General features: G+C 31.1%; 66 protein-coding genes and 1 tRNA gene (2 of these 67 running past the window's edge). 42 read left to right on the forward strand and 25 right to left on the reverse strand.

Features of this window, described 5'->3' with window-relative positions:
- The 6 genes from HNV10_RS05710 to HNV10_RS05735 all read left to right on the forward strand — a co-directional run.
- Positions 1-555, forward strand: the 3' portion of a protein-coding gene (locus HNV10_RS05710) for an alpha-ketoacid dehydrogenase subunit alpha/beta (RefSeq protein ID WP_173300359.1). Its footprint begins 1857 nt before the window's first position; only the last 555 of its 2412 coding nucleotides appear in the window; its start codon lies off the left edge, out of view; it ends in the stop codon at positions 553-555.
- Between the two features lie 136 nt (positions 556-691).
- Positions 692-1546 (forward strand): polyphosphate kinase 2, encoded by an 855-nt coding sequence (gene ppk2, locus HNV10_RS05715; RefSeq protein ID WP_173300360.1) that lies wholly within the window; start codon positions 692-694, stop codon positions 1544-1546.
- Between the two features lie 17 nt (positions 1547-1563).
- The gene (ppk2, locus tag HNV10_RS05720; protein ID WP_173300361.1) at positions 1564-2373 is read left to right on the forward strand and encodes a polyphosphate kinase 2; all 810 of its coding nucleotides are present in this window, start codon (positions 1564-1566) and stop codon (positions 2371-2373) included.
- A 185-nt stretch (positions 2374-2558) separates the two neighbouring features.
- Positions 2559-3989, forward strand: a complete 1431-nt coding sequence (locus tag HNV10_RS05725) for a hypothetical protein (RefSeq protein ID WP_173300362.1) — start codon at positions 2559-2561, stop codon at positions 3987-3989.
- 74 nt (positions 3990-4063) lie between these two features.
- The gene (locus tag HNV10_RS05730) at positions 4064-4546 is read left to right on the forward strand and encodes a hypothetical protein (RefSeq protein WP_173300363.1); all 483 of its coding nucleotides are present in this window, start codon (positions 4064-4066) and stop codon (positions 4544-4546) included.
- Complete coding sequence (locus HNV10_RS05735; RefSeq protein WP_173300364.1) at positions 4533-5084, forward strand: hypothetical protein; 552 nt, start codon at positions 4533-4535, stop codon at positions 5082-5084. The genes HNV10_RS05730 and HNV10_RS05735 overlap by 14 nt, the downstream gene beginning before the upstream one ends.
- A gap of 15 nt (positions 5085-5099) precedes the next feature.
- Here HNV10_RS05735 and HNV10_RS05740 read toward each other — a convergent pair whose 3' ends face one another.
- On the reverse strand, positions 5100-6260 hold the full coding sequence (locus HNV10_RS05740; RefSeq protein WP_173300365.1) for a THUMP domain-containing class I SAM-dependent RNA methyltransferase: 1161 nt from the start codon (positions 6258-6260) through the stop codon (positions 5100-5102).
- Between the two features lie 55 nt (positions 6261-6315).
- Here HNV10_RS05740 and HNV10_RS05745 point away from each other — a divergent pair, with 55 nt between their 5' ends.
- The 5 genes from HNV10_RS05745 (at position 6316) to HNV10_RS05765 (ending at position 9986) form a co-directional block, all read left to right on the forward strand.
- Positions 6316-7047 (forward strand): class I SAM-dependent methyltransferase, encoded by a 732-nt coding sequence (locus tag HNV10_RS05745; protein ID WP_173300366.1) that lies wholly within the window; start codon positions 6316-6318, stop codon positions 7045-7047.
- 1 nt (position 7048) lies between these two features.
- Positions 7049-7723 (forward strand): ZIP family metal transporter, encoded by a 675-nt coding sequence (locus HNV10_RS05750; protein ID WP_173300367.1) that lies wholly within the window; start codon positions 7049-7051, stop codon positions 7721-7723.
- 28 nt (positions 7724-7751) lie between these two features.
- Complete coding sequence (locus HNV10_RS05755) at positions 7752-8180, forward strand: DUF4268 domain-containing protein (RefSeq protein ID WP_173300368.1); 429 nt, start codon at positions 7752-7754, stop codon at positions 8178-8180.
- 25 nt (positions 8181-8205) lie between these two features.
- On the forward strand, positions 8206-8658 hold the full coding sequence (locus HNV10_RS05760) for a DUF1569 domain-containing protein (protein WP_173300369.1): 453 nt from the start codon (positions 8206-8208) through the stop codon (positions 8656-8658).
- A 122-nt stretch (positions 8659-8780) separates the two neighbouring features.
- Positions 8781-9986, forward strand: coding sequence for an alpha/beta hydrolase-fold protein (locus HNV10_RS05765; protein WP_173300370.1), 1206 nt, complete (start codon positions 8781-8783; stop codon positions 9984-9986).
- Positions 9987-9990: 4 nt separating this feature from the next.
- Here the strand turns inward: HNV10_RS05765 and HNV10_RS05770 are convergent, their stop codons facing one another.
- Together HNV10_RS05770 and HNV10_RS05775 are read right to left on the reverse strand one after the other, a co-directional pair.
- Positions 9991-10605, reverse strand: a complete 615-nt coding sequence (locus tag HNV10_RS05770; protein ID WP_173300371.1) for a trimeric intracellular cation channel family protein — start codon at positions 10603-10605, stop codon at positions 9991-9993.
- A 174-nt stretch (positions 10606-10779) separates the two neighbouring features.
- Entirely contained in the window at positions 10780-11496 is a 717-nt protein-coding gene (locus tag HNV10_RS05775; RefSeq protein ID WP_173300372.1) for an RDD family protein, read from the reverse strand.
- Between the two features lie 36 nt (positions 11497-11532).
- On the opposite strand from HNV10_RS05775, the gene HNV10_RS05780 reads away from it, so the two are divergent.
- The 7 genes from HNV10_RS05780 to HNV10_RS05810 all read left to right on the forward strand — a co-directional run bounded on the left by HNV10_RS05780 (position 11533) and on the right by HNV10_RS05810 (position 18395).
- A complete protein-coding gene (locus HNV10_RS05780) occupies positions 11533-12543 on the forward strand; it encodes a stage II sporulation protein M (protein WP_173300373.1) in 1011 nt (336 codons plus the stop codon).
- 2 nt (positions 12544-12545) lie between these two features.
- Entirely contained in the window at positions 12546-13433 is an 888-nt protein-coding gene (locus HNV10_RS05785) for a hypothetical protein (protein ID WP_173300374.1), read from the forward strand.
- The gene (locus tag HNV10_RS05790; protein ID WP_173300375.1) at positions 13434-14168 is read left to right on the forward strand and encodes a DUF4129 domain-containing protein; all 735 of its coding nucleotides are present in this window, start codon (positions 13434-13436) and stop codon (positions 14166-14168) included.
- On the forward strand, positions 14165-15388 hold the full coding sequence (locus HNV10_RS05795; RefSeq protein ID WP_173300376.1) for a DUF4350 domain-containing protein: 1224 nt from the start codon (positions 14165-14167) through the stop codon (positions 15386-15388). The genes HNV10_RS05790 and HNV10_RS05795 overlap by 4 nt, the downstream gene beginning before the upstream one ends.
- Entirely contained in the window at positions 15370-16368 is a 999-nt protein-coding gene (locus HNV10_RS05800) for an AAA family ATPase (RefSeq protein WP_173300377.1), read from the forward strand. Before HNV10_RS05795 ends, HNV10_RS05800 begins: the two co-directional genes overlap by 19 nt.
- A gap of 29 nt (positions 16369-16397) precedes the next feature.
- Positions 16398-17729: a DUF58 domain-containing protein gene (locus HNV10_RS05805; RefSeq protein ID WP_173300378.1), complete on the forward strand. Its 1332-nt coding sequence runs from the start codon at positions 16398-16400 to the stop codon at positions 17727-17729.
- A gap of 201 nt (positions 17730-17930) precedes the next feature.
- Complete coding sequence (locus HNV10_RS05810; protein WP_173300379.1) at positions 17931-18395, forward strand: DUF2141 domain-containing protein; 465 nt, start codon at positions 17931-17933, stop codon at positions 18393-18395.
- Between the two features lie 72 nt (positions 18396-18467).
- Here the strand turns inward: HNV10_RS05810 and HNV10_RS05815 are convergent, their stop codons facing one another.
- Complete coding sequence (locus HNV10_RS05815) at positions 18468-18947, reverse strand: Dps family protein (protein ID WP_173300380.1); 480 nt, start codon at positions 18945-18947, stop codon at positions 18468-18470.
- Positions 18948-19050: 103 nt separating this feature from the next.
- Between HNV10_RS05815 and HNV10_RS05820 the strand changes: the two genes are divergently transcribed.
- Positions 19051-19989 carry a LysR substrate-binding domain-containing protein gene (locus tag HNV10_RS05820; RefSeq protein WP_173300381.1) on the forward strand — a complete coding sequence of 313 codons (939 nt, stop codon included), beginning with the start codon at positions 19051-19053 and terminating at the stop codon, positions 19987-19989.
- A gap of 30 nt (positions 19990-20019) precedes the next feature.
- On the opposite strand, the gene HNV10_RS17215 is transcribed toward HNV10_RS05820, so the two are convergent.
- The 4 genes from HNV10_RS17215 to HNV10_RS05835 form a co-directional block, all read right to left on the reverse strand.
- Positions 20020-20217: a hypothetical protein gene (locus HNV10_RS17215; RefSeq protein WP_241695465.1), complete on the reverse strand. Its 198-nt coding sequence runs from the start codon at positions 20215-20217 to the stop codon at positions 20020-20022.
- Positions 20218-20437: 220 nt separating this feature from the next.
- Entirely contained in the window at positions 20438-21265 is an 828-nt protein-coding gene (locus tag HNV10_RS05825) for a TIGR00266 family protein (protein ID WP_173300382.1), read from the reverse strand.
- Between the two features lie 82 nt (positions 21266-21347).
- The gene (locus HNV10_RS05830) at positions 21348-21809 is read right to left on the reverse strand and encodes a DUF4442 domain-containing protein (RefSeq protein ID WP_173300383.1); all 462 of its coding nucleotides are present in this window, start codon (positions 21807-21809) and stop codon (positions 21348-21350) included.
- Between the two features lie 13 nt (positions 21810-21822).
- A complete protein-coding gene (locus HNV10_RS05835) occupies positions 21823-22386 on the reverse strand; it encodes a hypothetical protein (RefSeq protein ID WP_173300384.1) in 564 nt (187 codons plus the stop codon).
- Positions 22387-22548: 162 nt separating this feature from the next.
- Between HNV10_RS05835 and HNV10_RS05840 the strand changes: the two genes are divergently transcribed.
- From HNV10_RS05840 to HNV10_RS05860, 5 genes are all read left to right on the forward strand, one after another.
- A complete protein-coding gene (locus tag HNV10_RS05840; RefSeq protein ID WP_173300385.1) occupies positions 22549-22995 on the forward strand; it encodes a DUF4870 domain-containing protein in 447 nt (148 codons plus the stop codon).
- Positions 22996-23085: 90 nt separating this feature from the next.
- On the forward strand, positions 23086-23427 hold the full coding sequence (locus HNV10_RS05845; RefSeq protein ID WP_173300386.1) for a PadR family transcriptional regulator: 342 nt from the start codon (positions 23086-23088) through the stop codon (positions 23425-23427).
- Positions 23424-25262: a PspC domain-containing protein gene (locus HNV10_RS05850; RefSeq protein ID WP_173300387.1), complete on the forward strand. Its 1839-nt coding sequence runs from the start codon at positions 23424-23426 to the stop codon at positions 25260-25262. Before HNV10_RS05845 ends, HNV10_RS05850 begins: the two co-directional genes overlap by 4 nt.
- Before the next feature lie 102 nt (positions 25263-25364).
- Positions 25365-26093 (forward strand): head GIN domain-containing protein, encoded by a 729-nt coding sequence (locus HNV10_RS05855; protein WP_173300388.1) that lies wholly within the window; start codon positions 25365-25367, stop codon positions 26091-26093.
- A 247-nt stretch (positions 26094-26340) separates the two neighbouring features.
- Positions 26341-27177, forward strand: a complete 837-nt coding sequence (locus HNV10_RS05860) for a GIN domain-containing protein (RefSeq protein WP_173300389.1) — start codon at positions 26341-26343, stop codon at positions 27175-27177.
- Between the two features lie 103 nt (positions 27178-27280).
- On the opposite strand, the gene trxB is transcribed toward HNV10_RS05860, so the two are convergent.
- Positions 27281-28264 carry a thioredoxin-disulfide reductase gene (gene trxB / locus HNV10_RS05865; RefSeq protein WP_173300390.1) on the reverse strand — a complete coding sequence of 328 codons (984 nt, stop codon included), beginning with the start codon at positions 28262-28264 and terminating at the stop codon, positions 27281-27283.
- A gap of 162 nt (positions 28265-28426) precedes the next feature.
- Between trxB and HNV10_RS05870 the strand changes: the two genes are divergently transcribed.
- Positions 28427-28906 carry a hypothetical protein gene (locus tag HNV10_RS05870; protein WP_173300391.1) on the forward strand — a complete coding sequence of 160 codons (480 nt, stop codon included), beginning with the start codon at positions 28427-28429 and terminating at the stop codon, positions 28904-28906.
- 112 nt (positions 28907-29018) lie between these two features.
- Here HNV10_RS05870 and HNV10_RS05875 read toward each other — a convergent pair whose 3' ends face one another.
- The 6 genes from HNV10_RS05875 to HNV10_RS05900 all read right to left on the reverse strand — a co-directional run bounded on the left by HNV10_RS05875 (position 29019) and on the right by HNV10_RS05900 (position 33756).
- A complete protein-coding gene (locus HNV10_RS05875; RefSeq protein WP_173300392.1) occupies positions 29019-29630 on the reverse strand; it encodes an SIMPL domain-containing protein in 612 nt (203 codons plus the stop codon).
- Between the two features lie 27 nt (positions 29631-29657).
- Positions 29658-30083, reverse strand: coding sequence for a hypothetical protein (locus tag HNV10_RS05880; protein ID WP_173300393.1), 426 nt, complete (start codon positions 30081-30083; stop codon positions 29658-29660).
- Positions 30084-30192: 109 nt separating this feature from the next.
- A complete protein-coding gene (locus HNV10_RS05885) occupies positions 30193-30840 on the reverse strand; it encodes a response regulator (RefSeq protein WP_173300394.1) in 648 nt (215 codons plus the stop codon).
- 3 nt (positions 30841-30843) lie between these two features.
- Positions 30844-32739: a tetratricopeptide repeat-containing sensor histidine kinase gene (locus HNV10_RS05890; RefSeq protein WP_173300395.1), complete on the reverse strand. Its 1896-nt coding sequence runs from the start codon at positions 32737-32739 to the stop codon at positions 30844-30846.
- A gap of 205 nt (positions 32740-32944) precedes the next feature.
- A complete protein-coding gene (locus tag HNV10_RS05895) occupies positions 32945-33106 on the reverse strand; it encodes a DUF1328 family protein (protein WP_173300396.1) in 162 nt (53 codons plus the stop codon).
- A gap of 200 nt (positions 33107-33306) precedes the next feature.
- A complete protein-coding gene (locus HNV10_RS05900) occupies positions 33307-33756 on the reverse strand; it encodes a ferritin-like domain-containing protein (protein ID WP_173300397.1) in 450 nt (149 codons plus the stop codon).
- 622 nt (positions 33757-34378) lie between these two features.
- On the opposite strand from HNV10_RS05900, the gene HNV10_RS05905 reads away from it, so the two are divergent.
- On the forward strand, positions 34379-35410 hold the full coding sequence (locus HNV10_RS05905; protein WP_173300398.1) for an AraC family transcriptional regulator: 1032 nt from the start codon (positions 34379-34381) through the stop codon (positions 35408-35410).
- 5 nt (positions 35411-35415) lie between these two features.
- Here the strand turns inward: HNV10_RS05905 and HNV10_RS05910 are convergent, their stop codons facing one another.
- Genes HNV10_RS05910 through HNV10_RS05920 form a run of 3 tightly spaced genes read right to left on the reverse strand, consistent with a single transcriptional unit; the run spans position 35416 to position 36304 of the window.
- Positions 35416-35619: a hypothetical protein gene (locus HNV10_RS05910; protein ID WP_173300399.1), complete on the reverse strand. Its 204-nt coding sequence runs from the start codon at positions 35617-35619 to the stop codon at positions 35416-35418.
- Position 35620: 1 nt separating this feature from the next.
- On the reverse strand, positions 35621-35968 hold the full coding sequence (locus HNV10_RS05915) for a phage holin family protein (protein ID WP_173300400.1): 348 nt from the start codon (positions 35966-35968) through the stop codon (positions 35621-35623).
- A 3-nt stretch (positions 35969-35971) separates the two neighbouring features.
- Entirely contained in the window at positions 35972-36304 is a 333-nt protein-coding gene (locus tag HNV10_RS05920; RefSeq protein ID WP_173300401.1) for a YtxH domain-containing protein, read from the reverse strand.
- 203 nt (positions 36305-36507) lie between these two features.
- Between HNV10_RS05920 and HNV10_RS05925 the strand changes: the two genes are divergently transcribed.
- Both HNV10_RS05925 and HNV10_RS05930 read left to right on the forward strand, forming a co-directional pair.
- The gene (locus tag HNV10_RS05925) at positions 36508-37872 is read left to right on the forward strand and encodes an NAD-dependent succinate-semialdehyde dehydrogenase (RefSeq protein WP_173300402.1); all 1365 of its coding nucleotides are present in this window, start codon (positions 36508-36510) and stop codon (positions 37870-37872) included.
- A 12-nt stretch (positions 37873-37884) separates the two neighbouring features.
- On the forward strand, positions 37885-38037 hold the full coding sequence (locus HNV10_RS05930; RefSeq protein WP_173300403.1) for a hypothetical protein: 153 nt from the start codon (positions 37885-37887) through the stop codon (positions 38035-38037).
- 53 nt (positions 38038-38090) lie between these two features.
- On the opposite strand, the gene HNV10_RS05935 is transcribed toward HNV10_RS05930, so the two are convergent.
- Positions 38091-38165: transfer RNA gene (locus tag HNV10_RS05935), tRNA-Pro, on the reverse strand.
- Between the two features lie 102 nt (positions 38166-38267).
- Here HNV10_RS05935 and HNV10_RS05940 point away from each other — a divergent pair.
- The 14 genes from HNV10_RS05940 to HNV10_RS06005 all read left to right on the forward strand — a co-directional run bounded on the left by HNV10_RS05940 (position 38268) and on the right by HNV10_RS06005 (position 51129).
- Positions 38268-39368 carry a PQQ-dependent sugar dehydrogenase gene (locus tag HNV10_RS05940; RefSeq protein WP_173300404.1) on the forward strand — a complete coding sequence of 367 codons (1101 nt, stop codon included), beginning with the start codon at positions 38268-38270 and terminating at the stop codon, positions 39366-39368.
- Positions 39365-39793: a c-type cytochrome gene (locus tag HNV10_RS05945; RefSeq protein ID WP_173300405.1), complete on the forward strand. Its 429-nt coding sequence runs from the start codon at positions 39365-39367 to the stop codon at positions 39791-39793. The genes HNV10_RS05940 and HNV10_RS05945 overlap by 4 nt, the downstream gene beginning before the upstream one ends.
- 57 nt (positions 39794-39850) lie before the next feature.
- Positions 39851-40456: a uridine kinase gene (gene udk, locus HNV10_RS05950; protein ID WP_173300406.1), complete on the forward strand. Its 606-nt coding sequence runs from the start codon at positions 39851-39853 to the stop codon at positions 40454-40456.
- Complete coding sequence (locus HNV10_RS05955) at positions 40456-40782, forward strand: FtsB family cell division protein (RefSeq protein WP_173300407.1); 327 nt, start codon at positions 40456-40458, stop codon at positions 40780-40782. Before udk ends, HNV10_RS05955 begins: the two co-directional genes overlap by 1 nt.
- A complete protein-coding gene (locus HNV10_RS05960) occupies positions 40775-42154 on the forward strand; it encodes a methylmalonyl-CoA mutase subunit beta (protein ID WP_173300408.1) in 1380 nt (459 codons plus the stop codon). The genes HNV10_RS05955 and HNV10_RS05960 overlap by 8 nt, the downstream gene beginning before the upstream one ends.
- Positions 42155-42360: 206 nt before the next feature.
- Positions 42361-44487, forward strand: coding sequence for a methylmalonyl-CoA mutase (gene scpA / locus HNV10_RS05965; RefSeq protein WP_173300409.1), 2127 nt, complete (start codon positions 42361-42363; stop codon positions 44485-44487).
- Entirely contained in the window at positions 44480-45412 is a 933-nt protein-coding gene (locus HNV10_RS05970) for an alpha/beta hydrolase (RefSeq protein ID WP_173300410.1), read from the forward strand. Before scpA ends, HNV10_RS05970 begins: the two co-directional genes overlap by 8 nt.
- 118 nt (positions 45413-45530) lie before the next feature.
- Positions 45531-46298, forward strand: coding sequence for a ParA family protein (locus HNV10_RS05975; protein WP_173300411.1), 768 nt, complete (start codon positions 45531-45533; stop codon positions 46296-46298).
- The gene (locus tag HNV10_RS05980; protein ID WP_173300412.1) at positions 46298-47209 is read left to right on the forward strand and encodes a ParB/RepB/Spo0J family partition protein; all 912 of its coding nucleotides are present in this window, start codon (positions 46298-46300) and stop codon (positions 47207-47209) included. Before HNV10_RS05975 ends, HNV10_RS05980 begins: the two co-directional genes overlap by 1 nt.
- A complete protein-coding gene (locus HNV10_RS05985; protein ID WP_173300563.1) occupies positions 47202-47801 on the forward strand; it encodes a DUF5683 domain-containing protein in 600 nt (199 codons plus the stop codon). The genes HNV10_RS05980 and HNV10_RS05985 overlap by 8 nt, the downstream gene beginning before the upstream one ends.
- 1 nt (position 47802) lies before the next feature.
- On the forward strand, positions 47803-48504 hold the full coding sequence (gene dapB, locus HNV10_RS05990) for a 4-hydroxy-tetrahydrodipicolinate reductase (protein WP_173300413.1): 702 nt from the start codon (positions 47803-47805) through the stop codon (positions 48502-48504).
- A 61-nt stretch (positions 48505-48565) separates the two neighbouring features.
- Complete coding sequence (lepB, locus tag HNV10_RS05995; RefSeq protein WP_173300414.1) at positions 48566-50170, forward strand: signal peptidase I; 1605 nt, start codon at positions 48566-48568, stop codon at positions 50168-50170.
- A gap of 23 nt (positions 50171-50193) precedes the next feature.
- A complete protein-coding gene (locus HNV10_RS06000) occupies positions 50194-50814 on the forward strand; it encodes a WbqC family protein (protein WP_173300415.1) in 621 nt (206 codons plus the stop codon).
- A 6-nt stretch (positions 50815-50820) separates the two neighbouring features.
- Positions 50821-51129, forward strand: coding sequence for a DUF6122 family protein (locus tag HNV10_RS06005; protein ID WP_173300416.1), 309 nt, complete (start codon positions 50821-50823; stop codon positions 51127-51129).
- Here HNV10_RS06005 and HNV10_RS06010 read toward each other — a convergent pair.
- The 6 genes from HNV10_RS06010 to HNV10_RS06035 all read right to left on the reverse strand — a co-directional run.
- A complete protein-coding gene (locus HNV10_RS06010; RefSeq protein WP_173300417.1) occupies positions 51121-52143 on the reverse strand; it encodes an endonuclease/exonuclease/phosphatase family protein in 1023 nt (340 codons plus the stop codon). The two genes, HNV10_RS06005 and HNV10_RS06010, sit on opposite strands and share 9 nt — an antisense overlap.
- 7 nt (positions 52144-52150) lie before the next feature.
- The gene (locus HNV10_RS06015) at positions 52151-53020 is read right to left on the reverse strand and encodes a rhomboid family protein (RefSeq protein ID WP_173300418.1); all 870 of its coding nucleotides are present in this window, start codon (positions 53018-53020) and stop codon (positions 52151-52153) included.
- A 2-nt stretch (positions 53021-53022) separates the two neighbouring features.
- On the reverse strand, positions 53023-53844 hold the full coding sequence (locus HNV10_RS06020; RefSeq protein ID WP_173300419.1) for a rhomboid family intramembrane serine protease: 822 nt from the start codon (positions 53842-53844) through the stop codon (positions 53023-53025).
- Between the two features lie 3 nt (positions 53845-53847).
- A complete protein-coding gene (gene mutL / locus HNV10_RS06025) occupies positions 53848-55716 on the reverse strand; it encodes a DNA mismatch repair endonuclease MutL (RefSeq protein ID WP_173300420.1) in 1869 nt (622 codons plus the stop codon).
- A gap of 441 nt (positions 55717-56157) precedes the next feature.
- Positions 56158-56667: a 6,7-dimethyl-8-ribityllumazine synthase gene (ribH, locus tag HNV10_RS06030; RefSeq protein WP_173300421.1), complete on the reverse strand. Its 510-nt coding sequence runs from the start codon at positions 56665-56667 to the stop codon at positions 56158-56160.
- Between the two features lie 3 nt (positions 56668-56670).
- A protein-coding gene (locus tag HNV10_RS06035) for a tetratricopeptide repeat protein (protein ID WP_173300422.1) crosses the window boundary here: on the reverse strand, positions 56671-57127 show its 3' portion. Its footprint extends 308 nt past the window's final position; only the last 457 of its 765 coding nucleotides appear in the window; its start codon lies off the right edge, out of view; it ends in the stop codon at positions 56671-56673.

Below are 57127 nucleotides of genomic sequence, written 5' to 3' on the forward strand. Positions count from 1 at the left end.
GGTTTTTATAACACCTTATTAGCAAGTGATGAACCTGCTTTAGTTGTAGAATGCCTAAATGGCTATAGATTAAAGGAAAAACTACCAAATAATATTGGTGAGTTTAAAACACCAATTGGCGTTGTAGAAACTATACGAGAAGGTGACGATATTACCTTAGTTTCTTATGGGTCCACTTTGAGATTGGTTGAGCAAGCCGCTAAAGAACTGCAAGAAGTTGGTATTGACGCTGAAATTATTGACGTACAATCTTTATTGCCTTTTGATATAAATCACGATATCGTAAAAAGTATAGCCAAAACTAATAGAGTTATGGTTATTGATGAAGATGTAAAAGGAGGCGCTTCAGCTTACATTTTAGACCAAATAATTAATGAGCAAAACGCCTTTGAATACTTAGATAGTAAGCCAACAACATTAGCTGCAAAACCTCATAGACCAGCTTATGGCACTGATGGCGATTATTTTTCTAAACCATCAGTAGAAGATATTTTTGAAGCCATTTATGATGTTATGCACGAGTTGAATCCTATGGATTTTCCAAAACTGAGATAAGCATACTTTATACCATTATAATTAAAAAGACAGACCTTTACTTTAAAAAAGAAAGGTCTATTTTTTTTACATTAATAATCATTCGTTATTTTAGAAATATTTTTAGCTTTGAGAAACAACCACCAACCCATACTATATGCTAACAACAGACATTATAAATTCATTTAAAAAAAAGGACGATTTGGTAAATTATCTCATAAAAAACAAAGATAATAACCCAACGTTTCAGTCCGCATTAGAAAAATATGCTTACGAGCAAGAATTACTTCCGCTACAAGCAGAGTTAGTAGATTTTCAACATTGGGTACAAAAAGAAAACAAAAAAATAGCAATTATTTTTGAAGGTAGAGATGCTTCAGGAAAAGGAGGAACCATAAAGCGTTTTATAGAACACCTTAACCCAAGAGCAAGACGTGTTGTTGCTTTAAACAAACCTACTGAAATTGAAAAAAAGCAATGGTATTTTAATCGCTATATAAAAGAGCTACCTAATGCTGGCGAAATAGTATTTTTTGATAGAAGTTGGTACAACCGAGCCGTTGTAGAACCCGTAATGGGCTTTTGTACCAAAGAACAATACAACCGTTTTATCATACAAGTACCAGAGTTTGAAAATATGCTATTTGAATCTGATACAAAAATTATTAAATTTTGGTTCTCGGTCTCTAAAGAAGAGCAACAGAGACGATTTGAGAAACGCTTAAAAAACCCCTTGAAAAAGTGGAAATTTAGTCCTGTTGATGAAAAAGGACAAGAACTTTGGGACGACTTTACGGTTTATAAAAACCAAATGTTTTCTAGGACCCACAATTCTTTTAGTCCATGGGTAATAATAAAATCTAATGATAAAAAACGAGCACGTTTAGAAAGCATAAAATACGTTTTAAGCCTTTTTGATTATGACAATAAAGGGAGTAATTACAAAGCCCTATTACCAGACCCTAATATTGTACAACGCTATTTTAGAAACACACTTCAGTTAGACCAATAATACATTCACCTTTAGCCATGACAGAAAAGAATTTATCACTCATCAATACAAAAAAAGGAATAGAAGCTTTATTGCGTCAAAAAAACTTAAATATTAATAAAACTATTAATAACGTTAAATACGAAAAGCGGCTCGAAAAACTTCAAGAAGAAATGCTAATTCTTCAACAATGGGTTGCTAAAAACAATAAAAAAGTTGTTATTCTTTTTGAAGGTCGCGATGCGGCCGGGAAAGGTGGAGCTATTAGACGTATCATTCAACATTTACCACCAAGAGCTATTAGAGTTGTTGCGTTACCAAAACCTAATGAAACGGAAATGGGCCAATGGTATTTTCAACGATATATTAATCGATTACCTAACAATGGTGAAATTGTATTTTTTGATAGAAGTTGGTATAATAGAGCTGTAGTAGAACCTGTTAATGGTTTTTGTTCTAAAAAAGAATATGAAGTCTTTATGAGCCACGTTAATGAGTTTGAAAAAATGATACAAGATTCAGGTATTTATTTACTTAAACTTTATTTTTCAATAACCAAAAGCGAACAAGAACGACGCTTTAAAGACATTGTTAGTACGCCAACAAAAAAATGGAAATATAGTGATGTAGATAAACGTGCTTTATCGCTATGGGACGACTACACTAACTATAAAGAAAAGATGTTTAAAGACACCCAAGTATATGCACCTTGGAAAGTGATTAAAGCCAACAGAAAAACAAATGCTAGAATAACTGCTTTTGAATATGTTCTAAAAAATATTCCCTATGATGCAAAGAATATTGAGACTATCCGTCATAAATCAATACGTTCAATTTTAAACGACTAGAAATAACGTATAAATAATCTATCTTAAGTAAAGTACAAGCCAAACAGCCCTCTTTTCATTTAACACCTACAAAGAACTGTTCTAAATACATTTTTCAGGTCTACGGCATAATTATTGTATTTTTATGCGCTGATTGCCTCTGTACAATTTATAGACGAGCAATGAGAATCAATAAATCAAAATATATGAAAAAAATTATCCTAACCTTACTTATTACTCTTCCGTTATTAAGTTTTGGTCAAAAAATTAAAATTAAAAAAGGCATTGTTACTTTTGACGGCAAAGAAGTTGCCAAATTAGATGATAACACAAGAGATCACTATAAGTTTACAACATTGACAGGTGATAAAGCTTTTGACGTTGTTTTTAAAGGTATGTCGGCTTCAAATCTTGAAGGCTTTCAATGGCTAGAAATGACTTCTGCTACTGGCAAGAAAACAGAAATTCCTTATGAGGTTTTAATGACATCATTTAGTGTTAGCAAATTAATTATTAAGCTACTCAGCGAAAAGTATAAACTTATTACCAGCAACGGCATAGATATGGCAAAGGTAGACGAATTCTTTGCTGTAGAACGCGAAGTACTAAGTGACAAGTATGCCCAAGCTGTTGTTGCTGCAAAAACAGATGAAGCTGAACGCCAAAAAACAGTAGGCAAATACAATCCATTTGTTAAAGATGATGGCACCGTTTTATTTGGTGGCTCACAAGGAACAAATATTGTAGGTCGTGCATCATTTTATAATAACACTTATACTGTAAAAGATTTAGATGGTATTGTTGTAGGAACCGCAAAAGGCTGTTCTACTTGCACAGCTGTTGATGCAACAACCTATACAGATGAGTCTTTTAAATTTGATTATGGTTCTAAAACCATGATGACTGGGCGTTTTTCTAGATCGTTTGCTCAAATATTTGTTGAAGAATTATTAGGAAGAGGCTATACGCTAGGACATGAAGCTAAAGCTTATAAAAAACGATTACATAATGAGCGCGTTAACGTTGCTAAAGAACAAAGTATTAATCTATATGGTGTAGCCGGAAAAGTAACAGATGACGAAGGAAAAATATATAAAGGCACTATATACGCTGTTTTTGAAAAATTAGAACTAGACCAATCTCAACAAGAAAGTGGTATTTATGACACAAATTCTATAGACAATTACGGAAAATTTGTGAGTGTTAAATATAAAAATGAAAAGAATAGAGACCGTATTAAAAAATTCGCAGCCAAGGACAATGTTACGTTTTGTGCAGATGATGAAGGTATAGAAAAGTGCTTTATGGGAATGAAAACAAAGGGCAATGCACTTAAAAAATTGTCTAATGCCTCTAATTTAGGATTTGACAACTCGTATTTCTACGAAATTATATATGAAAAAAATGGACACATGGTATTATCTAAACCTGGTGAAGAAGGTACTTACGTATTAAAATTCACAGATCAGAAAGTCGGGTTTATGATAGATAGCAGAAAGAATGATAAGATATCAGAGAAGCTGGCAAAGTTTGTAGCTAATTGTAAAAACCTATCTGAGGATATTAATAACGGTGAATTTGATTTAAGTAACTTAGATAACCTTAAGCAAATTGTAGATGAATATTGTAAAAAATAATCATTAACACCTAATACGAAATTTTTAAGGAAGGCATTTTTGTCTTCCTTATTTTTTAGCATTAATTTTAAAGCATGAAGATTGAATCTATCGTCACTATAAAAAAAGAATTAAAGCATTTATCTAAAGAAGAACTTTTAGAATTATGCTTACGTTTAGGAAAGTTTAAAAAAGAGAATAAAGCACTACTCACCTATTTGCTATTTGAATCTCATAATGAAGATGGCTACATAGCATCCGTAAAATTGAGCTTAGATGAATTATTTGAAGGCATAAACGCCGACAGTTATTTCTACATGAAGAAAACAATACGCAAAATTCTAAGACAAATTAGAGTTTACAGTAGGTATTCTTTAAAGAAAACAACAGAAGTAGAACTCCTGCTCTACTTTTGCGAACGCTTAAATGAGCTTAAACCATCTATTCACAGAAATACAACTCTCAGCAATCTATACCAACGGCAAATTCTATCTATTAATAAAAAAATTAGTGTGCTGCATGAAGATTTACAATACGACTATAATTTACAATTACAAGAATTAAATGAAAAATCCTAATACTACTATTTTAGAGTCTAAGCTAAAAAGGCACAAAATTTCTTATGTCTCTGAAAATGGAACTATAATCATTGGCAAATCTAAGACTGATTACACCATTGTCTTAGGTCTTATTATTTTCCCATTAATAGCTGCACTATGTATAACTGCATTTCTAATTTGGGATAACTTTGATTTTTTTGGAGCCAACCGAGGAAAAATAATCGTTGGTATTATATTTTTGTTTGGTACTGCATTCTTTAACTTTTCGAGAATTCAATCTAAAAAAGATTCTAATAATAATTTAAAAACGTTATTACCAAAAGTTATAAAAATTAAAAATGAATTTGGAGATTACAATTTTGATTCAAATAACATTAAAGCATTTAGCTACAATGCAAAAGAAATAAACGAGGATTTATACGAAGGCACACTTTATTTAGTAGACACCAATAACCAGGAACATCAAATTCTTGGATTTGATGATGACAACGAAAAATATGTTTTGAATGATTTAAAATGGTTTTCAGAATACTTAACAAAACATACCGAGATGTAATAAAAGCATTTAAAACTAAAGGTTTTTCTTTGCCTTACGACTACCTTCATACATTTCGTACTTCACTAACCTTGCTTCAAGCTTAGCGTTAAATACTTTAATTTTTCTAGAAGGTCTTAATCCTACAAACTTTAAAGCTTCGAGATTAGATGTAATAAGCCAAGCATCAGTATTAGGGTATCCATGTTTTAATGTACTACCAATATTACCATAAAACTCTTCAACATTCAAATTTTCTAAACGCTCGCCATATGGTGGATTAAAAACCATATGAAGTTTTTCGTGTCCAGATTTTTGAGTTTTAAAAAAATCCTCATGCTGAATATGAATAAATTCATCTAAATGTGCATTCTTCACATTTTCTTTTGCCTTAGCAACAGCAGAAGGTGACTTATCGTAACCTAATATTTTATGATGAAAATCGCGAGTCTTCTTTAATAAGGATTCTTCAATTTTCTCAAATAAATCCACATCCCAATCTTCCCATCGCTCAAAAGCAAATTCCTTTCGCATTAAATTTGGTGGAATATTACAGGCAATCATAGCAGCTTCGGCTAACATGGTTCCACTACCACACATAGGATCCATAAAATCGCTTTGTCCATCCCAACCACTCATCATAATTAAACCAGCAGCTAAAACTTCATTAATTGGCGCTATATTAGTTGCAGATTTATAACCTCTTCTGTGTAGAGATTCGCCAGACGTATCTAAAGAAATTGTACAACGTTGACGATCTATATGGACGTTTATTTTTAAATCTGGGAAACGTAAATCTACATCAGGACGCACACCTTCTAAATCTCTAAAACGATCTACTATAGCATCCTTTGTTTTTAATGCTGTATATAGCGAATGGGTAAACACACTATTATGTACAGTAGCATCTACAGCCAAAGAGCCAGTTGCCTTCATGTAGTTTTCCCATTTCATATTCTTTACGTTTTTGTAAAGATCTTCTTCTTTTGTTACTCTAAAGGAATGTATAGGTTTTAGTATTTTTATTGCAGTTCTAATTCCAAGATTAGCTTTATACATAAAACCCTTATCACCAACAAAACTAACATTACGCACACCTTTTTCTACTTGCATAGCACCAAGTTGTGTTAGTTCTTTTGCTAAAATATCTTCAAAGCCAAATAATGTTTTGGCTAACATCTTGTAATTATTGTCCATAAGTTCGCTAAAATAGATTGCAAAAATACAGTATTTTTGCAGTACATTTTACATTATGAGTAAATCAACGAAACAATGGTATGCATCTTGGTTTGACACACCATATTACCACATTTTATATAAAGACAGAGATTATACAGAAGCCCAAGGTTTTATGGATAATCTCACTAATTATCTCAATCTACCAGAAGGTGGTAAAATTTTAGATTTAGCTTGCGGTAAAGGACGGCATTCTGTTTACCTAAATTCCTTAGGCTATAACACTACAGGCGTTGATTTATCTGAACAAAGTATTGCATATGCTAAACAATTTGAAAACGAAACACTAAAGTTTAAGGTGCATGATATGAGTAAAATCTATCCAGACACCTTTGATGCTGTTTTTAATCTCTTTACAAGTTTTGGTTATTTTGAAGACGATAATTGTAATCTTAAAACTATTGAAGCTATAAAAGCAGAACTCAACGATTTTGGCTTTGGTGTTATAGATTTTATGAACACTAATTACGTGATTGAAAATTTAGTTGCAGAAGATGTTAAAACGGTAGATGACATTGATTTTCATCAAAAGCGTTACGTAAAAGACGGTTATATAATAAAAGATATTAATTTTGAAGTTGAAGGTGAGCATTTTGAATTTCAAGAACGTGTAAAAGCTTTTACTTTACAGGATTTTGAAGACCTATTTGAAAAAGCAGGTGTTCATTTATTAGATGTTTTTGGTGATTTTAAATTAAAAAAATACCATGCAACGACCTCTGAACGCTTAATTATGATTTTTAAGTAAAATGAAAAGTTATTTATTACCATTACTTGCCGTTATAATTGGTATCATCATTGCTTTTTTAATTAAAAAGCAAAACTCTATTTATACAAAACTACTCTTATCATTTAGTGGCGCGTTTTTATTAGCCCTCACCCTTTTTGATTTATTGCCAGAAGTGTATCATCATTTAGATGCCAAACAAACAGGCCTATATATAATGTGTGGTATTTTACTTCAGGTTATTTTAGAATTTTTCTCTAAAGGCGCAGAACATGGCCATGTACATATCCATAAGGATGATAACCAATTTCCATGGTCGCTATTTATTAGCTTGTGCATTCATAGCTTTTTAGAAGGTTTTCCAATACACCAACACAACGATATGGTATATGGTGTTTTAATTCATAAAATTCCAATTGCAATACTAATTACGGCATTTTTATTAAAATCTAGTTATAGTAAACTTCAAATTATTATATTCTTAATTGTATTTGCTGCTATGACACCTTTAGGCACATTAATATCTAATCATTCAACTGTTATGGTAAATTATGTTGATGTCATTAATGCTATTGTTATCGGTATATTTTTTCATATCTCTACAACTATTTTGTTTGAAAGTAGTGAAGGTCATAAATTTAATTTGTCTAAATTAGTTGCAATTGTATTAGGTATAGCTATTGCTTACATTATATAAATTAAGCTTAATTATTAAATTTAAAACATTGTTTAGCAAAGAAGAATCTCGCTTATTAAGACAAGAATTTTGGACTAGCTTTGGGAAATCATTTCCAAGAAAATGGCTCTTATATGATACTAAAATAAAAGGCGTTTCTTTTAAATTTCACTTTGACACAAAATCTGCTTTAATTGCCTTAGATTTAGAAGACGATTTAGACAACCGAATTAATTGCTGGGAAAAATTAGTAGCTTTAAAAGGTATTTTAAAAAGTGACTATTTACCAGAAGTTATATACGAGGAAGAATATTTTTTAGATAATGGTAAAGAAATATCACGGATTTACTTACCACTAGACCAAAAAGTATCTATCCATAACAAAAATTCTTGGCGAGATGTTATGGAATTCTTTAACGAAAACATGAGTTTATTTGAAGCTTTTTTTGAAGAATACAGAGATATGATTAAAGGATAATTAACCAACCAAAAACCAACCAAATATGAAAAACATTTTTGACAAAGTTGTTACAGATGAGGTTATTGAACGTATTAACCAACTTAACCCAAGCACTAAACCAAATTGGGGAAAAATGTCTGTTGACCAAATGTTAGCACATTGCAACGTTACCTATGAAATGGATTTTGAAAACAAACACCCAAAGCCTAAAGGCTTAATGAAGTGGATGCTTAAGACATTCGTAAAAAAAGTAGTTGTAAGTGAAAAACCATACAAGCACAATAGTCGTACTGCACCAGTATTTTTAATTACTAATGAAAAAGATTTTAAAGCAGAAAAAGAACGACTAATTACGTATATCAATAAAACACAAGCGTTAGGTGCCGACTATTATGACCAAAGAGAGAGCCATTCTTTTGGAAAATTAAATAAAACGGAATGGAACAACATGTTTTACAAACATTTAGACCATCACTTAACCCAATTTGGAGTATAAGCGAAGAAAAATAGAATATTGAAAGAATGCGTTTATGAATCATTTCTAATTAAAAATCTCGAAGACAATTAAACACAAGCGAGAATAACATATTTTATTAACCACCTTTTATTAGTTATTAAATGAAAAATTTAATTTTCATCCTCTTTTTATGTTTTTCTATTTCTAATATACATGGCCAAACGAAAAATGATATTGTCATTGGAAAAATCGAAACAATAGAATCTAAAGTTTTAAATGAGCAAAGAAGAATATTAGTTTATGTCCCAGAAAACGCTACACATCCTAATTACAAACAGAAATCTTATCCTGTTGTATATCTCTTAGATGGCGATGCTCATTTTTATTCTGTAGTTGGCTTAATAAAACAACTAAGTTCTGTAAATGGAAATACCCTTTGCCCTAAAATGATTGTTGTTGGTATTTCAAACACTAATAGAACTAGAGACCTAACACCAACAAAAGGAGAACGTGCTAATTCTGGAGGAGGCGAAAACTTTATGTCTTTTATAAAAAATGAATTAATACCTCATATAGACTCAAACTATCCAACCTTAAATTTCCGAACTTTTATTGGGCACTCATTAGGCGGTTTAACCGTTATGAATACTTTATTAAATCAACCTGATTTATTTAATGCTTATGTTGCCATTGATCCTTCCATGTGGTACAACAATAAAAACCTACTAAGCAAGATTAAAACATCAACATTTAATGAAACATACAAGAACAAAACGCTCTTTTTAGGCATTGCAAATACAATGCACAAAGACATGGATACCATACGTATAAAAAAGGACACTACAGCTTCTACAAGGCATATACGTGCAATTTTAGAACTCAATATGTTTTTAAAGGATAGCCAAGAAAAGCACCTGTCTTTTAAGAGTAAATATTATGAAGACGATGACCATGGTTCTGTTCCACTCATTGCAGAGTACGATGCCTTACGATATATTTTTAAATTCCATAGATTTAAACTGCATAGAGACGATTATTTAAATCCAGAGGTTAATCTCGTCGCTAAAGTTGAAGCTTATTATAAAAAATTATCTCAAGGATTTGGTATAGAAATTAAACCAGATGAAGAATATGTGAATAATTTAGGATATCAATTATTGAATAATAATGCTTTTAAAAAATCAGAACAAATCTTTAAATTAAATATAAAAAACTATCCAGAGAGTTTTAATGTTTACGATTCAATAGGAGATTTGTATATGGCTATTGGCGATAAAGAAAAAGCTATTGAGAATTTTAAAAAGTCAGTATTTATTAATGAAAAATCTTATTCAAAGGCAAAGTTATTAGAATTAGAAAAGGACTAACACTCTACCCTTCTTCTTTCCTATATAAACTTGGTAAGCTAATTTTAAACCTAACTGCAACTAATCGCACAATAATTACAACCAAACCAGCAACAACAAAGAGATAATTTTCATCATCCAAAAATTTTCGTAATAAAAAATAAGTCAATCCACCCAAAATACAGGCAGTTGCATAAATTTCTTTTCTAAAAATCACTGGTATTTCATTGCACAAAATATCTCTTAAAACACCTCCAAAACAAGCCGTCATTGTACCTAATGCTATGCAAATTATGGGATGTAATCCCGCAATAACACCTGTCTCTACACCAACTACTGTATAAAGTGCAATACCTATGGTATCAAATAAAAAGAGTGATTTTCTTAAATAATTAATTCGCTTTCTAAAAATTACAGCAAAGACTACAGATCCAAAAATAACATAAACAAATGTCATGTTTTTCATCCAAGAAACTGGTTCAACTCCAATCATAACATCCCTTAAAGTACCACCTCCAACTGCAGTTACAAACGCAATAATGAGTACACCAAATGGATCCATACGTTTGTTCATAGCGACCAATACACCAGAAATGGCAAAAGAAACGGTTCCTAAAATATCTACAATTTGAAAAAACATGGGTTTTCTGCTAGTTTAAAACTGAAACACTATGGGTTACTTTAGTGTTTACTTCATTCATTATAATTATAAGACTCCTGCTTTAAAAGGAATATTGATTTTTAAAGCTACATAAGCTACAAATAATAGAAATCATTCTTACACTTTTTCTAAAAATAAAAAGCGGCTTTCTGCTTACATACTCTGCGTGTAATAATTATAATCTTTTATCACTTTAGCTACAAAATCTATTGGTTTCTCTGTTGTTTCTATAGCCATAACTTTTAAAAGACGTGCATGTAAATTTACAATGATATTATGATTTCCGTTTCTAACAGCATCGTCATATAAATTTTTAATGGTTTGCATGTCACTATCATTTAATAGAGTCACCTGACTGTAAGTTGGCACATAATCTTGTGGAATATCTTTAATAAGTGTATGCTCTATAGTTAAGGGTTGTTTCTCGCTAATTACAGTTGTACCTGCTGCTATGTCTCCAATACGTTGCCCATTACCTTTTAATAAAATAGTTATAGCTGCAGCTCCACCAGAGGTTAATGCTACATCAACTATACGAAGTATCCAACGCACAAAATAATTAGCAAAACTAGGCTTAGAGCCATCTAATTTCACAACTCTAGTTTTCATTACCATTTTGCCCAAGGTTTGGCCATTTAAAAATGTTTCGAGCAATACATAGTATAAAAATGCAGGCAATGACACCAATAAATAAATTGCCCATGTATCTCCCATATCTAAATCCAAACTCACTAAAAGGGCAATAGTAGCAATTGCATACAATAGAATTACAGCACTATCAATGAGGTAACCAAGCATTCTATCACCAATACTAGCAACATTTTGGTTTATCCCTACATTTTGGGCAGTTTCTATTTGAAATTTATCCATATTTTCTTTTCTTTGGAAGTCTAAAAAAGGATTAAAATGCGCGAGGCAGCTTTTGTAAAGCAAAATAAAGACAAATGGTTAGAATTTGAAAATATTCTTACAAATAAAACGCAGATTGATCCCGATTTACTTTCCGACTTATATATTGAAGTTACAGATCATTTAAGCTACGCAAAAACCTTTTACGCTAATAGTAATACAGAGCGTTATCTTAATCAATTAGCTTCAAAAGCACATAACACTATTTACAAAACTAAAAAGGAACCTAAGAACAGACTTATTTCTTTTTTTAAAACTGAATTTCCGACTATGTTTTATCAACATCATCGCGAACTTCTTATTACTTTTTTAGTTTTTGCTTTATTCGTATTTGTAGGAGCCTACTCTACAGCTAGCGAAGATGATTTTGTGCGTTCCTTTGGTCTTAGTGATGCCTATGTTAATGCTACACTAAATAATATTGAAAAAGGAGACCCAATGGCCGTTTATAAACAACAAGGCGAATTTCATATGTTTTTAGGTATAACACTAAATAATATTAAAGTGGCACTTTTTGCTTTTGGATATGGAATTTTATTAGGTGTTGGCTCATTATATTTTATGATGCAAAATGGTATTATGCTAGGTAGTTTTCAGTATTTCTTTTTCCAACAAGGATTACTTTGGGAATCTGCCAGAACAATTTGGATACATGGTACTATAGAAATTTCAGTAATTATTATAGCCGGTTGTGCAGGCCTTGTTATGGGAAATGGCATGTTATTTACCGGAACATTGCCTAGACTAGAAGCCTTTAAACGAGGTGTAATAAACGGTTTAAAAATTTTAATGAGTACCATTCCGTTTTTTATAATCGCAGGCTTTTTAGAAGGTTTTGTAACTAGACATACTGAAATGCCAGATTGGCTCGCCATCTTAATCATCACTGGCTCATTGGCCTTAATTATATTTTATTATGTAATATATCCTATACAATTGCACAGAAAATCAAAACTACAATTAGAACAAAAAAATAGTGTAGAACTTCATCTTACCCAAACCAATTAATTATGAATAAACCTTTTATAGAATTTAGAAAACAGCGCGATTTCAGCAGCATATTAAGTGACACTTTTGGCTTTATTAGAAACGAGTTTAAGCCATTTATGAATACTATTTTTAACATAGCAGGACCAGCTATTATTATTTTTATGCTCTCACTTGCTGCGTACAATTATGTGTCGGGAGATATTTTTAATTTTTCAACATTTGGAGAACCTAGTTTTAATTCTGGGAATATAGTTGTCACTATAATTGTTGCACTGCTATATTTTTTGTCTGCAATAGCAGCTTATATCCTTACAGTTGCCACTGTACTGTTTTACATTAAATCTTATGTAGACAACAAAGGAATAACTGACCAAAAAGAAATAAAAGACAACGTATATAAATCATTTTGGTCATTTTTTGGATTAAGCTTCTTAAAGGGTATTACCATTATTATAGCCACTATGTTGTGCGTTTTACCAGTTTTATATGTAATGGTTCCTATGGCCATTGTATTTAGTATTTATGTTTTTGAACCGCGACGTTCATCTTCAGATGCCTATAGTCAAAGTTTTAGTTTAGTAAATATCGATTTTTGGACCGCTTTTGGCGCCTTTATTGTTTTAGGTATTATTTACTATGTTCTTGGTATGGTGTTCTCTATTCCATCAGTAATATACGCTATTATTGGTACAGGTATTTTTTCAGGAGAAGTAGATCCTGGTGACATGAGTAGCTTTGCACAAGATCCTATTGTCATTTTCCTTAATGTGCTTAATACATTCTTTCAGTTTTTATTAAATATTATTTTAATGGTTGGTGGAGCTGTTATTTATTTTCATTTACACGAAAAAACAAACTTTACAGGCACATACGATCGTATTAACGAAATAGGTAAAATAGAAGAATAAATGCTAATGTTGAGATGGGTTCTTCTTTGTTTTTGTATTGCGCAATTTTCTACGGCGCAACAAAACGAGCAAACTGTAAAATTTGATGATTCTAAAGTTGAAAAACAAGTTATTTCTGAAGACGATTTAGAGACTTATAAGGCTGATGATGATTTTAATTATGCAGAAGTTGAAGCCGAAGAAAACATCTTAACTAAAATTAAACGATGGCTAAATAACATCCTTACAAAATTTTGGGAATCAATTTTTGGCATTGGCACTGCTAAAGGCTTTCTGTATTTTATGTTTTACATATTACCTTATATACTGCTAGCCCTTTTGGTATTTATATTGATTCGGTTTTTCTTAAAGGTGAATTCTAAAAACCTTATCACCAAAGCCAAACAAGAAGGAAGCATTTCATTTACGGAAGAAGAACAAATTATTAAAAACGAAGATATTCCGGCTTTAATAAAAGATGCTATAAATAAGAAGAATTTTAGATTAGCTATTCGTTATTACTACTTGTTGTCTCTAAAGCAGCTCACTGAGAGCGATAGTATTTCTTGGCAACCACAAAAAACTAATGAAGATTACATTAATGAAATTAAGAAAGATCATCTAAGAGTCGATTTTAAAAATATTACAAGAATATATGATTATGTGTGGTATGGAGAATTTAATGTAGATGCCATAAAATTTGAAGCTTTAAAACTCCCTTTCGAAAATTTAAATAAAACAATTACTAAACGTTGAGTAAAAGAGGTAAATTATATATTGTTCTTGCTGCAGTTGCTATTATATCTATAGTCGCTTTAGAAATGAATAAACCCAAGCAAATCAACTGGTTTCCTTCTTATGCCATACATCATAAAATTCCATTTGGTTCTTATGTTTTTAATGAACAATTAAAACGTGTTGCTAAGGATATTACCGTTGTAGACCGTCCACCTTATGAATATTTACAGAATAATGATATCAACGGTACATACCTCTTTTACAATGGCGGCATAGAATTTGGAAAAGACGAACTTAACAGATTATTAGATTGGGTAAGCAAAGGCAATACACTTATGGTTTCTGCTGTAGGTTTTGAACCAAAATTATTAGACACCTTAAATTTAAAGACTAAGTCTGTAAACATCATAGGCAACTTTAATAACGAATATCAAGTAAACCTAGTAAACCCGTTATTAGGTGATAAAAAATCCTATAAATACGACAGGCCTACTACTTTTTATCATTTTAATAAAATTGACACACTAAACACGTCAGTTATAGGATTAATAGATAAATACAGAGGTAAAAATAAGCCCATAAAAGATTCATTAGTCTGCAGCATAAAACAACCTTTTGGTGATGGAGAAATTATACTTAATACATTTCCCCAAGCTTTTAGTAATTACTTTATTCTACAATCGCCAAATCAGAATTATACGGCCGGACTTTTATCTTATATAGATACCAACAAACCCATTTATGTAGATACCTATTATAAAACCGGAAAGACTTTTTACACCTCACCAATGTATTTGTTTTTAAACACCAAATCCCTAAAATGGGCTTATTATTTGGTGTTAATCGGTGCCTTAATTTATATTATTTTCGAAGGCAAACGGAAACAACGTGCTATACAAATTGTAAAACCTTTGAAAAATCGAACGGTGGATTTTACAAGAACAATAGCTAATATGTATTATGAAAGCGGAAAACATAAGGATATTGCACATCATAAAATCAATCACTTTTTAGAGTATATTAGAAGTACGCTTCATCTTTCAACATCAGACATAAATAATAGTTTTATAAAAAACCTAGCAGCAAGAAGTAATAATTCGGTTGAAGACACAGAAACCTTATTTAAACTTATTACTAGTATAAGTAAAAAAACAGCAATAAATAACATAGAATTAGAAAGACTAAACACCTTAATAGAACAATTTAAATCCCATAATCAATGGAAGAAAACGACATAGTAAACGACGACTTAAATTTTGATAATAGAATTCAACTAGAAGGTTTAAAAAATGCCGTTGAAAGCATTAAAGCTGAATTACGAAAAGTCATCATAGGACAAGATAATTTTGTAGAATTACTTATCGTAGCTCTTTTAGCAGATGGCCATGTTTTAATTGAAGGTGTGCCTGGTATTGCAAAAACAGTAACGGCTAAATTGTTTGCCAAAGTCTTAAAAACAGATTTTAGCAGAATTCAATTTACGCCAGATTTAATGCCTAGTGATGTTTTGGGCACATCGGTTTTAAACATGAAAACCTCAGAATTTGAATTTAAAAAAGGGCCTATTTTTTCTAATATCGTTTTAATTGACGAAATCAACAGAGCACCAGCCAAAACACAAGCGGCTTTATTTGAAACTATGGAAGAGCGTCAAGCCACTATTGATGGTACAACCTATAAGTTTAATAATCCTTTTATGGTTTTAGCAACACAAAACCCAATAGAACAAGAAGGAACATACGCCTTACCAGAAGCCCAATTAGACCGATTTATTTTTAAAATTAAAGTTGACTATCCTACTTTAGAAGATGAAATAAAAATTATTGCATCCCATCACGAGCGTAAGGGTGAAAAACCTCAAACATTAATTAATGCCATTTTAGACACGGCATCTTTAGAAGAATATAAAACTAAAACACAAGCAATTTTAGTTGAAGAAAAAATCATTAAATATATCGCAGAGATGGTTTCAAAAACCAGAAATCATCCACACTTATATCTTGGTGGTTCACCAAGAGCATCAATTGCAATTTTAAATACCGCTAAAGCTTTTGCTGCAATTAATGGACGAGATTTTGTAATACCAGAAGACGTAAAGAAATCGTTAAATCCGGTACTTAATCATCGAATTATTTTAACACCAGAACGCGAAATGGAAGGTATGACTACAGAAAATGTTATTGAAATGATTGTACAATCGGTAGAAGTGCCGAGATAGTTTTCAGTCGCAGTAAGCAGTAAACAGATATGAAATTTCTAAAATCATTATACATACATAAGCAACTCTATATTTATATAGCAGTGGCTGCTGTATGTTTTTTATTGTCGTATTGGTTTCCTGCAATTTATTCTATAGCTTGGATTATCACTGTGATTATATTAGTTGTTTTATTTATTGACCTAATTCTACTCTACCAACCCAAAAAAGCTATTTCTGCTCGACGCATTTTACCAGATAAATTTTCTAACAGTGATAATAATCCTGTGCCAGTTACCATCACCAATAATTATGGTTTTAAAACCTATTTAGATGTTATTGATGAGTTGCCTGTACAGTTTCAAAAACGAGATTTCTCTTATCAAACGTCGTTAAACCCTAGTCAAAATCACGACTTTGAATATTTAGTAAGACCAGTAGATCGTGGTGAATATTATTTTGGCCACCTCAACATTTATGTATCTTCTGTTTTAAAAATAATAAAGCGAAAGTATCAATTTCAGAATAAGCAAATGGTTATGGTCTACCCTTCTATAATCCAAATGCAGAAATACGATTTTCTTGCTATAAGCAATGCTTTAACCGAAATTGGTCTTAAAAAAATTAGACGAATTGGTAATACTTCAGAATTTGAACAAATAAAAGAATACGTTAATGGTGATGATTTTAGAACCGTAAACTGGAAAGCTACTGCAAAACGTGGACAGTTAATGGTAAATCAATACCAAGATGAAAAATCACAACCTATCTACTCCATAATAGATACTGGAAGAATAATGAAAATGCCTTTTAATGGCTTAAAACTACTTGATTATGCCATAAATTCTACGTTGGCATTTAGTAATGTAGCATTAAAAAAACACGATAAAGTTGGTATGCTTTCATTCTCAAAAAAAATTGAAACTTTTTTACCTGCCATACAGAAACTAACCTATCTTAATCGTATTCTAGAAACTCTTTATAACATAGATACACAATTTAGCGATAGTGATTTTGGCTTATTATACGCTCAAATAAAAAGACAGGTAACACATAGAAGTTTGCTTTTATTATATACTAATTTTGAACATGTTAGTAGCTTAAAACGCCAAATGCCATACCTACAAGCAATTTCTAAAAAACACATGCTAGTTGTTGTGCTTTTTGAAAACACCGAATTAGAGACCATTATTAAAGAGAATGCTGAAGATTTACAATCTATTTATCACAAAACGATTGCAGAGAAATTTGATTTTGAAAAACGACTAATGGTTAAAGAACTTCAAAAACACGGTATTCAATCCATATTAACAGCACCAGAAAACTTAACAATAAATACTATTAATAAGTATTTAGAAATTAAAGCAAGAGGATTATTGTAGTTGAAAATCTTAGGAGATTCAATAAACCATAAAAACGGTTTCTTTTTCTTTAATCACTGTAAATATATTACCAAATAACAATTCATCCTGTTTAAATTACAATTCAGTAAATGCAATTATAAAAACTTAAACCTTTGTAGGATATTTGAATCATCAAACAAAACGAACATTAATTAATACTAACCATTAAATTCAAAAATTATGAAATCGACGATTCACAACATCCTTAAGAACAATAGAAATCTTGTGTGTAAAAAGTTATTTTTAACATTTGCACTAGTTTTAACTTCATTACTAGGATTTTCTCAAGATTCTACAACTACAATAACAGTAACAATTGATAATGTTACCAGTGATAAAGGAAAGGTATTAATGTCTTTACATACCAAAGACACTTTTATGAAAGGAAAAGGGGTAATGAGTGGACAATCTGAAATAAAAGACGGAAAAATAACAATTACTTTTGAAAACGTAGAAGCGGGAGAATATGCTATTATTGCTTTCCATGACGAGAATGACAATAAAAATATGGACTTTAGAGAAAACGGAATGCCGTTAGAATCTTACGGAATGTCTAATAACTCAATGGCCTTTGGCCCTCCAAATTATGAAGATGCAAAATTTACAGTAGCAGATAAAGCTATAGACTTAAATATTCGCTTCTAAGACTTATATTTTAAAATAAAAAACCTTCAGATTACTCTGAAGGTTTTTTTAATGTTTGTAACTCTTAAAATATTATACTGTTTCTCCCATCCAAGCTTTCATCATCCAAACCGTTTTCTCTTGCTCAGTAATAAAATCGCTCATCATGGCGTTTGTTCCTTCATCATTAGCTTCACCTGCAATATCTAATATATTACGTTCCATTTTTAATAATTCTGACAAAGACTCCACAATTAACTCTACTGCTTTTTCATCCTTTGATATATTTTTACCAACCGGTACTTTTGCAGCCTTTGTATAGTCCTCAAAAGTATGCAAAGGTGTTGCTCCAAGCGTTAAAATTCTTTCTGCAATTTCATCAACTTTTACATTAGCATCCGTATATAATTCTTCAAACTTAACATGCAGATTAAAAAAGGCGTGTCCCTTTATATTCCAGTGAATACCTCTTAAATTTTGATAATACAATTGAAAATTTGCTAGTAACTGATTCAACTCTTCAGCTAATACTTTTGTTTTTTTGGTATTTAAACCTATACTATTTAATGTCATGATATATAATTTTTTGTTTAATCAAATTTACTACTTAAATAAGCAATAATATGCATAGTTTTTATGAATACTTTATATACTTTTATAGTCCAAATTAATAGTTATGACGATTACACAACTTAAATATGCTTTAGCCATAGCAGAACATAAAAATTTCACCAAAGCTGCGGAAAAATGTTTTGTCACTCAGCCCACATTGAGTACTCAAATTCAGAAATTAGAGGACGAATTAGATATTGTAATTTTTGACAGAGCAAAGAAACCAATAGAATTAACTGAAGTAGGTCGTAAAATTGTGTTTCAGGCAAGAAATATTGTAAATGAAGCAGATAGAATACAAGATATAGTTGATCAGCAAAAAGGGTTTATTGGAGGTGAGTTTAGATTAGGTATAATCCCAACGGTTATGCCAACATTATTGCCTATGTTTTTGAAAAATTTTATAAAAAAATTCCCAAAAGTTAAACTTAAGATTGAAGAATTAACTACCGAAGAAATTTTAACGCGTCTTAGCGATGGTCATTTAGATGCTGCAATTGCTGCAACCCCTTTAGAAAGTGATAATATTAAAGAACGTGTTTTATACTACGAACCGTTTGTTGCTTATATCCCAGACAATCATAGACTGAGAGAAAAGAAAACTCTTGAAGTTTCGGATTTAAACATAGATGATATGCTACTTCTAGAAGATGGACATTGTTTTAGAGATGGTGTTATTAATCTGTGTAAAACCTTTAAAGATCAAATTGATGAAACTTTTCAGCTTGAAAGTGGCAGTATTGAAACTTTAATCAAATTATCTAACGAAGGTATGGGAATGACACTACTTCCTTATTTACACACTTTAGATGTGAAAGAAAATTTCAGTAAAAACTTAAGACACTTTAAAGAACCATCACCAGCAAGAGAGGTGAGTATTATTTATCATAAAAGTGAATTAAAAATGCAAATTATTAATGCTCTACACGATGTAATTTCAGGAATTATACGTGGCGCAATTGCTTTTCAGAATGTAGAAATTATTAGTCCAAAAGCGAGGTAAGTAAAAAAGCGACTTTAGAGTCGCTTTTTTTTATGCTTTTAAATAAATTAAACATTGATTTAATTCTGGGTTCTGATTGATTAGGGACTGAATATATATTCTAAGTTCGTCGAGTTCGTGAGGCAGTAAACGTCGTACTGCTTTTTGCACTTCCTTACAAAATAATGTCGCATCAAAACTAACTTTGTTAAGTACAGTTTTAGTGTACTCATACATTGCTCTCGCCATAGGTAATTTTAAGTTTTAAGTTTAACAAAAGTAGATTTTTCTCTATAGGCTATTGTTTCAATTATGTTACTAAGGTATAAAAAAAAAGCATTGAATCAGATTTTCATATAAAGTTTAACAGCTTATTATGTTAAAAGTCTAAATTCAGTAGATAAAACCATTCAAAAATAAAGAGATTTCTTTCAATACAAATTACTGATTTACAGTGTTTTAATAGAGATTAAAATCTATTATCACCATCTAATAAATCACCTAATCCTCCTAAAATACTGCCTTCTCCTTTGGAGTTGCCACCTGTTCTTGGCGCTGATGCTAAAACTCTACCAGCTAATCTGCTAAATGGTAACGATTGTATAAAAACTTTCCCTGGCCCTTGTAGTCTAGCAAAAAACAATCCTTCTCCACCAAAGATTGAATTCTTTATTCCTTTTACAAATTCAATATCATAATCAATACCTTGTGTAAATCCAACTATACAACCTGTATCTACTCGTAAGGTTTCTCCTGCTGCTAGTGTTTTTTCTGCCATGGTTCCGCCTGCATGCACAAAAGCCATTCCGTCACCTTCTAATTTTTGCATTATAAAACCTTCTCCTCCAAAAAGTCCTCTTCCTAATTTTTTAGAAAACTCAATACCAATACTCACACCCTTTGCTGCACACAAGAAGGCATCTTTTTGGCATATAAACTTTCCTCCAAACTCATTTAAATCTATAGGCACAATTTTTCCTGGGTAAGGCGACGCAAAAGAAACATTGCGTTTACCTGTTAAGTTATTATAAAAAGCAGTCATAAACAAACTCTCACCTGTAAGTATACGCTTTCCTGCACCTAAAATTTTTCCTAGAAAACCTGTGTCTTTTTGCGAGCCATCTCCAAAAATGGTATCCATTTCTATACCATTATCCATCATCATAAAACTACCAGATTCTGCGATAACACCTTCTTGCGGATCTAATTCTATTTCTACATATTGCATTTCTTCTCCGTAAATTCGGTAATCTATTTCGTGTGCATCTCTATTGCTGTAGTTAGGTAATTGTTCCATAATAATATAATTTTTGTTAAAAGAATGATTCTATTATATGTTGTAGTTTTTTAAACTTTGTTACAGTTCAAAAAAAAATTAATCAATTATTAGATTTAACCTTCAGTGCCCATTCAAAATTAAAGGATGACACCTCTACACCCTCTTCGTTTACACCATTGGCATGTAGCCAAATAGTTTGTCCTTCACCTGTATCAATGGCTTGTTTAATAGCTGCATCTATCTTATCACCTTCATTACATGTAAACGTAATTTTACCAGTTGCTTTTTTGGTAAACGAAGCATTATTGGATGCAACCAACATGGATATTTTTTTTCCACTACCTCTTATCTTTTTAATCACTAATGCTCCAGTTGTTAATTCGGCCGCCATACCTTGTACTGCCCAAAACATGGATTTAAATGGGTTTTGATTCACCCAACGATGTTTTACTTTAACGATACAAGTTGTATCATCTAAATGTTTAGTTCTTACGCCTGTAAAATAAGCAGCAGGTAACTTAAACATTAAATATTTATTGAGTTTTGAGGGTGAAATATTCATTATCTTATTGTTTTTATTGACAGTTATCATTATAAAATGATACTATTTCCTTTAATCGTTTACGTTTTTTATTAAATCTTTTTTTAATCTTTTCTTCCATTACATCACAATCGCTAAAATAGTCTAGTGCTACAGATTTAAAATTTTTAGAAATTAAGTTAGTAGTACCAATCTTAATGGCAAATTTTTCCCCTTCTCTTTTAATATAATAGTTATAAGTACTAACAGTCATTGGCACTGAACTACCACTATCATATAAATTACATTTGCCTTCAACAATTAAGGGCAACAAATATTTTTTACCATCTTCTAACACTACCATTTCTTGTACCTTGTGAAGATACTCTTTTGAAATGCCAGTTTTTCTAACGTCATATTCGTACCTATAAAAATCACAGTACAGTAGTTTTTCTTTATCACCGTTTGTATGTGTGAGCAGTACATGATCTCTTTTAAATTTACGGTTTTCAACTTTTACAACCGTACCATCTATTTTAAAAAATGTAAAGTTTTTTTGATTTTGACTAAAACTAAAAAGGCACATTATAAGTGCAAGTGTTGTAATAATAGGTTTCATAAACATTTGGCATATTGGCTAAATTAACAGATTTAACACAGTTTAAGAGCTGTTTCAATATATTTTTTATGTTAACAAAATGTTAATTTTTAGTACTATGCGTAACATAATACCTTTTTAAAGACATATATTTGTATAAGCAACTATTATATACTTTATATCATGTTAAATAATCATCATAAAAACTTAGCTACTTTTATTCATCTTTCTACTTTCTCGAGGTTTATTATTCCTTTTGGAAATTTTATTGGTCCTATAGTTTTATGGGCAGCAAATAAAGACAAATCAGAGTTTATAGATCAGCACGGCAAACAAGCCATTAATTTTCAGATTAGTGTATTGTTGTATGCCATTATCATTGGCACTATAACTGTACCATTCTTTGTTTTTAATTTGTTTAACGGAATGGATGTTATCAATTTTCATGGTTTCCATGATTTTCATATTAACGTAGGCAAACCTTCTCCTCTACTTTATATTGGTGGTGGCTTGGGTGCTTTAGCAATTATTGCTTTTATAGTTGAGCTTGCACTAATTGTTAAAGCAAGTTTAACTGCTAGAGATGGACAAACATATAAATATCCTTTTACAATTAATTTTTTAAAATAACATAAAGCGAACCAATCACTCGCCAATTAAATTAATATTAATCATCAATCAAAAAATGAACAGTTTAATAGAATTAAAGACTCATACCATATGAAAATAGAAAACACAAAAGCACAAATGCGTAAAGGTGTTCTGGAGTTTTGCATATTATCCATTTTAGCGGATGAAGATGCTTACGTTGCAGAAATTCTGGGCACATTAAAAGACGCAAAATTGCTTGTGGTAGAAGGCACTATATATCCTCTACTAACAAGATTAAAAAACGCTGGTTTACTCAATTACCGTTGGGAAGAATCGACCTCAGGACCACCAAGAAAATATTATGGACTTACAGAAACAGGACAGTTGTTTCTTAATGAATTAAATACCACTTGGAGTGAATTACAAAATGCCGTTAACCTAGTAACCAAAACAAAAACACCAAAGAAATGAATAAAACAGTCAATATAAATTTAGCAGGTATATTCTTCCATATAGATGAAGACGCATACCTAAAATTATCGCGCTATCTTGAGGCTATAAAACGTTCATTTACAGACTCTCAAGGTCAATCAGAAATCATAGCAGACATTGAAGCACGTATTGCCGAATTGTTTTCTGAACGTATTCAAAACGAAAAACAAGTGGTTGGTATTAGATTGGTAGATGAAGTAATTGCCATAATGGGACAGCCTGAAGATTATCTTGTAGATGACGAAATTTTTGAGGATGAACCAAAACATAATTACAGACAAAAATCAACCTCATCTCGTCGCTTATTTAGAGATACAGACAACTCTTACATTGGAGGTGTTGCTGCAGGTGTAGGACATTATTTTGGAATTGATGCCTTATGGATTAGACTTATTTGGGTTATTTTATTCTTTAGTGCTGGCACAGGCGTATTGCTTTACATTATACTTTGGGCTTTAATACCTGAAGCAAAAACCACAGCTGAAAAGATAACAATGACTGGTGATCCTGTAAACATCAGTAACATTGAAAAAAAAATTAAAGACGGCATTGATACGGTTTCAGAAACCGTAAAAAATGTAGATTTAAAAAAACATGGCGATAAATTAAAAGAAGGTTTTGATCATGTATCTGATAATATTTCGGAAACGGTTAAAAGTGTCGATTTTCAAAAACAAAGTAGTAAACTAAAATCGAGTTCGCAATCCTTTTTTGAAACTATTGGCAGTATTATAATGTTCTTTTTAAAAGTCGTTGCTAAGTTCATTGGTATTCTATTAATAATTATTGGCATTAGTACAGTTATTGCTTTAATTGTTGCGTTTTTCACAGTTGGAGTAACCAATGCTGTACATTTTCCTGGCATGGATTTTATAGAAGCTTCTAACTCAGCAAATATTCCTATTTGGTTAATGTCTTTGTTACTGTTTTTTGCTATTGGAATACCATTTTTTTTCATCTTTTATTTAGGTCTAAAGATTTTAATAACCAATCTAAAATCTATAGGAAACATAGCAAAATTTGCGCTACTCGGACTTTGGATTGTATCTATAATCGGCCTTATTATTACAGGTGTAAGACAAGCAACTGAGCATGCTTTTGATGCTAAAGCGACCTCTACAGAACAATTAAACATTAAAGCTAATGATACGTTAAAAATAAGCATGGCAGGTTTTGATAACAGTAGCGATTATTTCTACAGTAACAATAATTCTTATAGAATTTATGAAGATGATAATGGTCGCTCAATAACATCATCTTATTTAAGATTTATTGTTAGATCTACCAAAGATTCTCTTGCTACAATAACTATTAATAAAGAAGCTACAGGTAGTAACTATAACATCGCCAAAAAACGAGCCGATAATATAAATTATAACTATTCTTTATCTGGTAACCAACTGCAGCTAGACGCTTTCTTAACAACAGACTTAGATAATAAGCTAAGTGACCAAGAAGTAACTATTATTATCTATTTACCTGAAGGCACCATTTTGTATGCAGATGACAATACTCATAATTTTCATAAAAACTATAGATCCGCCAATGACATATTAGATAATGGTATGGAAGAACACTATTTAAAGATTATAGAAGATGATGTTGAATGCTTAGACTGTGATATTAAATCTGAAATTAAAGTAGAAGCTTCAAATAATATCACTGAAGTAATTGACAACGAATTAACTAAAGCAGAACAATCAATTAATAGTGAAATAGAACAACAAGAATCAAACACACAAAATACAAATTCAAAAAATACTGAAGTAAATTATAAAATTAATGAAGCTGATGGAGTAACAATTGACGATTGATACACTATATAATACAACTCATCACTTTTTAATTTAATTATAGGCTTCATCATCCTAATTTTACAAAACAAAATAATCATCAATCAAAAACGAATAGAAATCATGACAACATTAGTAAGAATAATAGTAACAAGTATTATTAGTATAATGCTATTTTCCTGTAACTTTTCAATGAGTATAGGACAAGGCACAGATGGTAACGGTATTGTAGAAACCGAAGATAGACGTATTTCTGGTGACTTCCATGAAATCAAAGTCAGTCAAGGTTTAGACCTTTACATTACACAATCTAATGATGTTTCACTAACTGTTGAAGCAGACGAGAACCTTTTGGATCTTATAATGACTGAAGTAGAAAATGGAACTCTAAACATCTATACAACCGAAAACATCAGAAGAGCGACGTCTAGAAAAATATTTTTGAATTTCGAAGACATATCTGCTATAAAAGCAACAAGTGGTAGCGATGTGTATTCTAAAAACACAATCGAAGTAGATAATTTAGAACTAAAAACTACAAGTGGTGCAGATATTAAATTAGATGTAAAAACGGAAACTATAGATTGCAACTCTACAAGTGGTAGTGATATAAAATTAAGTGGTATTACAAACCTATTTAAAGCGTCAGCTACAAGCGGAAGTGATATTAATGCTTCAGAACTAATAGCGCAATCCTCTGATGTAAAAGCTACAAGTGGAGCTGACATTTCCGTAAACACCACCAAATCATTAACTGCTAAAGCCACAAGTGGTGGAGACATTAGATATTCTGGTAATCCAGAAAAAGTTAATAAATCAGATACTTCTGCTGGTAGTGTAAGACAAGAATAAATAAAAAGATTATATTTTACAAAAAATATACAAATATCTAAAAACCAACCAATTAATAACCATTCTAAATTCTAATTTGAGTTTGGGATGGTTTTTGCTTATCTTAGTTTAATAGCTTTTAATTGGCCTATATTAAATAGAAATCCTTAATATTGACAATCGGAACACATTTTTGAAGTCTAAAACCCTATAAAGTGACTATTTTGATGCGTTTTGTGTCTCTTAAAAGACAATAAACTTTTGAAATATGAAAAAATTATTACTCCTTTTCCTTTTTACAATTGCTTCATCTACAATTGTATTATCACAAACTGAAGAAAAAATAAAAGGCGATAGAAATGTTACAATTAGGCAAACTTATATAGATGATTTTCAATCTATTGTCGTAGATGGTGATTTTTCAATTGAGATAGTTTACAATAGCAAACCTTCGGTTAATGTAGAAGCCGATGATAATTTACATGATGTTATAGATTTTAATGTAGTTGATGGTGTACTCACATTTATAGAAAAGGTTAGAATAACCTCTAAGAAAAAATTGAATATCACTGTTAATTATGCTGATTTATTAACACATATCGAAACCAAAGGTGATGGTGAGATAAGGTCATTAACCTCAATGGAACTTAATGATGTTACCTTAGTTACTTCAGATAACTCAAGAGCTTATTTAAATATAATAGCTAAGACGTTTAACTATAAAAGTTCTGGTAAATCTAAAACTAGATTAAACTTAACCGCAGATTCTACTAAAATAGAATTAAGCGACAATAGTAAACTAGACGCATTAATTACTAGTAAAATAGCTGATTTTGACTTATATCAGCGTGCAGATGCATCTATTGAGGGAAATACAAATAACTCAGTGATTAGATTAGACAATTCAACCAATTTTAATGCCTCTAAATATGATGTAAAAAATGTAGACGCTACATTAGAAGATTCTAGTGATTTAACAATTTCTGCTACAGAAAGCATCACCATTGCAGCATCTGGTAATAGTGAAATTTATCTTTTTGGTAGCCCTTCAATTACAATAACAAAGTTTGAAGATACTGCGAAGCTGCAGAAAAAGAAACAATAATCTATTAAATGAATAAAACAGAAAAGCCGAAGTATTTAACACTTCGGCTTTTCTGTTTTATTAAAAATAGTTAACCCATTTTAGGATAACTATTATAAATCATCTAATTATAAGTAGAAGTAGCTACTTCAAAATCAGAATCTTTTGCTGCTAAGTAACGCTCTGCATCTAAAGCAGCCATACAGCCTGTACCTGCGGCAGTGATAGCTTGCCTATATACATGATCTGCAGCATCACCACTTACAAATACACCTTCTACGTTAGTTTTACTTGTTCCTGGCTTTGCATTAATTATATAACCTGTTTCGTCTAAATCTAAAATTCCTTTAAAAATATCAGTATTTGGTTTATGGCCAATGGCTACAAAGAAACCTGTAGCTTCAATATCATGTTTTTCATTAGTTTTGTTATTAAACACTCTAACTCCATTTACCAATTGTCCATCTCCTAGAACCTCTTCCGTTTCTGTGTTAAAAAGTATTTCAATATTTTCGGTGTTCTTAACACGATTAGCCATGATTTTAGATGCTCTAAACTCATCGCGTCTTACCAACATGGTAACTTTTTTACAAAGTTTAGACAAATAGTGAGCTTCTTCACAAGCTGAATCTCCTGCACCTACAATAACGACCTCTTGATTTCTATAAAAGAATCCATCACAAACAGCACAAGCAGAAACACCTCCTCCTAGTTTTAAATATTTTTGTTCTGATGGCAATCCTAAATATTTGGCAGATGCTCCTGTTGAAATAATAACCGTATCTGCATGAATTTCTTTTTCTCCATTTATCCAAGCCTTATGGACTTCGCCAGAAAAATCTACTTTACTCACCCAACCATGACGTACATCTGTTCCAAAACGCTCTGCTTGTTTTTGTAACTGCATCATCATCTCTGGCCCAGTAATGCCTTCTGGATAACCTGGAAAATTCTCTACATCGTTAGTGGTAGTTAATTGTCCTCCTGGTTGCTCTCCTTGATATAAAACAGGATCCATATTGGCTCTAGACGCATAAATGGCAGCTGTGTAACCTGCAGGCCCAGAACCTATAATTAAACACTTTACTTTTTCTATTGTATCAGACATAATCTTATTATTTATAGCTATAACAAAAGTAGCTTTTTTGTATAAAATCTTACAGAGAAGTTATCAACACTATCAATAGTTATATAATTAAAATAAATTCAGTGAATTTCTCCTTATAATTTCGTAAATTATAGAATTATTTAAAGCTAAATCTCAAATATTATGAAAGCTAAATTTTTATTATTAGGCATGGTATTTTTGCTTGCAATTGCTTGCAAAGATAATCCAAACGGACGTGAAAAAACTATAGATGTGGGTTCTGAAACTACAGAAAAAAACCATACTTTAAAAGGTACTTGGGAACTTGTTGGATTTTATAATTACAAAGATAATGTAGTTGTAGATTCATTTTCTAACAACACCATTTCTAAACAGGTTAAAATGTATACGGATAGTAAAGTAATGTGGTGCAAATTATTTAAAACAGATTCCATTGAATTTTTTGGATATGGCTCCTATAAAAATGATAATGAATCGTTAACTGAGGTATTAGACTTTGGCTCTGCTTTTATGAATGAAGTTATAAAAGAAAAACAAGAATTTAACTTTGCCCTTGAAATATCAGAGGATCGATTTGAACAAATAGAATTAGATGAAGATGGGAATAAAATTTATTCTGAAAATTATGAACGCATTGAATAATCTTTCTTTTTTATATAATGTAAAGTCTGCGAACACCTTTGGGAATAATGGACGCAGACTTTAACCCTAACTAATAAATCACTAATACTAGTGATGCCATAAAAACTAAATATTAGTCTTTTAATAAGTATACAACAGTTAATCGTAAGTATGATGGTTCTGAACTTGGTGTTCTCCAATAAGAGTTGCCATCTAAATCGTAACTACTAATAGAATATATTCTATCAATTTTTTCTCCTGAAGCTTCCGCTAATAAGTAGGCATTTTTCTGTGCATCAGCAATTGCTGCAGCTACCAATTCTTTAGTTTGTTTTTCTGTAACTAAATCTTTAACCTGAACATAAGACGGCATTACTTGTGCCATATTAATACTTGTTACACTTAGAATTTCGTCTTTGTCTTTAGTTTCAAAATGTAGTGTAGTTCCTCCTTTTCTATAACCTGTAGCAGCATAAGCCAAATCATCTTGAATAAATTTTGAAGTATCTACACCTTTTTCTTTAAGCGCTTCAAAATATTTAGATTTCAATTCTTCTACAGTCGTGCAAGGGTTATCTGCATAATAGCTATTCTCTAAGGATAAGTTTATATCCGTTTTATAAAGTACCTCTTTTGATTCTATGGCTACAGAACCATAGGTTGTTATTGTTCTTTCCGTTACTGAGTTTTGTGCGATACCAAATGTTGTAATACATAATAGCATAGCTAATACAAATTGTTTCATTGTAATTTTAGATTTATAATTAATTGATTATACTACTGAAAACATAAAAGAAGCGGCAATCATCCAACCTCCTACAATCAGGCCCAAGATGCCTAATTTACCAAGTTTAGGTGCTAATTTCTCTCTTAGTTTAGCTGCTTTTTCTTTGGCTGCTTCATTTTTACTTAATAGTAATTTATTTATCATTCCAAATCCTAACATAAAACCAAGGGTAGCTTCTACAAAACTACCTGCCAATAAGGTAATCCACCAAATTGGTGCTACTGATAACCAACCCATATTAAGAAAGGCCGAAATAATTCCCCAGACACCAAAAAAGCAAAAGACAATTCCTATCCACCCTTGGTAAGGCGCAACTTTGTCTAACAATTCTTGTGCATTTGGTTTTTTTGATAAAATAAGTGATGGCACTGCGATAATGCTCAAAAGGATTAATGAAATTCCGTAAATCATAAGTTCTAATTTTTTAGTGATTAATATGATACAAATTTCAGTAAATAAGCAAGTGCATAACAGACGGTAAGTAGTAAAAATGATTACCCTGTTTTCAGGGATATAAATTTTACTCTAACATTCCTTTTTCAACAGCATAACGTGTAAGACCAGCTAAATTGCGGACTCCAAGTTTTGATATAAGATTTTTACGATAACTCTCTATAGTATGTTTACTTAAAAATAGTTTGTCGGCAATCTCTTGTGTAGTAAATTCTTGAGCAATTAATTTTAGAACTTCTGTTTCGCGTTTACTTAATGAGATTTCTGGTTCAGATTTAGCAGAGAACATTGCTTCCATTAAAATTTGCTTAATACGAGGTGAGAAATAGTTCTCTCCATTTAAAATGGATTTAATTGCTTTTAATAATTCCGTTTTTTCTGCATTTTTTGAAATGTACCCATTAGTATTGGCCTCAGTAAGAATCTTTATTTTTTTAGCATCTTCTAACATGCTAACTACAAGGGTTTTTACTTTTGGAAATTCGTCTTTAATGGCTGTATTTAGTTCTATACCATCCATTTCTGGCATATTAATATCTGTAATGACTAAATCAATTTTTTCCTCAGTATTAATTCTTAAATACTTTAAAACCTGAGTTCCTGTCTTTGCTGTAAGTACAATTTTTATTGATTTTTCTTCTGACAAAATACTTGTTAAACCATCTAAAAACATAGAATGGTCGTCAGCAATAATAATTGAAAATGGTGTGTTCATAAATTATATTTGTGGCAAGCTTATACTAATTACTGTTCCTCTATTCTTAGCTGTATCTATAGATATTATTCCATTATAATCGCCTACTCTTGTTTCAATATTATTAATTCCTATGCCTTTAACCTTATCATTTAAGTCAAAACCTATACCGTCGTCTTCATAAATAAGTTCAATACTTCTCTCTTCTATAAGTGATGTAAGTTGAATACTCACCTCTTCTGCGTTAGCATGTTTTAAAGCATTAGTTACCAACTCTTTAATTATATTGAATAATGCAACTTGAACAGGAGATTCTATTGTATTAATTGCGTCTTTAGGAAAAGCATCAAAATGTAAATTTACAGAAACATCTTCCTTTATATTTTGAATATAATTATTTACTAAATCCGTAAATGCAGATGCTTTAAACTCTTTAGGGATTAAACTATGCGAAATCTCACGAACTTGATTATATGTTGTATCTAGCTGATTTAAAATTTGTCTAAATTCTGGTTGATGATCTCCAAGACTATTCATTTTTAATTTAATACCTGCTAAATTCCCTCCAATACTATCGTGCAATTCTCTAGCAATTCTGTCGCGCTCTTTAGATTGTACCGCAATAGCATTTTTGGCTAATTCTAATTCTTGAGATTGTAACAATGTTTTAACTTCTTGTTGATTAATGGCTTCTTGTTGCTTGTTTAATAGACTTTGTGTTTGAAGTTTTTGATAATAAACAATAAGCAAAAGAATAATAGGAATAAGCACCACTAAAAAACCAATTAAAAACGCGTGTTTTATTGTTTTCTGACGTTCTATTTCTGCTTCTTGTATTATCTGATCTTCTTGTAATTTATCAATCTCTTTTTCCTTTTTTAAAGTTTCATATTTTAGTTCTAAATCCTTGACTAATCGTTGATTTTGTTTGTCTGCAATTTCTCTATTAACTCTTTGGTATTGGGTCATTAAACTGTATGCATTTTTATAATCGTGTTTAGCATTATAAAGTTTTACTAAAGCATTAATGACTTTTTGTTGCAGTTCTAATCTATTCCATTGAATGGTATTAACATATGCTGTACTAAGAGCTATTTCAGAAACCTCAAAATTTCTCAGCATCGCATAACCATAACCAATATCTAAAGTTGCCTCAATAAACAAATCATAAAACCCATTATTTAGAGCTTCAACTTTTATAGCTTCTGAATGGTTTATTAACTTTTCAAAATTTCCTTGCCTCAAATCTATTTCAGATAAATTGAGTTGTAATTCTAATCTAAGCTTTTGAAAATTATTTGTAAAATCTTCTTCTAAAACTTGTTTAATTAGCTCTCTTGCCAATTTATAATCCTTGTCAAAAATTAAAAATTTACTTTTTACAATACTATTTTTTAAATAGAAAATAGGATCAGTTTTATCTTGAGGAAAAGTTTCTAAAAGGCGTTTAGCTTTTTCATTTTCACCTTTATACAAATAAGTTTCTGCTAATTGTAAATTTAAATAATTGCGAATATTATCTTCTTTATTAGGCGTTTGAAGACCATGGATATAAGATTTAATTGCTTCATCAAACAAGCCCATTTTTTGAGCGGCAACACCTTGAAAATAAAATGCCTTTTGCCTAATATTTTCTATGTTTTGAAATGTTGAATCCTTATAAAATGACTCATTCTTCATTAATTCCCCATAATACATTAAGGAATCTGCATGACCAGATTTTGAATAAATCTGAGCAATTGAATCTAAATATTTAAAACGTACCTGCTGTGTTTCTGCATTATTTAACCTAACAAATAGGTCATTATCTACCACATTAGGCATGTGTCCAAATGCTTTAAAGCTGTACTGTTTATCTTGAGTAAAACCAAAAAGAGAAAGAATACCAAATAAAATAAAAAGTACTTTTTTAACTTGCATTATAGTTTTAAAATTCTGTACACAAATGTAATATATTGATATTCTAATTTCTAAAACAAAAAAAGCAATACCTATTTGTGCGATTTGGTATTGCAATAGTACATAAATTGAATATGTGAATTATCACGGTTTTCAGTGAAAACAAAAAATAGCCTTGAGAAATTATAATTTCTCAAGGCTATTTATATTACTTAAAGCTTATTGATTACTTCTTTACAAGGCTCTTTAATAATGAGAAAACAAAAAGCACTAAAAAAATAAAAAAGATAATTTTAGCAATTCCGGCTGCTGCTCCTGCTATACCTCCAAATCCTAATACTCCTGCAATAATTGCTATAATGATAAATGTGATTGTCCAACGTAACATATATAAATGGTTTTAATGTTATTTTACAGAAATTAGCTCATCTAATCCATTGGTATAAAGATAACTAGAACTCCCAAACTACTTTAACACAATCCAATCTATTACTGACTCATATCAAATAAATTAAACAAAAAAAAAAGATGCCATATTTTACTATGACACCTTTATCTACCAAACCTAACTAATACTTCTTTTTGCTATTAATATAAATCTTCCAATGAATTAATTTTAGACAACCCATTGTTAATTGCAGATTTTTGGGATTGCAATATAGACTTTGTACTCATTGGCAGTGTTGTTTCTGTTAAAACATCTTCATACTCTTCAATTGCCGCTTTTTCACCTCTTATAGCCTCGTTTAACATCGATTCTTCTTCGTTTGTAGACAATAAACTTTTTATATCCATCCATGCTCTATGTGCTGTGCCAATTAAACTTCCTTCCTTATCTATGTCTTGATTAAAACTTCTAATCTCCTGTTTTAACTCGTGCCCAAAATTGTACCGTTCTTGTGCTTTGTTTTTAAAATACGATTTTAAAGGCTCATGATTTATGTTTTCTGCCGCCTTTTTAAAACCTTTTTCTGCATCGTATGTTTTTTCTAATAAATTATTTAATTTTTTTCCTACTTCTTCAGTGTATGTACTCATAATTTTATTTTTTTATTTATAGTACTTTATTTTAAGATGTGTACCAATTAACATCCTTGATTAATATTTTTCTTCCTAAAAGTTAACATTACTTCTTTTCATTCATTAATGCAAAAGGTGTCAATTTTAACTCAATTAATAAGATTGCCATAGATGTTAATTCATATAAACTTAATACTTAATTCGTCCTTTTGTTTATTAGGAAAATGCTTCTACTGATAACTAAAAAAAGGTTATGTTCCTCAGATTCTAGTTGATGATAGCATATCATTTTTTCTAACTCTTCTATCAGTTCATCAATTTAATGGGGGTTTCTTATGGCTTCGTATATTTTAATTGGTTATTATTTTTAGTATTACCCAAAATTAATTTTAAAAGACTGGACCGTTTTGCTCAATAGATTCAAAAATTAACTGTAAAGCTGAAAAAAAATAAAAATTCACATAGTTTTTAATTTATCTTTACTTCAAAACAAATTATTCTATGGATAGCAAAATTCAAATGCACTTAAATAATTTTAGTTTTATTTAATCATACAATAAGAACAAAAATTCTAAAATCTGAATACAATTAGATTTTCTATTAACCCATACATTTAACTATATTGTTATACTAACAAATTATGACCGAAATACCAATTAGTGCTGAAAACACAAAAGATATTATAGAACAGCTTCATATTAATATTGGTGGCGAAATTTTAGAACGTTGGGGAGAATCAACGTTAATTGTTGACAACAATAAAGCTAAAGGATTTGTAAAAGTTATTCCTTTTGATTGGGGCGTAAATTTGATGATTTACAATATTGAATTTTTTAATGAGGTACAATTAAAAATTGAAGCAACAGAGTTTAATCCTATTCGTTTTATATATAATTTGCAAGGTGAGTTTTTTCATCGGTTTGGAGTTCAAAGTAAAGAAGCGCTAATTGAGCAGTTTCAGACCCTAATTTTTACAAATAAAACCGATGGTATTAATTATTTACACTTTAAGGAAGGTGTAAAAATTGAAACCAACATTATTCAGATTGTAAGAAAAGATTTCTTAAAGAAACGAACGACAAAAGTTTCTACCTTAAATAAAAAATTACAAGAAGTTTTTATAGATACTGACCATGATAATCGTTTTTCTCATCATGGTACGATAAATTTAAAAATGGCAGACCATGTAAAAAAATTACATAACATTAAAACAAAAGGCATGTTACGTATTTTAAAAATGGAAGCCAAAGTATATGAAATTTTATCGCTACATATTCAACAATACAATAGACTATCACAGGGTGTTGAACTCCCAACATCTTTAGTAAAAAGCGAATTAAAACGTGTTAGAAAAATTGGTGAACGTATATTAAAAAATCCTTCTAAACAATATAATTTAGAGGATTTATCTATAGAATCTGGGCTATCTCAAGCCAAACTACAAGATGGTTTTAAGTTTTTATATACCAGAACGGTCACAGAATTTATTAGGCATGTTAGGTTAGAATTAGCTAGAGATTTGTTAAAAACTACTGATTTAAACATTTCTCAGGTGGTTTATACTATTGGCTTTTCGAGTAGAAGTTATTTTTCAAAAATCTTTAAGGAAAAATATAATATTTCACCAAATGAGTTTAAAGCGCAAATACCTGTTAAAGTTGAGATGAATTAGTTTCATTATTTAAACATCCATTTTCTAATTATTGCTATAAAGCTATATTTACCCGTTAATTTTAGTGCTGTACTTATCCAATTTAAGGGTTGTAAATCTTCTTTTAATTCGTTTTTAATTAATTTAAGTTCTTCCCAAGCAATATCGCGCTCTAACTCATAACGTTTTATATCTTTATTTATCTCTTTAAATGTGGTATATGTTTTCATATTAACTAAAAAAATTTTGTCCAACTTTCTTTATTATTATAGTATTAAATTTAGCCCTGAGTTTGTAGATAATTAAAGCTAATACAAAGTATATTAGTCCAATAACTAAAAACCCTATCCAATAATTTCCTATCGATTGACCTATTATCATGGCACCTGAAACAGATAAGAATACAAGACCCGCGAATAAAAAACTACCAACAACTAAAACTTTTGTCATTAAACTTAACGACATTGTTAATTGTTGAAAAATCTTCAATCTAAAATATTGGTGAGACGCTTTTATGTAGCGTTCACCAATATGAGAAGCTTTATCTGTTGTATAATTTATGTCTTCAAATACACTCATTTATTAGGCTTTTTTCTGTAGGTTCTTATTTTTTGCTTTTAAGTCTTTTAATTTAGCTTCTAAAGTTGTAATCACATCCTCTGCTTTATAACTTGCATTAGATACTATTGACTCAACTTGATGGTCTAAATTTTCTTTATGCGACGAAATAGTATCACCTAATGTGTCTCTTAATTCTGAAGCTTTTTCAGCAACCATATTCCTTTTTGTAGCAGCTTCATCTGCAATTCTTTGTCTTGTTACACTTCCTTTATCTGGTGCAAACAAAATTCCTAAGACTGCTCCTACTGCTGTACCTGCTAAAATTCCTAAAACTGTATTTCCGTTATTACTCATGTTATTGTATGTTTTAAATTAATCAAAATATACAGCGCCTTGCTGTGATACAAAGATACAGGCATCTCCAAGGATAGTTTAACTCTTTAGATAGTGATATTAGCTGTAATGCTAGTTTATTGTTAGCGTTAAAAATTTTAGTAATTGCATTAACCTATACTAATGAATACAATTAAATTTGAATCATTAGAAATAAAAAAAGTATGAAAACAAAGTTTAATACCAAAAACCCTTATACAGGAAAACAACTACAAACCTATACATTAGATTCGGAATCCGATTTAAGGGAAAAACTAGATTTAGCTAATACAACATTTAGTAATTGGAGATTAACAGAAATATCCCAACGCATTCAGTTATTACAAAATCTAGCCAACGAAATTCATAAAAACAAAACTGAGTTGAGTGAACTTATCACTACAGAAATGGGAAAACCAATTTCTGAAAGTAGAGCTGAAATTGAAAAATGTATCTTACTTATAGACTTTTATATAGTAAACGCTGATCAATTTTTACAAGATGACCTCATTGAAACTGAAGCGCATGAGAGTTTTATAAGCTATGATCCACTTGGATGTATTTTAGCCATTATGCCATGGAACTATCCCTTTTGGCAAGTATTCAGGTTCGCAATCCCAACCGTAACTGCAGGTAATGTAGCCATATTAAAGCACGCCACCAATGTTACAGGATGCGCACTTATAATTGAAGAACTTTTCATTAATTCAGGCTTTCCTAAAGGATGCTTTCAAACTATTTTAACTAATCACGACGGAATTGAACAATTAATGGAGGACAATACTATAAAAGCTGTATCTCTAACAGGAAGCGAAAGAGCTGGGCAAAAAATTGCCGAGATTGCAGGAAAAAATCTAAAACCATCTCTTTTAGAATTAGGCGGAAACAACGCTTGTATCATTCTAAAAGATGCCAACTTAGATAAATACATGGATATTATTGTTAAAGCAAGAATGCAAAATTCTGGTCAAAGTTGTATAGCTGCTAAACGCTTTATTGTTGTTAAAGAAATATATGATGACTTTATCAAAAAATTTATTTCAAAAGTTGAAGATTTAAAATTTGGCAATCCGCTCGATGAAGACACAACAATGTCTTGTCTTGCTAGGGAAGATTTAGCTGAAACTCTTGCTAAACAGGTTAATCAGTCAATAGATTTAGGAGCCAAAATTGTATATGGAAATCAACGAGACGCTACCTATTATCAACCTACTATTATAACAAACATTTCATCAGAAATGGCGGTTTTTAAAGAAGAAACCTTTGGACCTATCGCTGCTATAATTAAAGTAAAATCTGAAGAAGAAGCATATAGAACAGCCTCTAACTCAAAATTTGGATTGGGAACCATGGTGTTCACATCTAATTATGAAGCTGCATCAAAACGTATTTCTCAAATTGAAGACGGTGCATTTTTTATTAATGAAATGGTGAAATCTGACCCGAGATTACCATTTGGAGGTACAAAAATATCAGGTTATGGACGTGAATTGTCCAAAGAAGGTATGTTAGCCTTTGTAAATAAAAAAACAGTTTATATTAACAAATAAAAAAGAAAATTCATGAAATTTATAAAAGAAGAAAAAGAAAAAAGAAGAGATTATATTTTTAAAAAAGATGATAAAACTAAAACCGGAGCCAAAATAATAGTCTTAGCACTAATTGTTTTAGTTGGTGCCGTTATCGTATCAGGCATGGACTTTAAATTGTCATAAAAATATTCTAAACAAAAAAAGCTCAGCAAATGCTGAGCTTTTTTGATTAAAAGTCGGGGTGGCAGGATTCGAACCTGCGGCCTCCACGTCCCAAACGTGGCGCGATAACCGGGCTACGCTACACCCCGAATTTTGGTTTCCCGTTTTCGGACTGCAAATATATAGATTTTCTTTATAATCCAACAACATTTAATTAACTTTAAAAACTTATTTTTTTATTAATTGAATCTATGAAACTAAGACGTATTTTTATTTTATTTATTCTAACTTCAACATTCGCTTGTGCGCAAGATAAAAATCCTGTAAACCAAGAAAACAGTTATGAAGTTATTGTAAAAGACCTTATTAATCCTTGGGGCTTTACTTTTCTTCCAGATGGCACTATGTTAATTACAGAAAAATCTGGCGAGCTAATTCATTATAAAGAGAATAAAAAAACCAAAATTTCTGGTGTTCCAGATATTTATCTCCGTGGTCAAGGTGGCTTATTAGACATTGTTTTGCATCCTAATTATAAAGAAAATGGATGGATTTATTTTTCTTATGCCTCATCTGATGATAAAAGTTCAGGAGGAAATACAACTATCGCAAGAGCAAAACTAAAAGACAATAATTTAATAGACTTAGAGGTTTTGTATAAAGCAATGCCAGATACGTCTAAAGGTCAACATTTTGGTTCAAGGTTAGTTTTTGATGAAAACAACTATTTATATTTTACAATTGGTGATCGTGGCAATAGAGATGAAAATCCCCAAGACATTACTAGAGATTGTGGAAAAGTTTACCGTATTAATGATGATGGCACAATCCCTGAAGACAATCCATTTATAAATGAAACAAATGCAAAAACAGCCATATACTCATATGGACACAGAAACCCGCAAGGCATGACCCTTCATCCGGATACAAAAAAAGTCTGGACACATGAGCATGGACCCAAAGGAGGTGATGAAATAAATATAATTGAAGGAGGGAAAAACTATGGTTGGCCAATAATTAGCTATGGTGTTAATTATAGTGGCACAAAATTTACTGAAATTACAGAAAAAGAAGGCATGGAACAGCCCATTCATTATTGGGATCCATCAATTGCTCCAAGCGGAATGGCGTTTATAAATAGTGATAAATATGGCGACTGGAAAGGATGTTTACTTGTTGGTTCTTTAAAATTTCAATATTTAAATTTGTGTACTTTAAAAGATAATAAAGTGATAAAAGAAGAGCGTTTACTCAACGGTTTAGGAAGAATTAGAAGTATAAAACAAGGGCCAGGTGGTTATATTTACGTCGGCGTAGAAAACTTAGGAATAGTAAAATTAAAAAGAAAATGAAAAAAACAATTATCCTGCTTACCGGATTAATATTGCTTACATCATGTAATTCAACAAATAAAAAGTCAACTAATATTGCTCAAAACCAAGAGAAATCAACACTTCAAGAGAGTATAAAACGTGGCAAATTAGTGTATAATGACATGTGCACAACATGTCATCTTCCAGATGGCAAAGGAGTTCCTAAAGTGTTTCCACCTTTAGCAGATTCAGATTACTTAAGGGACAACCAAGTAAATAGTATAAAGGCCGTAAAATATGGATTATCTGGCGAAATATTAGTAAATAACATTACATACAATAGCATAATGTCACCATTAGGTCTTTCAAATCAAGAAGTGGCTGATGTTATTAATTATATCAACAATTCTTGGGGAAATAAAATAGACAACGTTGCAACTCCAGAGAAAGTTTCTGAGTTATAGACGTTATAATACTTAAATAATTAAATTTGCAGCACTCAAACTAATCTAGATACAAATATGCTTATAATTGGAATTGCAGGTGGTACAGGCTGTGGAAAAACAACAGTTGTTAATACTATTTTACAAGAATTACCAGAAGGACAAGTTGGTGTAATTTCACAAGATTCATACTATAAAGACACAACGCATTTAAGTTTTGAAGAACGTGTAAAAATAAATTTTGACCATCCAAGATCTATTGACTTTGAATTATTAGAACAACACCTTAAAGATTTAAAGGACGGAAAATCTATAAATCAACCTGTATATTCTTTTGTAAAACACAACAGAACTGGAGACATTATTGTTACTAAGCCCAGAAAAGTAATGATTGTAGAGGGTATATTAATCCTTTCACATAAAGAAATACGAGAGTTATTTGATATTAAAATATACGTGCATGCAGATTCAGACGAAAGACTAATACGTCGTTTAAAACGAGATATTTCAGAACGAGGTAGAGATATAGACGAAGTATTGCTTCGTTATCAAAACACCTTAAAACCAATGCATCAGCAATTTATTGAACCTATGAAGGAATATGCTGATATCATTATACCTAATAATAAATACAATACTGTTGCCGTAGACATTGTTAAAACTATAATTAACGAAAGACTGTAATGGAAATCTTTAATTCTAAATATCTAAAACCCTTTAAAAACATTTACGTTATTGTACTTGTTGTTTTTATGGTTTGGATGTTGTTTTTTGATGCACATTCTTGGTTATTTCACCATGAATTAAACACGGATATTGAAGAATTAGAATACCAAAAAGAACACTACAGAAATGAAATGGCTAAAGATGACAAAGCCATTAAAGAGTTAAGTACAGAAGAAGGTATTGAGCGCACTGCACGCGAAAATTATTATATGAAGAAGCCAAACGAAGATATCTATATTATTGAATACGAAGATAGTTTAGTGAAACAAAAACAAGATGAGTAAATCTTTATTTAATGATTTTGAAGGGTTGTCTTCAAAAGCATGGAAGCAAAAAATACAATTCGATTTAAAAGGTGCTGATTACAACGATTCTCTAATTTGGAAAACCAGTGAAGATATTAATGTAAAACCGTTTTATCATGCAGACGAATTTACAAGCTTACCCAATGTTTCTAAAAGTAAGGCAACTGAATGGAAAGTTAGTCAGTCTATAAAAGTTATAAATGAGAAAGAAGCTAATCTAAAGGCTTTAAATGCTATAGACAGAGGTGCAGAAAATATTCTTTTCAAAATTAAATCTGAAACAATTTCTGTTGAAGACTTATTTCAAAATATAGATTTCAACAAAACAAGTATTGCTATTAAATGCCAATTTCTTTCCGCGAATTTTATAAACAAAATTTTCTCTTTAACAAAGAGTGAATTTGAAAAATCTCAAATCAGTATTCATACCGACATCATTAGTAATTTAGCCAAAACAGGGAATTGGTACTATAACCTCAAAGAAGACCACACAAAATTTGAAACTATTTTAAAAACAACAAAGCATATAAGCATCGATTTAAGCTTATATCAAAATGCTGGTGCAACAATTGTGCAACAGTTAGCATACAGTTTAGCACATATAAATGAATATCTCAACCACCTAGAAAGTATCCAATTTAATGCCCAAAAGCAATTAAAGGTCACATTTAACATTTCGGTAGGCTCTAATTATTTCTTCGAAATATCAAAAATAAGAGCCTTACGTCAACTATGGTCTACTTTAGCTTCTGAATATAGCATTAATACAGATTGCCAAATTATTGCTACACCAAGTAAACGCAATAAGACCATTTATGATTATAATGTAAATATGTTAAGAACAACAACAGAATGCATGAGTGCCATTCTTGGTGGCGCTAATGTAATTTGTAATATGCCCTACGATGCTTTGTTTCATAAATCAAATGAATTTGGCGAACGTATTGCAAGAAATCAACTCTTAATTCTAAAAAACGAAAGCTATTTTAATAAAATAAACAATCCAGCAGATGGAGCTTATTATATTGAAAGTTTAACCAAACAATTAGCAGAAAAAGCATTACAACTTTTTAAAAATATCGAAGCCAATGGAGGTTTTCTAAGTCAACTAAAAGAAGGAACAATTCAAAGAAAAATCAAAGAAAGTGCTAATAAAGAACAAGCTGAATTAGACACTAACAACGTCATTCTTTTAGGGACAAACAAACACCCAAATACTGCTGACAAAATGAAAAACAACTTAGAAATCAGCCCATTTTTAAAAGTTAAAAGTAGAAAAACTCTAATTGAACCTATTGTCGAAAAAAGACTATCCGAAGAACTGGAAACCAAAAGATTAAATAACGAATAAAATGTTGCATTGAAAAAATCTATAGTTAATATTTTATATACTTTGTATCTAATTTAAGACTGTAAAAATTTACTTTTAAAAACAATCACATTTAAGATTAATAGAATTAATAAAAATAAACAATTAACGCTTTACTCAATACAAAAGCAATAAAGCCAAAACAAAATTAGTACATACTCATTGATTTGTATAAACAAGTTACACTTATGTCAAGAAAAAATCTTCAACATTTAAAACTAAAACAAGAAGACCAAAATTTAGATTTGGCAGATCAAAAAACGTTTTTAACTGCAGAGAATATAAACGTAAAATCTACCTATTCTAAAAACGACCTTAAAGATTTAGAACATTTAAATTTTGTTGCTGGTATTGCTCCAAATTTACGCGGTCCATACTCAACTATGTACGTTCGCAGACCTTGGACTATAAGACAATATGCAGGTTTTTCAACAGCAGAAGAAAGTAATGCTTTTTACAGACGTAATTTAGCTGCAGGCCAAAAAGGATTGTCTATAGCTTTTGATTTAGCAACACATAGAGGTTACGACTCAGACCACGAACGTGTGGTTGGCGATGTTGGTAAAGCAGGTGTTGCCATTGATACTGTAGAAGACATGAAAGTGCTTTTTGACCAAATTCCGCTAGATAAAATGTCGGTTTCCATGACTATGAATGGAGCAGTTTTACCAATTCTGGCATTTTACATTGTAGCAGCAGAAGAACAAGGCGTAAAGCCAGCACAACTTGCAGGAACTATTCAAAATGATATTCTTAAGGAGTTTATGGTAAGAAATACATACATCTATCCGCCTACACCTTCAATGAAAATTATATCTGATATTTTTGAATATACGAGCAAAAATATGCCAAAATTCAACAGTATTAGTATTTCTGGTTACCACATGCAAGAAGCAGGTGCCACTTGCGATATTGAATTAGCATACACCTTAGCTGACGGACTAGAATATATTAGAAAAGGATTAGCGGCAGGTATGGATATTGATACATTTGCTCCTCGCCTGTCTTTCTTTTGGGCTATTGGAATGAATCATTTTATGGAAATTGCTAAAATGCGTGCAGCGCGTATGCTATGGGCTAAAATAGTAAAGCCATTTAATCCTAAAAATCAAAAGTCCTTAGCTCTAAGAACTCATTGTCAAACTTCGGGTTGGAGCTTAACTGAGCAAGACCCTTTTAACAATGTTGCCAGAACTTGTATTGAAGCATCTGCTGCAGCCTTTGGCGGAACCCAAAGTTTACACACTAACGCCTTAGATGAAGCCATAGCCTTACCTACCGATTTCTCTGCACGTATTGCAAGAAATACACAAATTTACTTACAAGAAGAAACACATATTACAAAAACAGTTGACCCTTGGGCAGGAAGTTATTATATAGAAAAATTAACAGATGATATCGCCAAAAAAGCATGGGAATTAATTGAGGAAGTTGAAGAATTAGGTGGTATGACCAAAGCTATTGAAGCCGGAATTCCGAAATTACGAATTGAAGAGGCAGCCGCTCGTAAACAAGCACGTATTGACTCTAATCAAGATATTATTGTTGGTGTTAACAAATATAAATTAGACCAAGAAGACCCAATCTCAATACTAGAAGTTGATAACCAAACTGTTAGACTACAACAAATTGAACGCTTAAAACAGATAAAAGCAACTAGAGATAATGAAGCCGTAGCTTTAGCTCTATCTAAATTAACTGAATCAGCTAAAACATGTGAAGATAATTTATTAGCTTTAGCAGTAGATGCGGCAAAAAAACGAGCTACTTTAGGAGAAATAAGCAATGCCTTAGAAGCCGTATACGGAAGACATAAAGCACAAATAAAAACATTTTCAGGTGTGTACAGTAAAGAAATGAAGGACGATAAAAGTTTTGAAAAAGCAAGAGCATTGGCTAACAAATTTGCTGAGCAAGATGGTAGAAGACCGAGAATTATGATTGCAAAAATGGGACAAGACGGACATGATAGAGGCGCAAAAGTTATAGCAACAGGCTATGCAGATGTTGGTTTTGATGTAGATATTGGACCTCTTTTTCAAACACCCAAAGAAGCAGCAAAACAAGCTGTAGAAAATGATGTGCACATACTTGGTATTTCTTCACTAGCTGCAGGACATAAAACTTTGGTTCCGCAAGTTATTAAAGAACTTAAAACTTATGGTCGCGAAGATATTATGGTTATTGTTGGTGGTGTTATCCCAAAACAAGATTATGAGTATTTATTAGATGCAGGAGCAACTGCTATATTTGGTCCCGGAACAAAAATTAGCGATGCTGCCATCCAGATTTTAGAGATTTTGATTGATGAATAACACTTTTAAAACAAAAAAAATTAAAATCATAAAAAGAGCCTTTTTAATCTTACTTATTATTGGTCTACTTTTTACCCATTTTTTTGCTCCAAGACTAATCACTGAAATAAGAAATCCGGTTGTAAACTTAATAAAACGAAATAAAGTTAAGGACTTCGATATATCTTCAAATATTGACAACAATATTAAAAGAAAAGATTTAAAAATATCTGCTTTTGATGGTATTACATTATCCGCAAGATTAACTTTTTCAAGTTTAGATTTCAGCAAAGGCACTATTATTTTATTACATGGCATACGTTCTAATAAGGAAGCTTTTTTCGATTTAAGCACGTATTTAGCTCAAAACGGATTTAATTCCGTAGCATTAGACTCTAGAGCTCACGGACAAAGCCAAGGTCAATTCTGCACATTTGGAGTTAATGAAAAAAAAGATGTAAAAAGTGTTATTGACTATTTAATAAAAAAAGAAAACTTAACTCACATTGGCATTTGGGGACAATCATTAGGAGGTGCTATTGGTTTACAAGCTATGGGATTTGATAAACGGATTAAATTTGGAATTATTGAAAGCACATTTTCTGATTTTAAAACTATAGTGAATGATTATTTTCAACTTCATGCTGGATTTAGTTTTCAACCTTTTTCAAACTACTTGGTTGAAAGAGCTGGAAGCATTGGTAATTTTGATGTTAACGATGCCAAACCAATTGTGTATTGCGAAAATATAACACAACCAATCCTTATAGTTCATGGCAATAAGGACAACCGTATAAAGATAGCTTATGGAAAAGAAAATTATTCTAAAATAAAAAGTGCAAATAAAGAGTTTTTAGAAGTAAACAATGCCAATCATCTCAACGTATGGAAAACGGGAGGCGAAAAATACTTTAATAAAGTTTTATCGTTTCTAAACGCACAATAAACATATAAAGTTAGGCAAAAACAAAATCTGTATGCTTTAAGTCAATGTTAACAACTTCAATTTTCTAAAGTCGTAAATAATTGTAATTTTATCACTTTATATTTAACCAAATCATTTAATGGGTAAAATCATTGCAATAGCAAATCAAAAAGGAGGTGTTGGCAAAACAACAACCTCAGTAAATCTCGCAGCTTCACTGGGAGTTTTAGAGAAAAAAGTATTACTTATTGATGCCGATCCACAGGCTAATGCAAGCTCTGGTTTAGGCATAGGTGTAGACGCAGTTGAGATTGGCTCTTACCAATTAATAGAGCATTCTTCTGAAGCAAAAGAAGCCATTGTTGCTTCTAACGCACCTAACGTAGATGTAATACCTGCTCACATTGACCTTGTAGCTATTGAAATTGAACTTGTAGACAAGGAAGAACGCGAGTATATGCTAAAAAAAGCTATTCATGGCTTAAAAGCAGATTACGATTATATTTTAATAGATTGCGCACCTTCATTAGGCTTATTAACGTTAAATGCACTTACTGCAGCAGATTCTGTAATTATCCCTATTCAATGTGAATATTTCGCATTAGAAGGATTAGGAAAACTGTTAAATACTATTAAAAGTGTACAAAAAATACATAATGAAGCGTTAGATATAGAAGGTATGCTCTTAACGATGTTTGATTCTCGTTTACGCTTATCAAATCAAGTTGTTGAAGAAGTACAAAAGCACTTTAGTGATATGGTTTTTGATACTATTATTCAACGAAACGTACGCTTAGGCGAGGCTCCAAGTTATGGAGAAAGCATTATCAACTATGACGTTAGCAGTAAAGGCGCTGTTAACTATCTGAGCTTAGCAAAAGAGCTTATAAAGAAAAATGAATTATAATGGCGAAAGCAACTAAAAAACAAGCATTAGGAAGAGGCCTTTCTGCGCTATTGAAAGACCCTGAGAATGATATTAACTCAGCAGAAGATAAAAATGCAGACAAAGTAGTTGGTAATATTGTAGAACTCGATATTAATAGCATTGAGGTTAATCCATTTCAACCAAGAACCAATTTTAACGAAGAAACATTAAGAGAATTAGCATCTTCAATTCGCGAGCTTGGTGTTATACAGCCTATAACTGTTAGAAAATTAGCATTTAACAATTACCAACTTGTTTCTGGCGAGCGTCGTTTTAGAGCTTCAAAATTAATTGGTTTAGAAACTATTCCTGCTTATATAAGAATAGCCAATGACCAAGAATCTTTAGAAATGGCTTTGGTAGAAAATATTCAACGCCAAGATTTAGATGCTATAGAAATTGCTCTATCCTACCAAAGATTAATTGATGAAATTAATCTAACCCAAGAAGAAATGAGTGAACGTGTTGGAAAAAAACGTTCTACAATCGCTAACTATTTACGATTATTAAAATTAGACCCAATAATTCAAACCGGTATTCGTGATGGATTTATTAGTATGGGTCATGGACGTGCTATGGTTAATATTGAAGACCAAGTTGACCAGCTTGAAGTTTATGAAAAAATTATTAGCAACAAATTATCAGTTAGAGCTACAGAACAATTAGTAAAGAATTTAAATAATACACCAGAAACAGCAACAAAATCAGAAGATGGTGTCGTAGAAATCCCAAAACACATTAAAAAAGGTGTTAAGGAATTTTCAGAATATTTTGGGCATAAAATTGATGTAAAAGTAGCTAAAAACGGAAGCGGAAAAATAACAATACCATTTCATTCTGAAGAAGATTTTAATCGTATTAAAAAATTAGTTCAACGTGAAAATAAATAAGCGTTTTTACATCGTTTTATTGGGTTTGTTTTCTATACTATTTTCATATTCGCAAATAGAAACAGATAGCACTAGTATTGCCATTAACGACAAGGTAATTATTGCCACTGATACAATTATAAAAAAAGAGATTGACCCATTAAGACCTGCAAAAGCGGCATTTTTATCGGCTATACTTCCTGGCTTAGGTCAGGCTTACAATAAAAAATACTGGAAAATCCCAATTGTTTGGGGAGCCATTACTGGTGGAATTTTAGTATACGACTTTAATACTACACAACTTAATCGCTATAGAGATGCATACAAAAGACGCTTAGCAGGTTTTAAAGATGACGAATTTTATGGTGATGGTGATACACCAAATATTTCTTCAGATGCATTAGTTAGAGCACAAGAACAAGCGCGACGGAATAAAGACTTATCACTTTTGGTAACTCTTGGTTTTTATGCATTAAATATACTCGATGCTAATATAGATGCGCATTTACTGCAATTTAATGTAGATGAAAACCTAACCTTAAGTCCACATTACCAATACAACGAAATGGAAAATTCTTCAGACTTAGGCCTAACACTTAATTTTAAATTTTAATATGAAAATAGCACTACTCGGTTATGGTAGAATGGGAAAAAGCATTGAATCCATTGCCATAAATCGCGACCATAGCATTGTATTAAAAGTTTCTGATGCGGACTCCGATTATAATTTTGCAGATGCTGATGTGGCTATAGATTTTAGTATTCCAACGGTTGCTGTTTACAATATAAAAAAAGCAATAGACGCTGGTGTTCCGGTAATATCTGGAACAACGGGTTGGTTAGAACAATATGATGACGTTGTAGCTTATTGCAAAGAAAAAAACGGATCCTTTTTATACGCCTCTAATTTTAGTTTAGGTGTAAATATATTTTTTGAAATCAATAAGAGACTAAGTGAATTAATGTCTGGATTTTCTGAATATAACATTGAAATGGAAGAAATCCATCATACTAAAAAACTAGATGCTCCAAGTGGAACTGCAATTACCCTAGCTGAACAAATCATTAAAAATTCTGATTACAAAAATTGGACTTTAGAGCAGCCTGAAGCAAACGAAATTCTTATTAACGCTAAACGTATAGAAGACGTTCCTGGCACTCATGAAGTGACTTATTATTCTGAAATTGATTCTATTAGTATTAAGCATACTGCGCATAGCAGACAAGGTTTTGCAATGGGAGCCGTTATTGCAGCAGAATGGATTAAAGACAAAAAAGGCATCTTTACTATGAAAGATGTGTTAAACATTGGTTAATTTGCCAAAGTTTTGAAACAAATTGAAATAATTTTCAACCTACTAGATTAAATACTACATTATGAGCTGGACACAGTGGTTTATCTTTTTACTCATTATACAAATTATTCATGGTTTAGGCACATGGAAATTATACGTTAAAGCTGGAAGAAAAGCTTGGGAAGCATTTGTACCAATTTACAATGCTGTTATTTTAATGAAAATAATATCGCGTCCTTGGTGGTGGATTATTTTAATGTTTTTACCAATTGTTAATCTTATAATGATTCCTGCAGTTTGGGTAGAAACTGCTAGAGCCTACGGAAAAGATAGTAAACTAGATGCCCTTTTGTGTATAGTAACATTAGGTTTTTATTTGTTTTATCTCAACTATATTGCAGATGTTAGTTATATTGAAGACAGAAAATTATCACCAAAAACAACAGCAGGAGAATGGATAACTTCAATTCTTTTTGCCATTGTAGCTGCAACTATTGTACATACTTATTTCTTTCAACCATTTGTAATACCATCATCATCATTAGAGAAATCGTTATTGGTTGGTGATTTTTTAATTGTAAGTAAATTACATTATGGACCAAGAGTACCAATGACAACGGTTGCTGCACCTATGGTACATGATACAATTCCTAAATTAAACACAAAATCTTATTTATTTGATGATAATTTTGAAGAGCGTAGCACCTCTTGGAAAAATAAATTCCAACTCCCTTATTTAAGATTACCTGGTTTTGAAAGTGTAGAGCGTAATGATATTGTGGTTTTTAATCAACCAGCCGATACTTTATTGGATATGAATGTTTTTAATCCCGATCGTAATTACTATAAACCTATAGACAAAAAAACGAACTTAGTAAAGCGTTGTGTTGGTATTGCTGGCGATACTTTAGAGATTAGAAATGGTTATGTCTTTATTAATGGGAAGCAGAATAAATTACCACCCAGAGCACATATTCAGTTTTCATATGAAGTTACATTTAAGCGACAATTACAACCAGCAAGAATCTATGATATATTAAAAAAATATGATATTACTGATGGCTTAGGTTATGGTTCTGTAGAGGGTTCTTATAGAATTCCGGCTGCAACAAAAGAAGCAATTGCTAAACTAAAATCACACCCAGAAGTGGCAAGCATTACAGCATTAAAAACAGAAAAAGGTGTAGATGCTGGTATTTTTCCAAGAGACCCAAATTACAAATGGAATACCGATAATTTTGGACCTATGTGGATTCCTAAAGCGGGAGCTACTGTGCAACTGAATACCGAAAATATTTCAATTTACAAACGTGCCATTTCAGAGTATGAAGGCCATAAAGTAGTTACAAGAGGAAACCAAATTTTAATTGATGACCAACCAGCAACCTCATACACTTTTAATCAAGATTATTATTGGATGATGGGTGACAATAGACACAACTCTATTGATAGTAGATATTGGGGATTTGTACCTTACGACCATATTTTTGGTAAACCTGTTTTTATTTGGATGAGTATTGATGGTATTCTTGGTGGATCTAATGACGTAAAAATTCGTTGGGACAGGGTTTTTACTACAGTTAGCGGAAGCGGTGAACGCACCTCTTATATTATTCCTTTTATTATTCTTATTTTAGGTCTTGTATTTTTTAATAAATGGCGTAAGAAAAAGAAAGCTAAGTCGTAATTAGGCTTTATAATAAAGTCATAATGAAAGCCATAATTCATCCAACATATTTTCCAAATATTGCACATTTTTGGGCTATTGTTAATGCAGATTCAATTCATTTTGAAGTTTGTGATAATTACCAAAAGCAATCCTTTAGAAATAGAACAGAAATCTATGGTGCCAACGGTAAACTTGCATTAACTGTACCTGTAACCTATTCTCAAAAAAATAGGCAATTAAGTAAGGATGTAAAGATTGCTAATGAAGCTCAGTGGCAAGTTCAGCATTTAAAATCATTGCAGTCAGCTTATAGCATGTCGCCTTTTTTTGAATTTTATATCGATGATTTAATGCCACTTTTTGAGTTACAGTTTGATTTTATTCTTGATTTTAATTTAAAATGTTTTGAATTTCTAAATAATACGCTTCAATTAGACATAAAACCAATACATACTTCAAATTTTGAAAAACAGCCCACAGGAAAAGTAGATTTAAGGGACTTAACAAATCGTAATTTTAAAGTTGACTCATTTCAAACGTATACTCAAGTATTTACCGAAAAACATGGCTTTATCTCTAATCTTAGTATATTAGACCTTATATTTAATGAAGGTCCTAATACAGAGTTATATCTAAAACAACAAAAAGCTTCATTCGTTTAATCCACTATGTTTCAGCCAATAGTTCATTACGGAATACATTTTGGTGTACCTTTAATTGTTGCCTTAGTTTTTTACAAAAAAAATTGGATTAAAGCTTACGTCATTATGATTATGGGAATGCTTATAGACTTAGATCATCTATTGGCCAATCCTATGTTTGATCCTAACCGTTGTAGTATTAATTTTCATCCGCTTCACTCCTATTATGCCATTGTTATTTATATTCTTTTATTAATTCCGAAGAAAACAAGATTAATTGGCTTAGGATTAGTGATACATATAATTGCAGACTTAGCAGATTGTACCTTAATGTAATTTTAATATCGCCTTTATTGGGTAATGATCAGAAAGTTTTACATCAAAAGTTTTATATCCATTAACTGTAAAATCTTCATCGGCTAAAATAAAATCGATTCTCATTGGGAAAAACTTAAAATCATAAGTACGTCCAAAACCACTTCCGGCTTCTTCAAAAGCATCAATTAAATCATCACCTTTTACCTTTCTGTAGATATAAGAATAAGCTGTATTATTAAAATCACCAGTAATTATTGTTTTATAATGGCACTTTGCCTTGTGAGCTAGGAATAATTCTACTTGGTCTTGCTGTGCCTTAAAAGTTGCTCCAACTTGCTTAAACAAATGTTCTGAGGTTTCCTCTTTCAGCTTTTCAACATCCGTTTCAATCCCTGAAGATTGCAAATGAAATGTATAAACTCTAATTGTATCTTTTTGCTTTACAATATCTGCATATATAGCATTATTATTAGTATGTGGAAACTCTAGTGAACCAGAATTTACAATTGGAAATTTAGAAAAAATAGCTTGACCTCCTTTAATCCCTTTCTTATATGTAGCATTAAAACTATAATATCCTTTTAAACTCATACGCTGGCCTCTAGGATATTCTTGCAGACATATAATATCAGCTTCATTATTTTCAATAAATTCTATTATACTGTTTTTATCAATATTTTTAGGAAGCCATTCAAACTTATTAAATACTCTAACGTTAAAAGACATTACTGAAAAATTGGAGTCTTCCACAACAACTTCAGAAGCTGAGAACTTATACATTAAACTGATATAATTCCATCCTAAAAGTAAAACTACAAGAGATAAAATAAACTGTTTTTTTAAACGTAATAACCAAAAAACAAAGAAAATTATATTTGAAATAATAAGTAAAGGCACACCTAAACTTAAAACAGATAACGTTGCAAAACTTTTTGGTGGAATGTAAGGTAAAACATAAGAAATAAGCAATAAAAATGCAATCAACGAATTGATTACAAATAGAATTTTACTGCCAAATTTTAATTTTTTCACGTTTTAATTATTTACCTGCTTTAAAAAGAAATTCTTTTTCCTCTGCAGTTAAGCTTTCATAGCCACTTTTACTAATTTTATCGAGAATTAAATCGATTTTTTTCTGATTATTATACGTGTTAAATTCTTCTTTTGTCTTGCCTGCATAATCTTTGGTTACTTTTTTACGATGCACAGTTTTGAGATTAGATTTTGGTCTAAATAGACTCATAAAACTATCCATTGTTCGTTCAAAACCAATACCTATATCAGTACCTTTCAATAATTTTGTAGCGTAAATATACCCTAAAAGATAACCTCCAAAATGAGCTATATAACCGCCTTGATTTATTCCTGTCATTAATCTAAATAGGTCTAAACCAACAATTACCATAGCAATATGTTTCCACTTTACATTAAACGCATTAAACAACCTTATCTCTGTATTTGGCAGATATGCTGCCACAAATAACAAAAGTGCACTTACTCCTGCTGAAGCACCAACAAGAACACCATTTTTACCTACAATATTAAATGGCAGTAAATTAGCAACGGCCAAATAAGCTAAACCACCACAAATAATTCCTAAGAAATAAATATTAAGAATCATTTTTTGCCTAAATAAATTAGTTGTTATTCTTGATAAATAAAACAAGAATAGCATATTAAAAGCCAAATGAAAAAATCCATTATGTAAAAACCCATAAGTAATTATTGACCATGGCTGAAACAAAAAGTCCATGATACCAGATGGTAATTCAAAATAAGTATATACATCAATTCTCAACAGAGCTTCAAATACTAAACTAATAAGAAACACTAAAACGTTAATGGCAATGATTTTACCAAAAACATCTAGGTTCTGAAATTTATATTTTAAATTTTGAATAGTACTCATAATTAATTCCAACGGTATTTATTCTTTTCATTTTTTTTCCAATACCACATAATAATAAAACCTAAAACTGCACCACCAACATGAGCCATATATGCTGTATTACTTGGACTAAAGAAAGATTGACCTGTAAATGCCGAAATAATATCTAGAATTATAAGTCCTGGAATAAAGTATTTGGCTTTAACAGGAATTGGTAAGAAAATCATCATAAGTTTTGCGTCTGGATTCATCATTGCAAAAGCAGCCATAATTCCCATAATACAACCAGATGCTCCAACCATTGCGCTTAAATTTAGAACGTTCAAATTAAAAAGTGCACTAAACTGATCACCAGAAATAGAAGTAGTAAACTTTGCTTCATTTAAAAGTGGAATCATTTTTTCTTGCAAAATTTCGCCCTTAATATATTGTCCTTCTGTTGCATCTATATTCATTATTTTGCGCAACAAATCACTATTCAGGTTTAAATCTGCAATACTTTGCATTGCAGAAAAATAATCATAATAATAGTAACCCAACTGAAACAATAACGCACCTAAACCTGCCGAAAAATAGATAAATAAAAATTTTTTAGTTCCTAATCTTTGCTCTACAGGAGTGCCAAACATCCACAACGCAAACATATTAAAAAGTAAATGCGCAGGACTACCATGCATAAACATATGTGTTACAATTTGCCATGGTTTAAATAAATCATTGGTTGGAAAATACATGGTGAATAATTCATTAAACAATTGTCCTCCACCCAATGTTATAGTTCCAATGAACATTACAACATTAATTATAATTAAATGCTTAACAGCATCTGTAATAGTAAATCTCATATTCTACATAAATTTTTTCTCAATATCATCAACAGCCATAGTAATAAACGTTGGTCTATTGGTTGGCGATACGTTAGGTTCCTTACAGGCAAACAAGCTATTTACCATATGTTCTTGCTCTGTACTATTTAAAGATTGACCATTTTTAATGGCTAAACTCTTTGCCATTGACTTAGCTAACAAATCTGAAGCGCTAAAGTTAGAATCTGGCACATCATTTTCTACATCACTAATTAATTGCTCTAAAATAATAGACACTTCACTTTCTGGCACACCTACAGGCACTCCTGTAATTGTAATTTCTTTAGTATCTAATTTTGAAAACACAAATCCAGTATGCTCTAAATTAGCTTTTAAGTCTTTAATTATTTTTGTTTCATTTGGTGTGTAATGCAATTGCAACGGAAACAATAATTGCTGACTTGTTGCTTCTTGGATTGTGATATGCTTTAAGAAATTCTCATATAAAATACGTTGATGCGCTCTATTCTGATCTATAACTAACATTCCAGATTTTAAAGTACTTACAATATATTTTTGTTGCAGTTGAAACGTTGTTTTTGTCGTTTCTATTAAAGAATCACTAAAAATAGATTCCGTTTTAGCCTCACTCTCAAAAGTCACTTCACTAAAATCAGACTCTGAATTATTTCCTTTAGATTCCAATCCTACATATAAACTTTCCCAAGATGCTGCAGGTGAGGATTTAAAATCACTATTATAATTGGTTTTTTTTGAAATTCCGTTTTTAGATGAAGTATCGTCCTCAAACGGATTAAAACTGCGATCTACTTCAATTGCTGGAGTTGATGCTGATTTATTCTTATAAATATAAGGTGTATTAAAACTACTTTGCTGTTCAAAATCTAAAATTGGTGCAATATTAAATTGTCCGAGACTATGTTTTACTGCAGAACGTAAAATAGCGTAAAGGGTATGCTCATCATCAAATTTTATTTCAGTTTTTGTAGGATGAATATTAATATCAATAGACTTTGGATCAACAGTAAGATTTAAAAAATAACTTGGATGATAACTGTCTTTTAACAAGCCTTCAAAAGCAGATTTTATAGCATGATTAAGATAAGGGCTTTTTATAAAACGCTGATTAACAAAAAAATACTGTTCGGATTTTGTTTTTTTAGAAAATTCAGGTTTCCCTACAAATCCAGATATTTTTAAAACTTCTGTTTCTTCTTCTACAGGTACTAATTTTTCATTGGTTTTGGTCCCAAAAATATGTACCACACGTTGTCTGTAATTTTCTTGTGGAACATTAAACAAATCACTTCCGTTATGATAGAATACGAAGGCTATATTTGGGTGCGCTAGAGCCACACGATGAAATTCGTCTGTAATATGACGTAATTCTACGGTATCTGATTTTAAAAAATTTCGTCTCGCCGGAATATTAAAAAACAAATGCTTTACCGAAACTGATGTACCCGTTGGTGTTACGGAAACCTCTTGAGACTTTACTTCGCTTCCTTCAATAACAATTACAGTACCTAAATCATCTTGCTCTTGTTTTGTTTTTAACTCTACATGAGCAATTGCAGCAATACTCGCTAAAGCTTCACCTCTAAACCCCTTAGTATTAAGTTGAAATAAATCTTCAGCAGCCTTTATTTTAGAAGTGGCATGACGCTCAAAACTTAAGCGCGCATCTGTAACACTCATACCTTTACCATTGTCAATAACTTGTACTAGTGTTTTTCCTGCATCTTTAACAATTAATTTTATTTCGGTAGCATTAGCATCTATAGCATTTTCTAATAGTTCTTTAACTACAGAAGCTGGACGCTGAACGACCTCACCTGCTGCAATCTGATTGGCAACATGATCGGGTAAAAGTTGAATAATATCTGACATTAAAAAATTACTGAAAGATCTAAATAATTCAAAGTAACATAGGCAGCCAATAGAAGAAAAACAAAGATTATTAGTAATCGAATCCTAGTATTTTTATCACTTTGAATTTTACTATTTTGATTCCACTCACTCCTAAAATTTGTTCTTGTAGACCTTTTAGTGGGATTATCATCCTCTATCAATCCATGCTTTTTTTTCAAATTATCTAGACGTTCTTTTCTTTCGTCATAATAACGTGGTGTATAATTATATCTTTTATTCTTATTTTGTTTGAAAAATGTTGAAAACATGAGAATGAGATTTTATCAAAGTTACTTAAAATACAAGGAACAAATACCTAAGGATTCCTTAAAATTATCAACAAAAAGAATGCCAGTTCTAGATTTTTAGAGAGAATTTGAAATAAAAAATAAGGAATACAAGTCAAATATTAAATAGACACTAACTCTTAGTACTTCTTCTAAGCTCTGCCATTTTTATTGCAGCTATTGCTGCTTCTGTACCTTTATTACCATGCTTTCCGCCAGAACGGTCAATGGATTGTTGCATATTATTATCTGTTAGTACACAGAAAATAACAGGAATATCACCTTTAAGGTTTAAATCTTTTATTCCTTGTGTGACACCTTCACAAACAAAATCAAAATGTTTAGTTTCACCTTGTATAACACAACCTATTACAATAATGGCATCTAACATATCTGAATCTGCATAGATACTTTTACTCATTCTTGCAGCACCATAAGTTAACTCAAAAGTACCAGGTACGTTCCAACGCACAATGTTTTCCTTTATTGCACCACAATCTATTAGCGCATCAAAAGCACCTTGCCATAGGCCTTCTGTGATTTTTTCATTCCATTCTGAAACAACAATCCCAAACCGAAAATCTTTCGCGTTTGGGATTGTAGCTTTATCGTAATTAGATAAATTTTGATTTGCAGTTGCCATATACTATAAGCTTGCCTCTACTTTACCGATTAATACATCTGTATTCTTAGCTTCGTTAGATTCTGAGAATTCAGCATTAATACGAGTTAAATAATCTAATGCTTTACTATTATTACCTAATTCAATAGCAACTTTAGCTGCTTTCATTAAATACAAAGGCGTTGTATAATCGTTAACGTTTGCTTTAAAAGCTTTTTCGTAATATTCTAATGCTTTATCTAACTGGTTTAATTGAGCAAACGCATCACCTATTCCTCCTTTTGAAATAGGACCTAACATTTTATCATCACTAGAAAAATCATCTAAATGTGAAATGGCATTTTTGTAATCTTTTAGATTTAAATAAGCCATACCAGCATAATAGTTTGCTAAATTAGCAGCAGGAGTACCACCATAATTATCAATAATATCTAACATACCGTATTTACCTTCTCCACCTTCTAAAGACATTCTGTAAAGC

This window comes from Winogradskyella litoriviva (assembly GCF_013249065.1).
Lineage (GTDB): Bacteria > Bacteroidota > Bacteroidia > Flavobacteriales > Flavobacteriaceae > Winogradskyella > Winogradskyella litoriviva.

Excerpts from the sequence above, each read along its gene's own strand:
- ppk2 (WP_173300360.1), top strand. The coding sequence starts at position 692 with ATGCTAACAACAGACATTATAAATTCATTTAAAAAAAAGGACGATTTG.
- ppk2 (WP_173300361.1), top strand. The coding sequence starts at position 1,564 with ATGACAGAAAAGAATTTATCACTCATCAATACAAAAAAAGGAATAGAA.
- HNV10_RS05725 (WP_173300362.1), top strand. The coding sequence starts at position 2,559 with ATGAAAAAAATTATCCTAACCTTACTTATTACTCTTCCGTTATTAAGT.
- HNV10_RS05730 (WP_173300363.1), top strand. The coding sequence starts at position 4,064 with ATGAAGATTGAATCTATCGTCACTATAAAAAAAGAATTAAAGCATTTA.
- HNV10_RS05735 (WP_173300364.1), top strand. The coding sequence starts at position 4,533 with ATGAAAAATCCTAATACTACTATTTTAGAGTCTAAGCTAAAAAGGCAC.
- HNV10_RS05740 (WP_173300365.1), bottom strand. The coding sequence starts at position 6,260 with ATGGACAATAATTACAAGATGTTAGCCAAAACATTATTTGGCTTTGAA.
- HNV10_RS05745 (WP_173300366.1), top strand. The coding sequence starts at position 6,316 with ATGAGTAAATCAACGAAACAATGGTATGCATCTTGGTTTGACACACCA.
- HNV10_RS05750 (WP_173300367.1), top strand. The coding sequence starts at position 7,049 with ATGAAAAGTTATTTATTACCATTACTTGCCGTTATAATTGGTATCATC.
- HNV10_RS05760 (WP_173300369.1), top strand. The coding sequence starts at position 8,206 with ATGAAAAACATTTTTGACAAAGTTGTTACAGATGAGGTTATTGAACGT.
- HNV10_RS05765 (WP_173300370.1), top strand. The coding sequence starts at position 8,781 with ATGAAAAATTTAATTTTCATCCTCTTTTTATGTTTTTCTATTTCTAAT.
- HNV10_RS05770 (WP_173300371.1), bottom strand. The coding sequence starts at position 10,605 with ATGTTTTTTCAAATTGTAGATATTTTAGGAACCGTTTCTTTTGCCATT.
- HNV10_RS05775 (WP_173300372.1), bottom strand. The coding sequence starts at position 11,496 with ATGGATAAATTTCAAATAGAAACTGCCCAAAATGTAGGGATAAACCAA.
- HNV10_RS05780 (WP_173300373.1), top strand. The coding sequence starts at position 11,533 with ATGCGCGAGGCAGCTTTTGTAAAGCAAAATAAAGACAAATGGTTAGAA.
- HNV10_RS05785 (WP_173300374.1), top strand. The coding sequence starts at position 12,546 with ATGAATAAACCTTTTATAGAATTTAGAAAACAGCGCGATTTCAGCAGC.
- HNV10_RS05790 (WP_173300375.1), top strand. The coding sequence starts at position 13,434 with ATGCTAATGTTGAGATGGGTTCTTCTTTGTTTTTGTATTGCGCAATTT.
- HNV10_RS05800 (WP_173300377.1), top strand. The coding sequence starts at position 15,370 with ATGGAAGAAAACGACATAGTAAACGACGACTTAAATTTTGATAATAGA.
- HNV10_RS05805 (WP_173300378.1), top strand. The coding sequence starts at position 16,398 with ATGAAATTTCTAAAATCATTATACATACATAAGCAACTCTATATTTAT.
- HNV10_RS05810 (WP_173300379.1), top strand. The coding sequence starts at position 17,931 with ATGAAATCGACGATTCACAACATCCTTAAGAACAATAGAAATCTTGTG.
- HNV10_RS05815 (WP_173300380.1), bottom strand. The coding sequence starts at position 18,947 with ATGACATTAAATAGTATAGGTTTAAATACCAAAAAAACAAAAGTATTA.
- HNV10_RS05820 (WP_173300381.1), top strand. The coding sequence starts at position 19,051 with ATGACGATTACACAACTTAAATATGCTTTAGCCATAGCAGAACATAAA.
- HNV10_RS17215 (WP_241695465.1), bottom strand. The coding sequence starts at position 20,217 with ATGGCGAGAGCAATGTATGAGTACACTAAAACTGTACTTAACAAAGTT.
- HNV10_RS05825 (WP_173300382.1), bottom strand. The coding sequence starts at position 21,265 with ATGGAACAATTACCTAACTACAGCAATAGAGATGCACACGAAATAGAT.
- HNV10_RS05830 (WP_173300383.1), bottom strand. The coding sequence starts at position 21,809 with ATGAATATTTCACCCTCAAAACTCAATAAATATTTAATGTTTAAGTTA.
- HNV10_RS05835 (WP_173300384.1), bottom strand. The coding sequence starts at position 22,386 with ATGAAACCTATTATTACAACACTTGCACTTATAATGTGCCTTTTTAGT.
- HNV10_RS05840 (WP_173300385.1), top strand. The coding sequence starts at position 22,549 with ATGTTAAATAATCATCATAAAAACTTAGCTACTTTTATTCATCTTTCT.
- HNV10_RS05845 (WP_173300386.1), top strand. The coding sequence starts at position 23,086 with ATGAAAATAGAAAACACAAAAGCACAAATGCGTAAAGGTGTTCTGGAG.
- HNV10_RS05850 (WP_173300387.1), top strand. The coding sequence starts at position 23,424 with ATGAATAAAACAGTCAATATAAATTTAGCAGGTATATTCTTCCATATA.
- HNV10_RS05855 (WP_173300388.1), top strand. The coding sequence starts at position 25,365 with ATGACAACATTAGTAAGAATAATAGTAACAAGTATTATTAGTATAATG.
- HNV10_RS05860 (WP_173300389.1), top strand. The coding sequence starts at position 26,341 with ATGAAAAAATTATTACTCCTTTTCCTTTTTACAATTGCTTCATCTACA.
- trxB (WP_173300390.1), bottom strand. The coding sequence starts at position 28,264 with ATGTCTGATACAATAGAAAAAGTAAAGTGTTTAATTATAGGTTCTGGG.
- HNV10_RS05870 (WP_173300391.1), top strand. The coding sequence starts at position 28,427 with ATGAAAGCTAAATTTTTATTATTAGGCATGGTATTTTTGCTTGCAATT.
- HNV10_RS05875 (WP_173300392.1), bottom strand. The coding sequence starts at position 29,630 with ATGAAACAATTTGTATTAGCTATGCTATTATGTATTACAACATTTGGT.
- HNV10_RS05880 (WP_173300393.1), bottom strand. The coding sequence starts at position 30,083 with ATGATTTACGGAATTTCATTAATCCTTTTGAGCATTATCGCAGTGCCA.
- HNV10_RS05885 (WP_173300394.1), bottom strand. The coding sequence starts at position 30,840 with ATGAACACACCATTTTCAATTATTATTGCTGACGACCATTCTATGTTT.
- HNV10_RS05890 (WP_173300395.1), bottom strand. The coding sequence starts at position 32,739 with ATGCAAGTTAAAAAAGTACTTTTTATTTTATTTGGTATTCTTTCTCTT.
- HNV10_RS05895 (WP_173300396.1), bottom strand. The coding sequence starts at position 33,106 with ATGTTACGTTGGACAATCACATTTATCATTATAGCAATTATTGCAGGA.
- HNV10_RS05900 (WP_173300397.1), bottom strand. The coding sequence starts at position 33,756 with ATGAGTACATACACTGAAGAAGTAGGAAAAAAATTAAATAATTTATTA.
- HNV10_RS05905 (WP_173300398.1), top strand. The coding sequence starts at position 34,379 with ATGACCGAAATACCAATTAGTGCTGAAAACACAAAAGATATTATAGAA.
- HNV10_RS05910 (WP_173300399.1), bottom strand. The coding sequence starts at position 35,619 with ATGAAAACATATACCACATTTAAAGAGATAAATAAAGATATAAAACGT.
- HNV10_RS05915 (WP_173300400.1), bottom strand. The coding sequence starts at position 35,968 with ATGAGTGTATTTGAAGACATAAATTATACAACAGATAAAGCTTCTCAT.
- HNV10_RS05920 (WP_173300401.1), bottom strand. The coding sequence starts at position 36,304 with ATGAGTAATAACGGAAATACAGTTTTAGGAATTTTAGCAGGTACAGCA.
- HNV10_RS05925 (WP_173300402.1), top strand. The coding sequence starts at position 36,508 with ATGAAAACAAAGTTTAATACCAAAAACCCTTATACAGGAAAACAACTA.
- HNV10_RS05930 (WP_173300403.1), top strand. The coding sequence starts at position 37,885 with ATGAAATTTATAAAAGAAGAAAAAGAAAAAAGAAGAGATTATATTTTT.
- HNV10_RS05940 (WP_173300404.1), top strand. The coding sequence starts at position 38,268 with ATGAAACTAAGACGTATTTTTATTTTATTTATTCTAACTTCAACATTC.
- HNV10_RS05945 (WP_173300405.1), top strand. The coding sequence starts at position 39,365 with ATGAAAAAAACAATTATCCTGCTTACCGGATTAATATTGCTTACATCA.
- udk (WP_173300406.1), top strand. The coding sequence starts at position 39,851 with ATGCTTATAATTGGAATTGCAGGTGGTACAGGCTGTGGAAAAACAACA.
- HNV10_RS05955 (WP_173300407.1), top strand. The coding sequence starts at position 40,456 with ATGGAAATCTTTAATTCTAAATATCTAAAACCCTTTAAAAACATTTAC.
- HNV10_RS05960 (WP_173300408.1), top strand. The coding sequence starts at position 40,775 with ATGAGTAAATCTTTATTTAATGATTTTGAAGGGTTGTCTTCAAAAGCA.
- scpA (WP_173300409.1), top strand. The coding sequence starts at position 42,361 with ATGTCAAGAAAAAATCTTCAACATTTAAAACTAAAACAAGAAGACCAA.
- HNV10_RS05970 (WP_173300410.1), top strand. The coding sequence starts at position 44,480 with ATGAATAACACTTTTAAAACAAAAAAAATTAAAATCATAAAAAGAGCC.
- HNV10_RS05975 (WP_173300411.1), top strand. The coding sequence starts at position 45,531 with ATGGGTAAAATCATTGCAATAGCAAATCAAAAAGGAGGTGTTGGCAAA.
- HNV10_RS05980 (WP_173300412.1), top strand. The coding sequence starts at position 46,298 with ATGGCGAAAGCAACTAAAAAACAAGCATTAGGAAGAGGCCTTTCTGCG.
- dapB (WP_173300413.1), top strand. The coding sequence starts at position 47,803 with ATGAAAATAGCACTACTCGGTTATGGTAGAATGGGAAAAAGCATTGAA.
- lepB (WP_173300414.1), top strand. The coding sequence starts at position 48,566 with ATGAGCTGGACACAGTGGTTTATCTTTTTACTCATTATACAAATTATT.
- HNV10_RS06000 (WP_173300415.1), top strand. The coding sequence starts at position 50,194 with ATGAAAGCCATAATTCATCCAACATATTTTCCAAATATTGCACATTTT.
- HNV10_RS06005 (WP_173300416.1), top strand. The coding sequence starts at position 50,821 with ATGTTTCAGCCAATAGTTCATTACGGAATACATTTTGGTGTACCTTTA.
- HNV10_RS06015 (WP_173300418.1), bottom strand. The coding sequence starts at position 53,020 with ATGAGTACTATTCAAAATTTAAAATATAAATTTCAGAACCTAGATGTT.
- HNV10_RS06020 (WP_173300419.1), bottom strand. The coding sequence starts at position 53,844 with ATGAGATTTACTATTACAGATGCTGTTAAGCATTTAATTATAATTAAT.
- mutL (WP_173300420.1), bottom strand. The coding sequence starts at position 55,716 with ATGTCAGATATTATTCAACTTTTACCCGATCATGTTGCCAATCAGATT.
- ribH (WP_173300421.1), bottom strand. The coding sequence starts at position 56,667 with ATGGCAACTGCAAATCAAAATTTATCTAATTACGATAAAGCTACAATC.